At 72.1% G+C, this 57239-nt stretch carries 46 protein-coding genes and 1 pseudogene; 20 read left to right on the forward strand and 27 right to left on the reverse strand.

Annotated elements, in window-relative coordinates:
• Positions 1-30: 30 nt before the first annotated feature.
• Positions 31-783 (reverse strand): metalloregulator ArsR/SmtB family transcription factor, encoded by a 753-nt coding sequence (locus QFZ74_RS01610; RefSeq protein ID WP_307618972.1) that lies wholly within the window; start codon positions 781-783, stop codon positions 31-33.
• Between the two features lie 120 nt (positions 784-903).
• On the opposite strand from QFZ74_RS01610, the gene QFZ74_RS01615 reads away from it, so the two are divergent.
• The 3 genes from QFZ74_RS01615 (at position 904) to folE (ending at position 2652) form a co-directional block, all read left to right on the forward strand.
• A complete protein-coding gene (locus QFZ74_RS01615) occupies positions 904-1461 on the forward strand; it encodes a DUF2231 domain-containing protein (RefSeq protein WP_307618973.1) in 558 nt (185 codons plus the stop codon).
• Positions 1462-1550: 89 nt separating this feature from the next.
• On the forward strand, positions 1551-1994 hold the full coding sequence (locus QFZ74_RS01620; RefSeq protein ID WP_307618974.1) for a hypothetical protein: 444 nt from the start codon (positions 1551-1553) through the stop codon (positions 1992-1994).
• 1 nt (position 1995) lies between these two features.
• A complete protein-coding gene (folE, locus tag QFZ74_RS01625) occupies positions 1996-2652 on the forward strand; it encodes a GTP cyclohydrolase I FolE (protein WP_307618975.1) in 657 nt (218 codons plus the stop codon).
• A 379-nt stretch (positions 2653-3031) separates the two neighbouring features.
• Here the strand turns inward: folE and QFZ74_RS01630 are convergent, their stop codons facing one another.
• The 15 genes and pseudogenes from QFZ74_RS01630 to QFZ74_RS01700 all read right to left on the reverse strand — a co-directional run bounded on the left by QFZ74_RS01630 (position 3032) and on the right by QFZ74_RS01700 (position 24574).
• Positions 3032-4054, reverse strand: a complete 1023-nt coding sequence (locus QFZ74_RS01630) for an NAD-dependent epimerase/dehydratase family protein (RefSeq protein ID WP_307618976.1) — start codon at positions 4052-4054, stop codon at positions 3032-3034.
• Complete coding sequence (locus QFZ74_RS01635; protein ID WP_373462335.1) at positions 4042-4359, reverse strand: hypothetical protein; 318 nt, start codon at positions 4357-4359, stop codon at positions 4042-4044. The genes QFZ74_RS01630 and QFZ74_RS01635 overlap by 13 nt, the downstream gene beginning before the upstream one ends.
• 117 nt (positions 4360-4476) lie before the next feature.
• Complete coding sequence (locus tag QFZ74_RS01640) at positions 4477-6027, reverse strand: amino acid adenylation domain-containing protein (RefSeq protein WP_307618977.1); 1551 nt, start codon at positions 6025-6027, stop codon at positions 4477-4479.
• Positions 6028-6125: 98 nt separating this feature from the next.
• Positions 6126-7160 (reverse strand): ketoacyl-ACP synthase III family protein, encoded by a 1035-nt coding sequence (locus QFZ74_RS01645; RefSeq protein WP_307618978.1) that lies wholly within the window; start codon positions 7158-7160, stop codon positions 6126-6128.
• A gap of 59 nt (positions 7161-7219) precedes the next feature.
• Positions 7220-9697, reverse strand: a complete 2478-nt coding sequence (locus QFZ74_RS01650) for an amino acid adenylation domain-containing protein (protein ID WP_307618979.1) — start codon at positions 9695-9697, stop codon at positions 7220-7222.
• Positions 9694-11121, reverse strand: a complete 1428-nt coding sequence (gene glyA / locus QFZ74_RS01655) for a serine hydroxymethyltransferase (protein WP_307618980.1) — start codon at positions 11119-11121, stop codon at positions 9694-9696. The genes QFZ74_RS01650 and glyA overlap by 4 nt, the downstream gene beginning before the upstream one ends.
• On the reverse strand, positions 11118-11804 hold the full coding sequence (locus QFZ74_RS01660; RefSeq protein ID WP_307618981.1) for a thioesterase II family protein: 687 nt from the start codon (positions 11802-11804) through the stop codon (positions 11118-11120). Before QFZ74_RS01660 ends, glyA begins: the two co-directional genes overlap by 4 nt.
• Before the next feature lie 11 nt (positions 11805-11815).
• Positions 11816-13081 carry a condensation domain-containing protein gene (locus tag QFZ74_RS01665; protein ID WP_307618982.1) on the reverse strand — a complete coding sequence of 422 codons (1266 nt, stop codon included), beginning with the start codon at positions 13079-13081 and terminating at the stop codon, positions 11816-11818.
• Positions 13081-13935 carry an SDR family oxidoreductase gene (locus tag QFZ74_RS01670; RefSeq protein WP_307618983.1) on the reverse strand — a complete coding sequence of 285 codons (855 nt, stop codon included), beginning with the start codon at positions 13933-13935 and terminating at the stop codon, positions 13081-13083. The genes QFZ74_RS01665 and QFZ74_RS01670 overlap by 1 nt, the downstream gene beginning before the upstream one ends.
• Positions 13928-15226 carry an MFS transporter gene (locus QFZ74_RS01675; RefSeq protein WP_307618984.1) on the reverse strand — a complete coding sequence of 433 codons (1299 nt, stop codon included), beginning with the start codon at positions 15224-15226 and terminating at the stop codon, positions 13928-13930. Before QFZ74_RS01675 ends, QFZ74_RS01670 begins: the two co-directional genes overlap by 8 nt.
• Entirely contained in the window at positions 15223-17310 is a 2088-nt protein-coding gene (locus tag QFZ74_RS01680; protein ID WP_307618985.1) for a condensation domain-containing protein, read from the reverse strand. The genes QFZ74_RS01675 and QFZ74_RS01680 overlap by 4 nt, the downstream gene beginning before the upstream one ends.
• 88 nt (positions 17311-17398) lie before the next feature.
• Positions 17399-18403, reverse strand: a pseudogene (locus tag QFZ74_RS30370) (condensation domain-containing protein); the annotation flags it as partial.
• Entirely contained in the window at positions 18400-19596 is a 1197-nt protein-coding gene (locus QFZ74_RS01690) for a MupA/Atu3671 family FMN-dependent luciferase-like monooxygenase (protein WP_307618987.1), read from the reverse strand. The gene QFZ74_RS01690 and the pseudogene QFZ74_RS30370, both read right to left, overlap by 4 nt.
• Positions 19593-22631, reverse strand: coding sequence for a type I polyketide synthase (locus QFZ74_RS01695; protein ID WP_307618988.1), 3039 nt, complete (start codon positions 22629-22631; stop codon positions 19593-19595). Before QFZ74_RS01695 ends, QFZ74_RS01690 begins: the two co-directional genes overlap by 4 nt.
• On the reverse strand, positions 22628-24574 hold the full coding sequence (locus QFZ74_RS01700; protein ID WP_307618989.1) for a non-ribosomal peptide synthetase: 1947 nt from the start codon (positions 24572-24574) through the stop codon (positions 22628-22630). Before QFZ74_RS01700 ends, QFZ74_RS01695 begins: the two co-directional genes overlap by 4 nt.
• Positions 24575-24999: 425 nt before the next feature.
• Here QFZ74_RS01700 and QFZ74_RS01705 point away from each other — a divergent pair, with 425 nt between their 5' ends.
• The 8 genes from QFZ74_RS01705 to QFZ74_RS01740 all read left to right on the forward strand — a co-directional run bounded on the left by QFZ74_RS01705 (position 25000) and on the right by QFZ74_RS01740 (position 36296).
• Positions 25000-25224: a phosphopantetheine-binding protein gene (locus QFZ74_RS01705; protein ID WP_307618990.1), complete on the forward strand. Its 225-nt coding sequence runs from the start codon at positions 25000-25002 to the stop codon at positions 25222-25224.
• On the forward strand, positions 25209-28259 hold the full coding sequence (locus tag QFZ74_RS01710) for an amino acid adenylation domain-containing protein (protein WP_307618991.1): 3051 nt from the start codon (positions 25209-25211) through the stop codon (positions 28257-28259). Before QFZ74_RS01705 ends, QFZ74_RS01710 begins: the two co-directional genes overlap by 16 nt.
• Positions 28256-31435, forward strand: coding sequence for an amino acid adenylation domain-containing protein (locus QFZ74_RS01715; RefSeq protein ID WP_307618992.1), 3180 nt, complete (start codon positions 28256-28258; stop codon positions 31433-31435). Before QFZ74_RS01710 ends, QFZ74_RS01715 begins: the two co-directional genes overlap by 4 nt.
• A 102-nt stretch (positions 31436-31537) precedes the next feature.
• A complete protein-coding gene (locus tag QFZ74_RS01720) occupies positions 31538-32263 on the forward strand; it encodes a thioesterase II family protein (protein ID WP_307618993.1) in 726 nt (241 codons plus the stop codon).
• A 1019-nt stretch (positions 32264-33282) separates the two neighbouring features.
• Positions 33283-34278, forward strand: a complete 996-nt coding sequence (gene dhaK, locus QFZ74_RS01725; RefSeq protein WP_307618994.1) for a dihydroxyacetone kinase subunit DhaK — start codon at positions 33283-33285, stop codon at positions 34276-34278.
• A 47-nt stretch (positions 34279-34325) separates the two neighbouring features.
• On the forward strand, positions 34326-34925 hold the full coding sequence (dhaL, locus tag QFZ74_RS01730) for a dihydroxyacetone kinase subunit DhaL (RefSeq protein ID WP_307618995.1): 600 nt from the start codon (positions 34326-34328) through the stop codon (positions 34923-34925).
• Positions 34918-35328, forward strand: a complete 411-nt coding sequence (locus QFZ74_RS01735) for a PTS fructose transporter subunit IIA (RefSeq protein WP_307618996.1) — start codon at positions 34918-34920, stop codon at positions 35326-35328. The genes dhaL and QFZ74_RS01735 overlap by 8 nt, the downstream gene beginning before the upstream one ends.
• Before the next feature lie 434 nt (positions 35329-35762).
• Entirely contained in the window at positions 35763-36296 is a 534-nt protein-coding gene (locus QFZ74_RS01740) for a hypothetical protein (RefSeq protein ID WP_307618997.1), read from the forward strand.
• Positions 36297-36338: 42 nt separating this feature from the next.
• Here QFZ74_RS01740 and QFZ74_RS01745 read toward each other — a convergent pair whose 3' ends face one another.
• Positions 36339-36914 carry a PadR family transcriptional regulator gene (locus tag QFZ74_RS01745; RefSeq protein ID WP_307618998.1) on the reverse strand — a complete coding sequence of 192 codons (576 nt, stop codon included), beginning with the start codon at positions 36912-36914 and terminating at the stop codon, positions 36339-36341.
• Between the two features lie 40 nt (positions 36915-36954).
• Positions 36955-38970 (reverse strand): NADPH-dependent 2,4-dienoyl-CoA reductase, encoded by a 2016-nt coding sequence (locus tag QFZ74_RS01750; RefSeq protein ID WP_307618999.1) that lies wholly within the window; start codon positions 38968-38970, stop codon positions 36955-36957.
• Positions 38971-39153: 183 nt separating this feature from the next.
• Here QFZ74_RS01750 and QFZ74_RS01755 point away from each other — a divergent pair, with 183 nt between their 5' ends.
• The gene (locus QFZ74_RS01755) at positions 39154-39567 is read left to right on the forward strand and encodes a tautomerase family protein (protein ID WP_307619000.1); all 414 of its coding nucleotides are present in this window, start codon (positions 39154-39156) and stop codon (positions 39565-39567) included.
• A 21-nt stretch (positions 39568-39588) separates the two neighbouring features.
• Here the strand turns inward: QFZ74_RS01755 and QFZ74_RS01760 are convergent, their stop codons facing one another.
• Positions 39589-39963, reverse strand: coding sequence for a hypothetical protein (locus tag QFZ74_RS01760; RefSeq protein WP_307619001.1), 375 nt, complete (start codon positions 39961-39963; stop codon positions 39589-39591).
• A gap of 163 nt (positions 39964-40126) precedes the next feature.
• Complete coding sequence (locus tag QFZ74_RS01765) at positions 40127-40966, reverse strand: hypothetical protein (protein ID WP_373462336.1); 840 nt, start codon at positions 40964-40966, stop codon at positions 40127-40129.
• Positions 40967-41308: 342 nt separating this feature from the next.
• Here QFZ74_RS01765 and QFZ74_RS01770 point away from each other — a divergent pair, with 342 nt between their 5' ends.
• Positions 41309-43384: a SpoIIE family protein phosphatase gene (locus QFZ74_RS01770; RefSeq protein ID WP_307619003.1), complete on the forward strand. Its 2076-nt coding sequence runs from the start codon at positions 41309-41311 to the stop codon at positions 43382-43384.
• Between the two features lie 266 nt (positions 43385-43650).
• Here QFZ74_RS01770 and QFZ74_RS01775 read toward each other — a convergent pair whose 3' ends face one another.
• Complete coding sequence (locus QFZ74_RS01775) at positions 43651-44436, reverse strand: putative protein N(5)-glutamine methyltransferase (RefSeq protein ID WP_307619004.1); 786 nt, start codon at positions 44434-44436, stop codon at positions 43651-43653.
• 178 nt (positions 44437-44614) lie between these two features.
• Positions 44615-45703 (reverse strand): hypothetical protein, encoded by a 1089-nt coding sequence (locus tag QFZ74_RS01780; protein WP_307619005.1) that lies wholly within the window; start codon positions 45701-45703, stop codon positions 44615-44617.
• 155 nt (positions 45704-45858) lie between these two features.
• On the opposite strand from QFZ74_RS01780, the gene QFZ74_RS01785 reads away from it, so the two are divergent.
• Positions 45859-46260, forward strand: a complete 402-nt coding sequence (locus QFZ74_RS01785) for a MarR family winged helix-turn-helix transcriptional regulator (protein ID WP_307624014.1) — start codon at positions 45859-45861, stop codon at positions 46258-46260.
• Positions 46261-46312: 52 nt separating this feature from the next.
• Here QFZ74_RS01785 and QFZ74_RS01790 read toward each other — a convergent pair whose 3' ends face one another.
• Positions 46313-47092 (reverse strand): GNAT family N-acetyltransferase, encoded by a 780-nt coding sequence (locus QFZ74_RS01790; RefSeq protein WP_307624015.1) that lies wholly within the window; start codon positions 47090-47092, stop codon positions 46313-46315.
• 257 nt (positions 47093-47349) lie between these two features.
• Between QFZ74_RS01790 and QFZ74_RS01795 the strand changes: the two genes are divergently transcribed.
• The 4 genes from QFZ74_RS01795 (at position 47350) to QFZ74_RS01810 (ending at position 50513) form a co-directional block, all read left to right on the forward strand.
• Complete coding sequence (locus QFZ74_RS01795) at positions 47350-47955, forward strand: sulfite oxidase-like oxidoreductase (RefSeq protein WP_307619006.1); 606 nt, start codon at positions 47350-47352, stop codon at positions 47953-47955.
• 40 nt (positions 47956-47995) lie between these two features.
• Complete coding sequence (locus QFZ74_RS01800; RefSeq protein WP_307624016.1) at positions 47996-48751, forward strand: ferredoxin reductase; 756 nt, start codon at positions 47996-47998, stop codon at positions 48749-48751.
• Positions 48752-48843: 92 nt separating this feature from the next.
• Positions 48844-49428, forward strand: a complete 585-nt coding sequence (locus QFZ74_RS01805; RefSeq protein WP_307624017.1) for a hypothetical protein — start codon at positions 48844-48846, stop codon at positions 49426-49428.
• A 116-nt stretch (positions 49429-49544) separates the two neighbouring features.
• Positions 49545-50513 (forward strand): acetylxylan esterase, encoded by a 969-nt coding sequence (locus QFZ74_RS01810; RefSeq protein ID WP_307619007.1) that lies wholly within the window; start codon positions 49545-49547, stop codon positions 50511-50513.
• 44 nt (positions 50514-50557) lie between these two features.
• On the opposite strand, the gene QFZ74_RS01815 is transcribed toward QFZ74_RS01810, so the two are convergent.
• Entirely contained in the window at positions 50558-51283 is a 726-nt protein-coding gene (locus tag QFZ74_RS01815) for a class I SAM-dependent methyltransferase (RefSeq protein ID WP_307619008.1), read from the reverse strand.
• Between the two features lie 117 nt (positions 51284-51400).
• Here QFZ74_RS01815 and QFZ74_RS01820 point away from each other — a divergent pair, with 117 nt between their 5' ends.
• Together QFZ74_RS01820 and QFZ74_RS01825 are read left to right on the forward strand one after the other, a co-directional pair.
• On the forward strand, positions 51401-52228 hold the full coding sequence (locus tag QFZ74_RS01820) for a class I SAM-dependent methyltransferase (protein WP_307619009.1): 828 nt from the start codon (positions 51401-51403) through the stop codon (positions 52226-52228).
• Between the two features lie 141 nt (positions 52229-52369).
• Entirely contained in the window at positions 52370-53557 is a 1188-nt protein-coding gene (locus tag QFZ74_RS01825; RefSeq protein ID WP_307619010.1) for a D-alanyl-D-alanine carboxypeptidase family protein, read from the forward strand.
• Positions 53558-53615: 58 nt separating this feature from the next.
• Here QFZ74_RS01825 and QFZ74_RS01830 read toward each other — a convergent pair whose 3' ends face one another.
• From QFZ74_RS01830 to QFZ74_RS01840, 3 genes are all read right to left on the reverse strand, one after another.
• Positions 53616-54242 carry a hypothetical protein gene (locus tag QFZ74_RS01830; RefSeq protein WP_307619011.1) on the reverse strand — a complete coding sequence of 209 codons (627 nt, stop codon included), beginning with the start codon at positions 54240-54242 and terminating at the stop codon, positions 53616-53618.
• Between the two features lie 239 nt (positions 54243-54481).
• Positions 54482-55894 carry an aspartate ammonia-lyase gene (aspA, locus tag QFZ74_RS01835; RefSeq protein WP_307619012.1) on the reverse strand — a complete coding sequence of 471 codons (1413 nt, stop codon included), beginning with the start codon at positions 55892-55894 and terminating at the stop codon, positions 54482-54484.
• 234 nt (positions 55895-56128) lie between these two features.
• Positions 56129-57148, reverse strand: a complete 1020-nt coding sequence (locus QFZ74_RS01840; protein WP_307619013.1) for an asparaginase — start codon at positions 57146-57148, stop codon at positions 56129-56131.
• Positions 57149-57239: the final 91 nt, after the last annotated feature.

Here is a 57239-nt window from a genome sequence, read left to right on the forward strand (position 1 = left end):
CGGCGGCGTGCGGGTCAGGCCGTGACGGGATCAGTGGTCCTGAGCCGCCTGGCCGTCGCCATCGTCGCCACTCGGGCCGAGCCGCACACAGCATTCGCCCGGCTCTGGGGCGAGGACGGCCTGGAGGCCGTTGACCTTGAGGCCGTCGAGGTAGCCGCTGAGGAAGGCGTGGTTCATGCCGCACACCAGGTCGGGCGCCTTTGCGGCCAGCGGATGGAAGGGGCAGTTGCGCAGCCGGAGGTGAGTGGGGGTTTCCCGTACGGGTTCGTAGCCATATTCGTCCAGCAGTTGCTCGCAGGCGGTCAAGCCCCGCTCGGGGCCCAGTCGGCCCGGGCGGATCTCGTCCCGCGCGCCCTCGCCCAGTTCACGACCACGCTGCTCGGCGGTCCGCATGGCTGACTGAGTGGCGTTCTCGTCGGCGCCCTCGGTCAGGACGGCATCCAGGAGCAGGTCCGCCAGGAGTTCGTGGCGCCGGTCGGGGATGCTCACGGTGATCTGGGCGCGGGTGGGCTCGTACACCTTCGGCTGCCTGCCGACCTTGCGGATCCCGCCGGGCGATTCGTAGCGCGCCCGCAGCAGGCCTGCGTCGACCAGCTTGTCGAGGTGGAAGGCGGCGAGCTTGCGGGAGATGCCGACGCTGGCGGCGGCCTCGTCCCGTGTCACAGCGCGGGAAGCGCGCCGGATGAAGGCGAACATGCGCCGCCGCGAGTCCTCGCTCAGGACGCTGACGGAGTCGATGGCGCTGTGGGCCGCGCCGGCCCGCGTACTCGGATCGAAAGCCACACGACCACGGTAACGCCCACCTGCATAGGCGCAAGCGGTCTTCACTCGTCGTGGACTGTACGCCTTGACGCCCACCGGCAATAAGACCAAGATTCATTGGTGAAACCAGAGGAGGTCGCGATGACCCGTGAGTCACAACTTGAGGCGAAGCGTCCGGTCAGCGCCTCGCTCGCCGGCCCGTACGGCCACCCGTTCCACCCGATCCTGGTGACCGTGCCGATCGGCGCCTGGGTGACCAGCCTGGTGTTCGACATCGCGTCCCACGTCGTGCACCGTCCCGGATTCCTGACCCAGTCCTCGGAGTGGCTGATCGCGGTCGGTGTGATCGGTGCGCTGCTGGCCGCCATGGTCGGATTCCTCGACCTGTTCGCCATCCCCGCCGGCACCCCGGCCTTCCGCACCGCCCTGGTGCACATGACGCTGAACCTGCTGGTGACGGCCGCCTACGTCGTCAACTTCCTGTGGCGCCACGGCGACTACACCGGCGGCGGAAGCGTCGGGATCGGACAGCTCGTGCTGTCCGCGATCAGCGTGGCGGTCCTGGGCGTCTCGGGATTCCTGGGCGGCAGGCTCGCCTACCGCTACGGCGTGCGCGTCGCCGACGAGACAACCCAGGCCGAGGGATACACCCCCGACCACAGCCGCGCGAGCAGAAGCGCCGCCGGCATGCCCGAGTGACCCGGCCCCTCAGCCCCGCTTCCTCATCCCCGCTTCGGCGGTCGGCCTCTTCCGGCCGCCTTCGACACCAATCTCACCCGGGAGTTCCCATGGACATCGCCGCGCTGATCACCTGGGTGGTCACCGCTCTCGGCGGCTTCTACATGCTCGGCATGTGGATCCAACGTGGCGGAATCCGGCAACAGCGAACCGGCGCCAGCCGCCTGCCCGCCCCTGTCGTGTTCGGCCACTTCGCCCTGGCCGCCGTCGGACTCGTGGTCTGGATCATCTACGTCGTGGCCGACATGGCCGCCCTGGCGTGGACCGCGTTCGGCCTGCTGTTGCCGGTCGCGCTGCTGGGGTTCGTCATGCTGGCCCGCTGGGTCCCCGTCTACCGCGACCGGGCCGCATCCGCGGCAACGGCTCAGGGACCCGAATCCACCGTCCCCGCCGAACGGCACTTCCCGGTGGTGGTCGTACTGGCACACGGCCTGCTCGCCGTGGTCACCCTCGTCCTGGTCCTGCTCACCGCCCTCGGCATCGGGGGAAGCTGACATGCCCGAGCTCCCCATCCGTACCAACGCCCGAACAGATCTGCCTGACGAGGCCGAAACGGCACCTGCCCGGCCCGCCCTGCGGGTCGTCCACGAGCTCGGAGGCGTCGACCTGGCCGCAGCGGAAGCCGCGGCCGGCCAGTTCCTCAACGCCCTCGGGATCTCCACCTCCTCGGAGAGCCTGCGCGGCACACCGGGGCGGATGGCTCGCGCGTACGCCGAGCTGTTCAGCCCGCGCCCCTTCGACCTGACCACGTTCCCCAACGACGAGGGCTACGACGAACTCGTGCTGGCCCGCCGTATCCCCGTCCGGACCGTCTGCGAACACCATCTGCTGCCGATCGTCGGCACCGCACACGTCGGCTACCTGCCCGGCGCCCGGATCCTGGGCCTGTCCAAACTGGCCCGGGTGGTCGAGCACTTCGCCTGCCGCCCCCAGGTACAGGAGCGCCTGACCAAGCAGGTCGCCGACTGGCTGCAGGACCATCTGGAGCCCAAGGGCGTGGGTGTGGTCATCGAGGCCGAACACGCCTGCATGACCCTGCGCGGCGTCCAGGCCACCGGCTCCAGCACCATGACCTCCACGCTGCTCGGCCTGCTGCGCTCCGACGCCAGTTCCCGCAGCGAATTCCTCGGCCTGACCGGAGCAACCTCATGACCACGGCACCCCACTGAGCCCAGGGCGCACTCATCCGCGCTTGCGAACCAGCGTGTGGGTCAGCGGGCATCAGGCTGCCGGTACCGGCGGCCTGATGCCCGCAGGACTGAACGGTGGGGGCGAGTGCGGGCAAACCGTGGCGCTGAAGGTCGACGGTGATCGCCCGTATGCCACTCGCTTGCGGTATCCGTGACAGCCCGCTCGGCCGGCAGCCTCAGCAGGCAAACCCAGGCATCAGCTCCACTCCACGTGACCTGCGCCCTGCAAGGGTGACAACAACAAGATCATTCTGATCAAGCGGCAGATGTACGGTCACGCCCGCTTCCCGCTCCTGCGCCGGCGCGTCCTGCTTGCGAGAGCCGTTCACGTACAGTCCCGGTCATCGCTGTTCCTCCCGGGCCCGCCGGGCACGGAGCACAGCGGCTTCCTTGTCCGCGTCGATGCCGAGCGGGATCTTCCCCTGCCGGTACGGCTTGTCGGTCGGGCCGCGCTCGCGCAGCCACCGCCAGGTGTCGGCGACGGTCTCGGCGAGCGGGCGGCAGCGCAGGCCCGCGGCGTCGGCGCGGACCGTGGACGCCGACCAGACCCCGGCCATGGCCGGCTGGTCGGGCGCCCAGAACGGCAGCTCGGTCCACGGCCCGACCTCGTGATCGAGCAGCAACTCGTCAGCGGTCCAGTGCAGTTGGGCCCCGGCGCCGGTCACCTCCGCGCACGCCGCGAAGAGGCTGCCGAGGCTCTCGGCGCCCTGGGGTCCGGCGACGAGGTAGTGGCCTGCGCCGCCCGCTTCCAAGAGCCGAGTGCCGAACGCGGCGATGTCGCGCGCGTCGATCAGCTGGACGGGCCGTTCGGGGCCGCCGGGGACGAGGACATCGCCGCCACGCGCCATGCGCTCCAGCCACCACAGCAGTCGCCCCGGACTCTCGCGCGGACCGACGATGATACCAGGGTTGAGGATGACCGTACGCCCCTCGAAGAAGGCCTCGACGGCGCGCTCGCAGCCGGCCTTCAGAGCGTTGCCGGGGACATCGTCGACGGCCGCGTCGGGGGCGCAGGCGTGCCGCGGCGACTCCTCGTCGACGGGGGCCGCGGGCCAGTCGGCGTAGGCGTGGAAGGAGGAGACGAAGAGGTAGGCGTCGGCGCGGCCGCTGAGGGTGCGGGCGCTGAGGCCGACGGTGCGCGGGTGCTGTCCGCCGGCATCGATCACGGCGTCCCACGGGCCGTGCTCGGTGAGCGCCACAAGAGCGGCCGGGTCCTCTCGATCGCCGCGCACCACGTGCGTGCCGGGCAGGTCGGGGCCGGACTTGCCGCGATTGAACACGGTGACGTCGTAGCCGCGCCCGACGGCCTCCTCCACGAAGGCCCGGCCGAGGAAGACCGAACCGCCGATTACTAGGAAGCGCATACCAGATCCTGTCCGTCGATTCCTGAAGTGGAGTGGGCTGCTCGGGCGTTGGCCAGTGTGTCCTTGAACCCCATGCGGACCGGCAGGTCGAACATCCGCAGTTTGCGGGCCGGGTCCATGGGCGTGGCGAGGGCCTGGTTACCGTCGCGCAGGTCGACCGAGGCCCACAGCGGAGCCCGGGGCGCCGTCCGGGTGGGCCACAGGCGGGCGGCGGGGTCGACGGCGGGGCGCGGGGCGCGCGCATAGCGGGCGTAGGGCATGGCGGAGCCGCGTTGCGGGTTCCACCAGGGTTGCTGCGACGACATAGGCGTTCCTTCCTGATCTGCGTGGTGCTCCGACTGCCCGGGGCGGGGAATGAGCCGTGACGGCTTGGGGGTTGAGCCGCGTGGGGCCGTCGGTCTCGTCGAGGGCCGTCGGTTGGCTCAGCCGGTGAGTGCCTTGCGGTCGACCTTGCCGTTCGCGTTCAGCGGGAAGGCCTCCTGGTGGACGAAACGGCCGGGGATCATGTAGACGGGCAGCTGTTCGCGCAGGAAGGACGTCAGTTCCGCCGTCGGGACCTCGTTTCCGGTGTAGTGGGCGACGAGCGTGTCGCCGAGTTCGCCCGCGCGGGCCACGGTCACAGCCTCGCGGATGGCCGGGTGCCGGGTGAGCGCGGCCTCGATCTCCCCCACCTCGATCCGGTGGCCGCGCACCTTGACCTGGTCGTCGACGCGGCCGAGGAACACCAGGGAACCGTCCTCGGTGCGCACCCGGTCGCCCGTGCAGTACCAGTGCCGCTCGGTGACGGGCTCCTCGCCGGTGTGGATGCGGGCGGGGTGGCCCTCCTCCCAGGTGAGGAAGCGGCCCGCGTCGCCGGCCGGGTCGAGGTAGCCGTCGAAGCGCTGGTTGCCGCGCACGCACAGTTCGCCGGGGTCAGAGGGGTGGCCGTCCTCGCCGAGCAGGACGTACTCGAGATGCGGCAGCACCTGGCCGATCGGCATGGTGCCGTTGGAGCCCGGAGCTCGCAGGACGCCGCGCTCGCCGAGGCGCTGGCCGGTGCAGATGATGGAGACCTCGGTGGGGCCGTAGAGGTTGTGCAGTTCCGCGTACGGGGCTGCGGCCGCCCACTGTTCGGCCTGTGCGGCGATGAGGCGTTCGCCGCCGAACACGATCAGGCGCAGCGAGGGCATGGAGCCCGGGGCGAGCGCTCCGACGCGGGCCGCGATGTCGCCGACGGAGGGGACGCAGAACCAGTGCGTGATCTGCTTGTCGCGCACGAACGAGGAGGCGCGGGCGATGTCGTCGACGCGCGGGACGACGAGGGCGGCGCCGCACCCCCAGGTGACGAAGAGCTCGTACACCGCGACGTCAAAGGTGAGTTCGACGTTCTGCGAGGTGCGGTCGTCGGGTCCGAAACCGTACCCCTTGATCATCCACTCGATGAGGGGGACGACGTTGCGATGCCGGATGGGCACGCCGCGCGGGTGTCCGGTGGAGCCCGAGGTATGCAGGATGTACGCGATGCCGTCCGCCGGGGCGGCGACCGATGCGGCGCTCGCGGCCGGCTGCCCGGCCGGTTCGTCCGGTTCGCTCAGCTCGTCATCGACTACAGGTAGCAGCAACGCCACCTGCCCTGCGGTCAGTTGGTCGCGCTGCTTGGCGCCCGCCTGGTCGAGGACGATCAGGTCGACATCGGCCGAGGTGGCGATCTCCAGGTTGCGGGCCGTGGGGAACGTCGGGTTCATCGGGACGACGGTCGCGCCGAGGCGCAATGCGGCCAGGTAGCCGACGTAGGTGGGCAGACTGCGGCCGGCGAGGATGCCCACCCGGGTGGGCACACCACCGTGTTCCTCGGTGATGCGGGCGGCGAGGCGCCCCGCGGACTGCTCCAGTTCCGCGTAGGTGAGCCGGTGGCCTTGGACTTCGAGGGCCGTGCGGCCGGGGTGGGCGGCGGCGCTGTCCGCGAACAGCTGGTAGAGGGTGCGGGTGGTCATCTCGATTCCTTCGCTGTACGGAGCTGAACGAGGCTGTGCGGCAGGTGAGCGCGTGGCGGGCGGGTACGGGCCGGTCGGGCGCGGGCCGGTGCGGGCGGCTATCCCCAGCCGGGGCGCTCGGTGATCTCAAGAACGGCGCAGGCCCAGCTGAAGCCGATGCCGCTGCCCGCCAGGACGACCTTGTCGCCGGCGCGCAGCGCACCGGTCTCGGCGAGGTGGGTGAGGCCGCCGAACTGGTCCCCCGCTCCGGCGTGTCCGATGCCGCTGCCCCACTGCCAGGTGGTGCGCTCCTCCTCGATGCCGAACGTGTCGAGGTAGTCCCACTGCACCAGGGACTTGCCGACGTTGGGGAAGACGAAGCGGGCGATGCCGTCGAGGTCCGTACCGGCGTCTTCGAGGGCGCCCTTGACCACGTTCTGCAGGCCCGCGGTGCAGCGCAGCGCCACCTCGGGCAGACCGATCCGGTCCATGTACTCCCGCTTGCGCTCGCGCAGGTCGAGCGGCAGGCCGGTGGAGAAGGGCGCGTCCGTGAACTTCTCGCCCCGGTACATCTCCTCCAGGTCCGGATCGGAGTCCGCCGCCGTGGCAAGGACACGGGCGAAGCCGCCGCGCCGGGAGACGACGGCGGCCGAGCCGCCGTCGCCGAGCACCATCCACTTGTCGCTGTTGTACCGGTCGTAGACCGGCGGGCAGAACTTGTCGGCCGTGGTGACCAGGACGGCGTCCCGGATGTCCTGGCCGTTGCGGGCGGACAGGTGCGACAGGGCCAGGTCGAGCCCGGCGAGGCCGCCGTTGGAGCCCTGCTTGATCTCCACGGCGGGCCCCCGGCCCCCGGTGACCTGGTGCTGGACGTAGGAGGCGGGGGTCCAGTGGTCCTGGCCCTGGTGGTGCACGGTCGCGTGCAGGACGAGGCCGATGTCCTCGCCGGTGTGCCGGGAACGGGCCAGGGCCGGGCGGGCGGCGGCCACGGCCATGTCGGCGGCGCACAGGTCGCCGCCGACGCTGATCGACCGGTAGCCGTTCCGCTCGTGCTCAAGGGCGTCGTAGCGCCCTTCCGTGACCGCCTGGGCGCAGTCGTCCCGCTTGGGGAAGCAGGAGCCGGTTCCGGCGATGTACATGTCGTTCCAGCGCATGGCCTCGCGGCCCCCTTTCAACGGTGTTTCGTGTGCGCGGTGGCGGTACGACGCCGGGGCTAGCGAGCCGCCTCCGCAGTCAGCCGCTCCATGTGGGCGGCGAGGTCCTTGAGTACGGGATGGCGGTACAGGTCGGCCCACTTGAGCGGGGCGCCGATCTTCCCGATGCTGCGGACCGCCTTCATCGAGTCGCCGCCGAGTGCGAAGAAGTCGGCGTCGCGGCTGATGTCGGCGACGCCGAGCGTCTGCTGCCACACCTCGGCGATCCGCTGCTCCCAGGGGCCGCGCGGGGCGTCACCGGCGTCCGCGGCGGCCTCGGCGGCCTCCTCCGGGGCGGGCAGGGCCTTGCGGTCCAGCTTGCCGTTGGCGCTCAGCGGCAGCGAGTCGAGGACCACCATCGCCGCCGGGACCATGTAGGCGGGCAGCAACTCCCCCAAATAGCATCGCAGTCCGGCGGAATCCAGTGCGGCGGGCTCGCGCAGCACGACATAGCCCACCAGCTGCCGGTCGCCGACCGCGTCCGGCTGGGCGGCGACCACGGCGTCCTTGACCTCGGGGTGTTCGCGCAGCCTGGCCTCGACCTCGCCGAGTTCGATACGCAGTCCGTTGACCTTGACCTGGAAGTCCATCCGGCCGAGCAGCTCGATCTGCCCGTCGCGCCGGTAGCGCGCCAAGTCGCCTGTGCGGTAGAGGCGTTCACTCGTGACGGGGCCGTGGGACCAGTCCAGGAAGCGCTCCGCGGTGCGTTCGGGCTGGTTCAGATAGCCCTGCGCGAGGCCGATGCCGGCCAGGTGCAGATCCCCGGGTACGCCGACGGGTACGGGGTGGCCCGCGGGGTCGAGGATGTAGGTGCGCTGATTGGCCATCGGGCGGCCGTAGGGAATGCTGGTCCAGGACGGGTCGGTGTCCATCACCTCGTAGAGCGTGGAGTGGATCGACGACTCGGTGGCCCCGCCGAGGGCGATGAACCGCAGATCGGGTGCGATGCGGCGGACCCGGTCCGGCAGCGTCACGGGGATCCAGTCGCCGCCGAGCATCGCCAGCCGCAGTGCGGGAAAGGCGGTGGCCCCGTCCTGCTCGGCGTGCGCGGTCAGCAGGTCGAGGAGCGCGGGCGCGGAGTTCCACACGGTCACGCCGTGCGCGGTAAGCAGTTCCGCCCAGTGCGCCGGGTCCTTGATCCGCTCGCGGTCGGGCAGGACGACAGTGCCGCCCGCGAGGGGCATGCCGACCAGTTCGTACACGGACATGTCGAAGCTCGGTGAGGACAGCGCGAGGACGCTGTCGCCCGGCCCCACGCCGTAGCGGGTGTTGAGGTCGGCGAGGTTGTTGAGGACTCCGCGGTGGCGCAGCGCGATGGGCTTGGGCCGGCCGGTGGAGCCGGAGGTGAAGATGACGTAGCAGAGGTCGTCGGGGGTGACGTGGATGTCCGGCCGCTCGGGGGTCTGCGCATCGATGAGGTGGGCGTCACGGTCCACAAGGACCAGGGGGGTGTGCCCGGTGTCGACCGCGGCACCGAGGTTGGCGGCGAGGTCGCTGCGGCTGACCATGGCCACGCAGCCGGCGCCTTCCACCATGGTGGCCAGGCGCTGCGCGGGGTAGCCCGGGTCGAGCGGCACATAGGCGGCGCCGGTCTTGAGGACGGCGAGCAGGGAGACCAGCAGGTCGCTGGAGCGGTCGAGGCAGAGGCCGACCCGCGTGCCGGGAGCAACACCCGACTGGCGCAGGTGGCGGGCGAGTTGGTTGGCCGCCGTGTCGATGCGCGCGAAGCTCCAGCGCTCGGCGCCGTGCACGAGCGCGACGGCGTCGGGGCTCAGGGCTGCCCGCTCCTCGAAGCGGTGGTGTAGACAGCCCTCGTAGGCGAGGTCGGTGGCGGTGGCGTTCCAGTCGACGAGGATCGTGTGCTGTTCGTCCGGCGTGAGCAGGGCGAGCGTGGCGATGGCCTGGTCGGGTGCGGCGAGAGCCGCCGTGAGGAGCTTGGTGTAGTGGCCCAGCACGTGCCGGGCGGTGGCCGCATCGAAGAGGCTCTCGTCGTAGTGGACCTCGGCGTCCAGGCGTCCTGCGTCGCGGTGGACGTAGAGCGCGAGTTCGTGGCCTTCGCCGACCGGGGCTCCGCCGTCGGTTCCGGCCTCGCTGCCATCTGCGTGTGAGGCGCCGGCTCCCGTGTGGAAGGCGACCGTGGACGGCCCGCCCGCAGCGCTGGCGCGCACGGCATGCGCCAGGGACGACAAGGTGGCGTCGCCGTCCACGGTGACGCCCACCGAGGCGCCGGGTGCGGTGGTCACGGCGAATGCGGTCTGCCCTGTGTAGCGGAAGCCGAGCGCCGTGAAGCAGGCGAGCAGCACGGTTTCGCTCCCGATGCCTTCGCCCGCCGCGTAGGCGTCGAGGGCCCCGGCACAGGACTCCGGCAGACGCAGGTGCTCGGCCGCGGTGGGACAAGGGGTGGTGGTGCGGCGCGGGCGGTCGGTGGGCAGCAGCAGGGGCCCGGGCACCTCCGTGACGCCGTCCCGGTTCGGGTCCTCGCTGGTGGTGCGGTTCACAGCCTTGCTCCTGTCTCATGGGGGGGATGGCCGGCGAACGCCCCGGCCGGCTCGTCGTGGGCGAACGGCAGCGGGAAGCGGGCGCACAGCTCGGCGACTTCGCCGCGTACGCCGTCACGGACCCGCGGGTCGAGGTGGTACGCGGTGTCGCCGTCGGGCCTCGTGGCGTCGAGGACGGTGTCGACGAGGCGGGCGCACGCGGCCATCTCGGCCGGTCCCATCCCGCGCTGGGCCAGCAGGTTGGTGCCCAGGCGCAGTCCGCCCGCGACCAGGGGCGGTTTGGTGTCGCCGGGGATGCGGTTGCGGTTGGCGAGGATGCCGCACTCCTCCAGGGCGCGTTCGGCGACGACTCCGGTCAGACCCCGGTGCAGGACCCCGAGGAGCACCATGTGGTTGTCGGTGCCTCCGGTCAGGACGTGGTGACCGGAGGCGGTGAAGGCGGCCGCGAGGGCGGCCGCGTTCTCGACGATGCGGCGAGCGGTGTCCTTGAACTCCGGTGTGGTGACCAGGTCCAGGGCGCGCGCCTTGGCGGCGATGGCGGCCGGGCTGGGGGTGCCCTGGGAGCGCGGGAAGACGGCCTGCTGCATGAGGCGGGCCAGCGGGGTGTGCCCGTCGGGTCCCGCGGCGCGGTGCTCGCGTCCGCTCAGGATGAGGCCGCCGCGCGGGCCGCCGAGCTGCTTGTAGGTGCTGGTGGTCGTGATGTGGGCGTGGTCGATGGGACTGGGGTGTTCGCCGGTGACGACCAGGCCCGCGATGTGGGAGATGTCCGCGAGCAGGTAGGCGCCGACCGAGTCCGCGATGGCGCGGAAGCGGGCGAAATCGATGACGCGCGGGTAGGCGCTGGCGCCCGCGACGATGACGGCGGGACAGTGGGCGCGGGCCAGGTCGGCGACGGAGTCGTAGTCGAGGTGGCCGTGCTCGTCCAGGCCGTAGTGCACGGCACTGAAGTGACGTCCCGTCACGGAGGCGGGCGAGCCGTGGGTGAGGTGGCCGCCCGCGTCGAGGTCGAGTCCGAGGAGCACACCGCCGACCGGGATCAGGGCCGACAGGACACTGAAGTTGGCCGAGGAGCACGAGTGCGGCTGGACGTTGGCGTACTGCGCGCCGAACGCCTCCTTGGCGCGCTCCACCGCGAGCCGCTCGACCGCGTCGAAGTGGACCGCGCCGGGGTGGTAGCGGGCGCCGGGATAGCCCTCCGCCGTCACGTTGGACAGTGCGGCGCCGCCCGCCGCGAGGACCGAGGGGTCGGCGGCACTGGCCGAGGCGATCATGGCGAGGGTGGCCGCCTGGTGGTCGACCTCCGCGTCCAGGAGCGCGGCGAGTTCGGGGTCAGCGCGGCACAGCAGGTCCACGCCCCGGCGCAACAGCCTGGTCTGGGAGGTTTCCTGACCACCTGTCACAGCAGGCTCGGGGGCGAACGTCACAGCAGCTCCTCGAGGGTCTTCCACACCAGCGCCCAGTCGTCGGCGAGGTACATGTGGCCGCCCGACATCTCCAGCTCGCGGTAGGCGGCGGAGGTGAACGTGGACCAGTCCCGCCACTGCGGCACCGGGACCATCGCGTCCGCGTCGCCCCGGATGGCGGTGAGCGGCACGGGCAGCGGTGCGCGTGGGGCGGGTTCGTAGGCGTTCAGGAGCTGTACGTCGGCGCGCAGCACGGGCAGCAACAGGGCGCGCAGCTCGGGGTGGTTGAGGGACTCGATGTCCTGCCCGACCATCGCCTTCAGATCGGTGACGGCCTGCTCGTCGTCGTCGGCCGAGACCGGGCGCACCTCGCGGTGGCGCGGGCTGACGGAGCCGCTGACCACGAGGTGCTCGGGCAGCGGGCCGCCGTGCTCGACGAGGTACTGGGTGGCCTCGTAGGCGAGGATGGAGCCGAAGCTGTGCCCGAAGACGGCGTACGGTTCGTCGCCGACGGTCCCGAGCAGACGGGTAGCGACGTCCTGCGCGGCGGCGGCGATGGTTGCGTAGAAAGGTGCCCCGTACTCCTCCTCACGGCCCGGGAGCTGGATCGGGACGGCCTCGAGGCGGCCCGTGGACAGGGTGCGCCAGGGGCGGTAGACGCTGGCGCCCGCACCCGCGTACGGGAGACAGATCAGCTTGGTCATGCGTGGTTCCTTCAGTGCGGGGGCGCGGTGGCGAGCCGCTCCAGGTGGGTGTCGAACGCGGCGGTCAGCTCGGCGAGCCGGCCGGCCCAGAAGCCACCCTCGGGGGCCTGGACCAGCACGTCGAAGGCGTTGCCCTCGACCTCGCACACCTGCATCTGCACTTCCGCCTGGACGCCCACGGGCTTGACGGGCACCGTCCACAGTCGGGCGGGCCCGGCCGGGTGCACGGTGCGCTGCCAGCTCTGATAGGCGAACAGCGCCTGGAACAGCGGCATGCGGCGGGAGCGGCTGGTGCGACAGGCGGCCACGATCTGCTCGCAGGGAAGATCGAGATGGAGCACCGCCTCGACCACGGCATCCCACGCCCGGTCCGCCGCATCCGCGCGGTCCAGGCCACGCAGTCGGACGGGCGCGGTGTTCAACAGGCAGCCGACCTCGTGGTCCTGGTCGGGGCCGCGGGTGGCGATGGGCGTGCCGACACAGAAGTCGGCGGCGCCGGTGAGCGAGGCCAGGGCCTGCCCGAAGGCGGTGAGCAGCAGGGCGTACGGTGTCTTGGCGCCTTCCCTGGCCCGTTCGCGCAGGGCGGCCGCCCGCTCAGCGGAGCAGCCGGTGCGGTGTTCCACGAGTCCGCTCCTGGCCAGGTCGGGCGGGCTCAGCTGGGATCCCTCGCAGGGCAGGTCGGCGACGCCCGCCAGGGCCGTGCGCCAGCGCGCGACGAGTTCGTCGTGCCGGTCGGCGTCCAGCGGTGTGACCGCGGCGCGGGGGCGCGGCGGCAGGTGCGGGTCGGCGCCGCTCACCGCCTGGGCGTAGGCCTCGGCGAGGTCGGCGGCGAAGATCTCGTGCGAGAGGCCGTCGAAGGCGATGTGGTGGACGGCGACATACAGCGTCGCGCCGTCCTCGTCCGGTGCCACGGCGGTCCAGTGCAGGATGGCCCGGGCCAGGTCGAGGCCGGTCTCGTCGAGCCGGGCCGCGACGGCGTCGAAGCCGGTGCCTGCCGCGAGCCGGACGGCCGATCGGGCGGGCGCCGCGGGGAGCGGCTTGCGGACCAGGTGCTGTTCTTCGACGACGAACGCGGTGTGCAGCGCCTCGTGGGCCCGGACCACGGCGTCGACGGCCCGGTCGAGGGCGGGCAGGTCGACGGTGCCTTCGATGCGGATCCGGCCGAGCGCGAGGTTGGCGGCGGCGCCCCTGGCGATCTGTTCGGCGAACCAGAACTGGCGTTCGGGGGGCGAGGCGGGCCCGGTGCGGAGCTGGGCGGTGCACGGGGAGTCGGTCATCAGCACACCGTGTATCCCGCGTCGACCGTCACGGTGCTGCCCGTGACATGGCGGGTGGCATCGCAGCACAGCCAGAGCGCGGCCTCGGCCACATCGACCGGATCCACCAGCGTGTTCATGGGCTGCTGTTCGGTGAAGAGCTCCTCGTGTCCGGCGAGCGGCACGTCCAGGGCCCGGGCGACCTCGCTGAGCATGCGGCCCTCGACGGCGGGCTCGTCGCGGATGTTGCCGGGGCACACCGCGTTCACCCGGATTCGGTGGGGGGCGTAGTCCAGGGCAGCGGCCTTGGTCAGCCCGATGAGCCCGTGCTTGGCGGCGACGTAGCCGGCGAAGTTCCGGTAGCCGACGAGCCCCGCGGTGGAGGCGATGTTCACGATCGATCCCGTTCTGCGCTCGATGAACAGCGGCGCGAAGAGCTTGGTCATCCGCCAGGCCCCGCTCAGGTCGATGTCGAGCAGCAGCTGCCACTCCTCCTCACTGGTCTGGTGGACGGGGCGGCCCGAAGGGGCCACCACGCCCGCGTTGTTGACCAGCGCGTCGACCTGCCCGAAGCGGTCGACGGTGCGCTCGCGGACCTGCTCGAGCGCGGCCAGGTCGCGCACGTCCGCGGCGGCGGTGAGGACCTCGACCCCGTGCTTGCGGCACTCCTCGGCGGTGTGCTGCAGCTGGCTCTCGCTGGCCAGCGGGTAGGGCACGCCGGGGGTCGTCGCGCTGGGCACGTCGACCAGGACCAGGTCGGCGCCCTCGGCGGCGAAGGCGGTGGCGCAGCTGCGGCCGACACCGCGGCCCGCTCCGGTGATGACGGCGACCTTGCCCTCGAGCCGGCCGCCGCGGGTGACCTCCGTGCTAGCCATGGGCGGGCTCCTCTTCCATGTCCTGCTCCTCGGCTTCGGCGGTGGGCCTGGCGTCCATGTCCCGCAGGGCGCGGCTGCGCAGCGAGACGAGGATCAGTACGAAGTACGCGGTGCCGAAGCAGCCGAGCGCGGCGGTCAGGCCGATGCCGTCCACGGCCCAGCCTGCGCACAGGATGCCGAGCGGCGCGGCGGCCATCGCGACGGCGCCGGAGAGCCCGAAGACCCGGCCGCGCAGCTCCTCGGGGACGCGCTCGAGCATCACGGTGCTCAGGACAGGGTTGAGCGGCCCGGCCGCGAGCCCGCTCACGAAGGTGATCGCCACCATCAGGAACGGCCCGGGGTGCAGCACCATCAGCAGGCGCAGGGACGCGATGACCGCGAAGCAGCCGAGCAGGGTGTAGCGGCGGCTGGTGAGGAAGCGGCGGCTGAGCACCGGGTACAGGAAGGTGCCCGCGATGGCGCCGCACCCGGAGGCCGCGAGCAGCCAGCCCAGGTACTGGCCGTCACCGAGCACCTCCTTGGCGTACACCGGCAGCATGAGTGGGGTGAACGCGTCGTCGAGGAAGTTGGTGACGAAGACGAAGGCCGTCATCGCGCCGATCACGGGAATCGTCCTGACCAAGGCGAAGCCCTCGGTCAGCTGGCGGAAGAAGCTGAGCTTCTCTCCCCCGCCGCCGGCGGCCTTGGCCGGTGGCACCGCGAGGGCCACCAGGATCGAAGCGATGAGGAACGAGGCTGCGTCGACGTACATGCCGACGACCGATCCCGAGACCGCGATGAGCAGTCCGGCGAGCGGCGCGCCGGCCACCAGGCCCAGGCGCGGTGCCGCCTGGAACCAGGAGTTGGCGCTCTCCAGGCGGACCTGGGCGCCGTCGGCCAACGGTTTGACCAGGCTCAGGCGGGCCGCCTGGGCGGGTGTCGCGACGACGGTCCGGCCGAACAGCAGGCCCATCAGAAGCGGCAGCGGCAGCCCGGCGGTCTGGTCGAGGAGCGGGATGAGCCCGATCAGGATACCGGCGAACAGGTCGGACAGGACGCTCATGCGGCGCCCGCCGATCCGGTCGATGAACACGCCGCCGACGGCGCCCGCGAAGATCAGCGGAAGCGCGTTGGCGAAGCCCGCGAGGCCGGTGGCGATCGAACTGCCGGTGGCGCCGAGGACGTAGAGCGGGACCGTCACGATGGTGACGGCGTTGCCGAAGGCCGACAGGTACTGCGCAGTCAGCAGGGCGGTGAGCGGACCTCGCCGCCGGGCGGGCGCGGCGGCCGCGGTGGTTCGGGACTCGTTCACGCCTGCTCCTGCCGCCGGGTGCCGGCCGCGGACGTGCGTACGTCACCGGGTCCGGCCGATACGTCACCGAGTCCGGCTCGTACGTCGCTGAGTTCGGCGAAGAGCCGGTCCATCTGCTCCTCCGTCACCCCGGTGATGCCGGGGACGTGCTCCGGCTCGCCGTCGCTCTCGAGCAGGGCCGTGAGGTCGGCGGCTGCGCGTGCCGCGGCGGCGCGCACGGTGGTCTCGGCGACGCGTGCCGGGGCGAAGAGCCAGCGGAAGACGGCCTGGTTGCCGCGGATGCCGACGGCGACGTCGACGTCCACCCCCGCGGTGGCGCGCGCGTGGTCGTCGGCGTCGAAGGCTTCGGCGCCGAACTCGCCCGCGCCGCGGAACAGTCCCTCGCTCGCGTCGGCCGGGTCGGCCAGCGCGCCGAGGTAGTTGACGACGATCCGGGGGGCAGGGAGCTTCGCGAACCGGTCGCGCAGCGCGGCGTCGACCGAGCAGCGCAGCAGTCCGTAGGTCTTGCCGCCGTCGGGGACGTGCCCCAGGGCGGTGGCGACCGAGGCAAGGTCGTCGTGAACGCTTGCGCCAGTGAGCGGCAGGTGCAGCGGGTAGGGGCAGGAGTAATAGCCGACCGCGCGCGCCGGGTCCCAGCCGCGCAGCGTGGGCAGCGGTTCGCGGCCCAGGCCGATGGTGGAGACCACCACCTCGGCGGTGTACGGGCGCAGCGCGCGGGCGACGGCGGTGAACGCCTCGGCCCGCAGCGGCCCTGACCGACCGGTCAGTGGCACGGTCACCTCGAACTGCCGTGTTCTCGCGGCCGGTTCGGGGTCGGGCGTACCCCAGTCGACAGGACGGACCGCGGCGAGGCGCCCGCTCCAGTAGTCGGCCTGCGGGGCCGGGTCGACGTCCCGGACGGCGGCCGCGTACTGCAGTGGGCCCGCGGGTTCGAGGATCAGGCTCTGGCCGCGGTAGGCGCGGGCCAGGTCGCCGACGACGACACTCCAGGACATGCCGTCGATCACCAGGTGGTTCGCACTGATCACCACTTGGTCGGCATCTGCCGTATCGGGCTGGCCAGGGATCAGGCTCACGGCGAAGAGCTCGCCGCGTTCCGCGTCGAAGGCCGCGCGCTGGGCGCGGGCCACCTGCCGGGGGTCGGCACCGGGCGTCTCGACGCGCCAGGACCAGGCGGCGCCGGTGCGGGCACGCCGCCCGTCCGGGCCGGTGTGGAACTGCGTGGCCAGGCCAGGGTGCGCGGCGACCACCGCCTTGGCGGCGGCCTCCAGACGGGCTGCGTCCAGCGGCTCCTTTGCCTGCAGGACGAAGGTGTGCGCGAAGGACTCGACCCGCTCGAGCCCGGCCTCGTACAGCAGCTCCTGTTCGGGCCCGAGCGGCCCTACCGGCGCGTGCAGCTCCTCCCCGGCCGCCTGGGCGTCGCGGGCGAGCAGCACCCGGGCGAGTGCGCCGAGGGTCGCGTTGCTGAAGACGTCTCTCAGGGTGGCGGGCAGCCCCTCGGCCTTGAGCAGGTGCGTCAGCCGCACCGCGAGCACGGAGGTGCCGCCGACCTCGAAGAACACGTCCTCGGGCCGGGCCTGGGGCACCCCGAGGGCGGCGCACCAGGCGCGTTCGATGCGCTCCAGGCCGTCCACGGGCGCCGTGGCGCCCAGGTCTGCGGCCGTCGTGAAAACGGAGGCCACCGGTGAGGCGGGCGGCACGGTGCGGGTGCGCAGCGGGGTGTCGGGGGAGGTCGCAAAGAGCTCCACGAGCTGCAGCAGCCGTCGGGCCATGCGCTCGATGGTGGAGGGCAGGAACAGGGCGGTGCGGTACTCGATGCGCCCGTACATCACCCCGTGCACCTGCCACCAGGCCACGGTCATGTCCATCGAGGAGATGCCCTCGGGGACGGCGTTGGCGTACACGTCGGCGCCCGGCACCCGGAACAGCACGGAGTCGCCGAGGTTGAGCTGCACCAGCATGGTCTGCAGCAGCGGGTAGTGGGACACCGAGCGGCCGGGTGCGGCCGCCTCCACGATCTCTCCGAAGGGCACCTCGCGGTGGTCCTGCACGGCGACGGAGCCCTCGACGGTGGCGGCGAGCACCTGGGCGGGGGGGGGGGGGGTTCTCCGGCAGCCGCACCCGGATCGGCACGTTGGTGAGCAGGAAGCCGATGAGGTCCTGCACGGCGTCCTCGCTGCGGGTGACGCTCGGGACGCCCACGACGATGTCGCGCGCTCCGGTCTCCTCGTGCAGCAGCGCTACGTAGGCGGCCGTCATCGCGGTTGCCATGGTGGTGCGGGCTTCGGCGGCCCGGTCCACGAACGCGGCGGCGACATCCTCGTCGAGGATGAACTGGTACTGCTCGCCGGCGTGGTCGGAGGTGTCGGGCGTCGCATCGTAGGGCAGTGGCAGCCGCTCGGGGGCGCCGTCGAGATACGTACGCCAGAAGGCGCGGTGTTCGGCTCCCTTGGGGCCGGCGAAGCAGTCGCGCTGCCACTGGGCGTAGTCGCCGAACTGCACAGGCAGGTCCGGGACTTGGGGCTCGGTGCCGTCGAGGACGGCCCGGTAGTGCTCGATCAGTTCGTGGTTGAGGCGCACATAGGACCACTGGTCGGTGAACGAGTGCGGCATCGTCTCGACCACTTGGTAGTCGTCGTGCGCGACCCGGACCACCGCGAGCCTGAGCACCGGGTCGTGGCGCAGGTCGAAGGGGCGGCGCACCTGCTCGGCGACGAACGCGGCGCGGCGCTCCTCCACCTGATCGTCGGGGCCGTCGGACACATCGGTGAAGGTGACTTCGGCGCCGCGGTCGGCGTGCACCTTCAGGTACGGCCGGCCGTCCTCCGTCTCGATGCCGGAGCGCAGCAGTTCATGGCGGCGGGCCACGGCGTGCGCGGCCGCGGTGAACGCGTCCAGGTCGAAGGTGCCGCGGAAGCGGAGCCCGAAGCCGAGGGTGTAGGTGGTGGTGCCGGGGTCCAGCTCGTCCAGGATCCACAGCCGTTCCTGGTCCATGCCCAGCGGGAACCGGTCGCGGGGGCCCGGCCGAGGGCGCAGTGCCGGGCCCGAGCGGGCGGCGGCAAGCCGGTTGGCGAGCGCGGCGCGCTGGGCGGGGCTCAACCGGGCCAGGCGGTCGGCGGCCGTGGCGGCCGGTGCGCCGGGGGTGGCCCGGCGCGGGGCCGGGTCGCTCTGCGTCATGCGCGCACTCCTTGCGGGTCCTGCTGCTCTTGCGGGTCTTCGGCCGTCTGGGCCTGCGTCGGGTCCGGGTCGGCGGAGAGGGCGAGCAGCTGAGGCAGGCCCGCGAGGACGTCCGCCGCGGGGAGCCCGAAGTCGACGAGGTGGCCGACCTCGTCGGCGCCCGCGTCGCGCAGTTCGGCCAGCACCGCCCGGGCCTTGTCCGGGGTGCCGAGGAGGGAGGGCCCCTGCAGGAAGTCGAGGTAGGCGCTCTCCAGGAGGACCTCCTCGTCCTGCTCGGACTCGGTGGTCTGGCTGCGGAACGACCGCAGGTAGGCGTGCATGGCGGGGCGCAGGAACTCTTCGAGGTCCGGCCGGTCGCTGACGTAGGAGTGCGCCATGACGACCACGTCGCCGTCGCCTTCGTGGCCGGCCGCCCGCCAGGCGGCGCGGTAGCGGGCGACGTTCTCGCGCAGCGCCTTGAGCGTCTGGCCGAGCAGTGCGGTCATGATGCCGTAGCCCGCCCGGCCCGCCGCCTCGAAGGTCGCGGGGTTGCCCGCGGCGGTGAGCCATACCGGCAACTCCGCCTGGACGGGCCGAGGCTGGGTGCGTACCTCGGCCTTGCCGCCCGCCGTGGTCGGGTAGCTCACGGCCTCGCCGCGCCAGTGGGCGCGGACGTGCTCGATGGTGCGTGCGGTGACCTCGCGCCGGTCTGCGTAGTCCTCACGGGCCAGGACGAAGTCGTCCGGGTGCCAGCCGCTGGCGAAGGAGACACCGGCGCGGCCGCCGGAGAGGTTGTCGACCAGTGCCCAGTCCTCGGTGATCCGCGCCGGGTGCTGCAGCGGTGCGGCCACGCTGCCCGCACGGATGCCGAGCCGCTCGGTGGACACGGCGACGGCGGCGCCGAGGACGGCGGGGTTGGGCGAGAACCCGCCGAAGTCCACGAAGTGCCGCTCGGGCAGCCAGATCGCGTGCAATCCGGCCTGGTCCGCCTGCTTGGCGGCCTCCAAGACCAGCGGGTAGTAGTCGGCGGCCGCGTGCGCGCTGGCGCTCGCGAAGAAGTACAGGCTCTGCCGCTTGGGGAGCAGCACGTGCTTGGGCTGCGACGCGCCGACGGGCTCGGCCGTGGGGCTCGCCTCGCGGCGGCGCAGGTTCTCGCTCAGGCGCTTGCGCTGCTCGGGGGTGAGCTTCTGCAGGCGCTGGGACAGCTCGCTCATGCCTCTTCCTCCAGGGTGCCGCTGCCGTTCTCGATCTCGTCGAGGAGCCGAAGCAGTTCGTCGTCGTCGCGCTCGGCGATCAGCGCCTCGGCCCGGGCGGTGAAATCACCGAGGGACGAGTTCTCGTACAGGTCCTGGAGTCGCAGGGTGAGGAACAGTTCGTTGTTGACGACCGTGATGAGCTGGGCTGCCTGCAGCGAAGTCCCGCCCAGCGAGAAGAAGTTGTCCTCGGGGCGCAGAGGAGCGCCGCCGAAGGCGCTCTGCCACAGGCCGGTGATGACGGCCACCGCACCCTCGCTCTCCGCCTGCTCCAGGTCGGCCTCGGCCGCGTATGCGGCGCTCGGCTGCGGGAGTTCAGCGGGCGCCCCGGCAGTGTCCGGTACGACGCCGCAGGCTGCCGTCTCCGTGGTCACGGGCCGGACGGTCGGCTCCACCCAGTGCCGGGTGGCGGCGAAGGGGTAGCCGGGCAGCCGGACCACGGCCCGGCCGTCCGCGATGCCGAGGTCCACCGCGCAGCCGGCCGTCCAGAGCTGCGCCAGGGCGTCGCGTACCGCTGTCGGCTCGTCGTCATTTGCGTCCCCGAGCAGGTCGGTGATGAGCGGGTCGGCGCCCTGGCGCCGGGCGCACTGGCGGGCCAGGTTGGTCAGGGTCCGGCCCCGGTGGACGCCGAGCACGACGTCGGGCTGCGCCTCCAGGACGGTGCGCAGCGCGTCGTCGAGGCGGACGGTGGAGCGCAGCTGGCGTGCCCAGTAGCCGGGGTCGGTGGCCTGCTCGTCGGTGAGGGCGGCGCCGGTGAGGTTGGAGACGACGATCAGGCCCGGCCTCGGGGCGTGCAGGGTGAACCGGACCAGGAAGCGGGCGAATTCGTCGGCCGCCGCCGTCATCGAGCGGGAGTGGAAGGCACGGGTGGTGGCCAGGCGGGTCGCGGAAATGTGCTGCTCGCGGCAGCGCCGCTCCAGTTCGTCGACCGCGTCCTGGTCCCCGCCGAGCACGGTGTTGTCGGGCGCGTTGAGCCCGCACACATCCAGCGGCAGGCCCTCGACGAGACGGGCGGCGGTGGTTTCGTCCGCGCGGACGGCCGCCATCACGCCCTGCTCGGCGCCCGCCATGAGGCGGCCTCGCTCGACCACGGCGGCCACCGCGTCGTCGAGGGTGAAGACCCCGGCGTGTGCGGCGGCGGCCAGCTCGCCGACGCTGTGGCCGAGCAGGAGGGTGGGTCGGATGCCGTGCCGCTCAAGCAGGCGCAGTCCGGCCGTGCTCAGCACGAACAGCAGGGGCTGGACAACGGCGGTGTCGGTCAGGCGCGGGTCGTCGACCGTCCAGTGCCCGAAGCTGCTCAGGTCCGGTCCGCCGGCGGCGGACACCTTCGCGCACAGCTCCGAGAGGTCCGCCCGGAAGGCGTCGTCGGCAGCCGCGTACTGCGTGCCCGCCCCGGCCAGCGACACGCCCTGGCCGGGCAGCAGGGCGGCGATGTGGGGCTGGGCGGTCACGGTCCGGCCGCGGCCACCTTCGGCGAGCGCGTCCAGGCCGGTCAGCAGGTGCTCGCGGGCCGCTGCCGTGTCCGCGGGCAGGGCGGTGGCCCAGCGCACGCCGAGGGAGCGCCGTCCGTGCGCCAGGGTGGCGAGAACGTCGGTCAGCGAGGTGTCCGCGCCGAGGCCCCGCAGCCATTGCGCGAGCGAACGGGCTTTGTCCGCAAGGGCGTTGTCGGTCCCGGCGGACAGCACCGCGGCGCCGGGACGGGCTTCCTCGGTGGCGGCCGGGGCCGGCGGCACGGAGGCGGGCGCGACGACGACGTGGGCGTTGGTTCCGCCCAGGCCGAAGGAGCTGACCGCCGCATACCGCGGCTGGCCGTCGCCCCAGGGCTCGGCCTTGCGCGGGATGAAGAAGCGGGGCGAGCCGAGCGCGACGTCGGGACCGTCGCCGGGCTGCGCCGCGATCGGCGGGACGGTGCCCCGCTCCACGGCAAGCACGGTCTTGATGAGACCGACCACACCGGCGGCGGTGTCGCAGTGCCCGATGTTCGGCTTCACCGCGCCCAGCGCGCACGGCCCGTGGCTCGCGTCGACGCCGTACACCTCGGCCAGGGCGGCGAGTTCGATGCGGTCGCCGAGGACGGTGCCGGTGCCGTGGGTCTCCACATAGCCGATGTCGCCGCCGGTGAGTCCGGCCGATTCCAGGGCCTCGCGGATGACATCGGCCTGGCCCCGGGGGCTGGGCGCCACCAGGCTCATGCGGTCGGCGCCGTCGTTGTTGACCGCGCTGGCGACGATGTGCGCACGGGCGCTCCCGGTGTGCCGTCCGTCGACATCGGCCGCCCGGCGCAGCACCACGATGCCGGCGCCGCTGGAGGGTACCGTGCCCAGGCTGCCTTCGGTGAAGGTGCGGCAGCGGCCGTCCGGCGAGACGATGCCTCCCTCGGTGTACTCGTAGGTGGGCCGCTCGACGGGGTGGACGGTGACGCCGCCCGCGACCGCGATGTCGCATTCGTAGGTGAGCAGGCTGCGAACGGCCTGGTGCACGGCGACCAGCGAGGTGGAGCAGGCCGTCTGCACGGTCATGCTCGGCCCGGTCAGACCGAGCCGGTACGAGATGGCGGTGGCCAGGAAGTCACGGGAGTTGCCGATCTGGAGCTGCTCCTGGCCATGCACCCGGGCCAGCTGCCCGTCGGTGAGGACATTCGCGTGCAGATACGCGTCCGGGCCGCATCCGGCGAATACACCCACCTGGTCCGTACCGGCCGAAGGGTCGATCCCGGCGTCCTCCAGCGCCTCCCACACGAGTTCCGTGAGGACCCGGTGCTGGGGGTCGGTCAGCGCCGCCTGGGCGGGGGTCATGCCGAACAGCTCCGCGTCGAACTCGGCGAAGCGGTCGATCTGGCCCGCGCGCAGCGGCCCGGCAGGCGTGCCGGACGCGTCGGCGGCGGGCAGGCCGACCCGGCCGTCGACGAGGCCGGCCCAGAAGGTCTCCGGGTCACCGGCGCCCGGCACCCGAAGGGCGAGGCCCACGACCGCTACCGCGTTGTCCAAGTCGGTCATGCCGAAACTCCTCCAGGCTTGCTTGCGTTCGTGGCCGAGCCGCCACGGGACTCGACGGCCGCCGCGAGGCGGCGTGGGGTGGAATGGCGGAAGATGTCCCGCAGCCGTACGTCGGGGAACCCGTTCTTGCGCAGGGCCGCGTTCAGCTGGACGGCCAGCAGCGAGTTGCCGCCCAGTTCGAAGAAGTTGTCATCGGGGCCGACCGGCACACCGATGACCTGCCGCCAGACGGCCGCCAAGGCCGCCGGTCCGCTGTCCTCGTCGCCACTCGCGGCATCCGGCACATCACCGGGTGCCTGCGGGGTCGTCTGTGGGGTTGGGGTGGTCAGGAGGGGGTCGGGCAGGCGGGCTGTGTCGAGTTTCCCGTTCGTGGTGAGTGGTAGTTCGGGCACGGTGGTGAGCGTGGCGGGTACGAGGTGCGCGGGGAGCCGGCCGGCGGTGCGTTGCTTGATCTGCGCTGGGTCGGCGTCGGGGGCGGTGACGACGTAGGCGTCCAGGCGGGCGGTCGCCGTGCCCGCGCCGCGTACCACGACGGCGGCGGCCCGTACGTCGGTGTCGTCGAGGAGGGTGGTGCGGATTTCGGCGGGTTCGATGCGGTGGCCGCGGATTTTGACTTGGTCGTCGAGGCGTCCGAGGTGTTCGAGGGTGCCGTCGTCCTGGTAGCGGCCGAGGTCGCCGGTGCGGTAGAGGGTGTGGCCTAGGTTGTGGGGGTCGGGCAGGAAGCGTTCGGCGGTCAGTTCGGGCCGGTTGTGGTAGCCCAGGGAGACGCCGGCGCCGCCGACGTAGATTTCGCCGGGGGTGCCGAGCGGCAGGGGGCGCTGCTGGTCGTCGAGGAGGTGGAGCTGCCAGCCGGGCAGGGGGCGGCCCACCGAGCGGGAGCCGGTCAGGGCATCTGCGCGGGTGAGGGTGTGCCAGGTGCAGTGCACGGTGGTCTCGGTGATGCCGTACATGTTCACCGCCCGGCATCGGGTGGGCGGGTAGCGGTCCATCCAGGGCAGCAGGGTCGCTGTGTCCAGGGGTTCCCCGCCGAAGATCAGCAGACGGACGGCCAGTTCCTGGCCGGGGTCGGTGAAGGTCTCGGCGCGGGTCAGCTGGGAGAACGCGCTGGGGGTCTGGGAGAGCACGGTGACCTGTTCACGGGCGAGCAGGGCGTGGAATTCCTCGGGGTCCCGGGCGCTCCAGTGGTCGACGACCACCAGCCGGCCGCCGGTCAGCAGACAGCCCCAGATCTCCCATACCGAGAAGTCGAAAGCGAAGGAGTGGAAGAACGACCACACATCCCCCGCGTCCAGGGCGAACTCGGTGCGGGTCGCGGCCAACAGGGCCATCACATTGCGGTGGGAGACCAGCACGCCCTTGGGCCGGCCGGTCGAGCCGGAGGTGTGGATGACATACGCCGGTGACCGCGGGTCGATGACCGGCAGCACGAGGTCGGTGGCGGTGGGCTGGGCGTGGACGTCCACCACCCGCACCGAGGCGGCCAGCTCGGCGGGCAGCCGGTCACCGACCACCACCTCCACCCCGGTGTCCTCGACCACGAACCCCAGGCGCTCCACCGGATAGGACGCGTCCAACGGCACATACACCGCGCCGGCCTTGAGTACCCCGAGCAAAGCGACGATCAGCTCGACACCCCGCTCCAGACACACCCCCACCCGGTCACCAACGCCTACCCCCGCCTCGGCCAGCACACCCGCCAGCAGAGACGACCACGCATCCAACTCCCCATACGACACCCCCACACCCCCACCCGACACAGCCACCCGGTCAGGGGTGATGCGGGCCTGCGCGGAGAAGGCAACCGGAATGCTGATCGAGGAAACAGACAAAGGTGCGCCATGCCCGGTGGAGATATCTCCAAGAGGTGTTTCCACTTGTGTGAACGCAGAGCCGGGGTGACTGTCGGCGGGGGTGAGGATCTCCGCTTCGGCTTCACTGGACACGAGTCAACAGCCCCCGGGGTTGAGATTATCCATCGCGCACTCAGGTGGTCGCTCGGTGGAACCTATATCGAAATGCGAAGCAAAAGGAAGGGCTCCGGGTCGCCTTGTGGAGAGGCGTTCTCAATGTCCGCACATGCCGCATTTTTGGGTGCGGGATACTATGTCATGTACCGGAATAGTGCCAGGTGAGGTGAATCACGCGCTCGTTTCGCTTGAGGCGAGATTTCCTTGACACGTCGCCCGACGGCGTAAGAGCATCAAGGAAACGTCTGGTGCGGGGGGGGGGGGGGGGGGGGGGGGGGGGGGGGGGGGAATTCCGCTCTACTATCGGTCTTGCCACAATGTGCGGCCGGAAGCTCCACGACGCGACGTCCCGTGTATTTTCGAGAACGCTTTCTTGGATTTCGTGACGGAGGATCGAGCGGATGACATCCGGTGTGCCTGAAAATTTCGTCCAGGACGTGAAGGCCATTTGGCTTGAGGTTCTGGGAGCGGAAGCGGATTTCGACTCCGGATTTCTGGAGAACGGTGGGGACTCGTTCCGTGCGGTGTTGTTCACCGCGCGAGTCTTCGAAGTCACGGGCCAGGAGATGGCCTACCTCGACGTGCTCGAGGCCACCGGAGTGGGGGCGCTGTGCGCGCTCGTCTGACCCCGAGCCAGTCCGACCTCTATCTCGCGGACCGGGGCGCCGACGACCCCACGACCTATTACGTCGGTCTGGCCTACCGCATCGAAGGAACCCTGGACGAGACAGAGCTGCGGGCCCGATTCGAGCGGCTGCTCGCCGCCCACCCGATGCTGACGGCACGCGTGGAAGAGAGCGGCGACGGCTGGTACTTAGCCCCCGCGGAGCGTGTCCCCGCCCTGCATGTCTCAGCGGTCCCACTCGACGCGGACAGCCCCCTGGCTGCCCGGCGGATACGCCAGGAGTGCCGGCGCCCCATGGACCTGGATCACGGGCCGCTGCTGCGGGCCGTGCTGCTGCGCTACCCCGACCAGCGGGCCGATCTCGTCGTGGTCGCCCACCACTTGGTCGTCGACGAACCCTCGGTCGAGCTCATGGCCCGCTGGCTGCTCACCGGTGAGGAGAGCGAAGCCGCGCAGAGCTTCTCCGACTGGGGCACGGGCACCGCGCTCACCCCGGAGCGCGCAGCGCGGGCGGCCGGGCTGCAGGACGAGCTGACGGCCGCGGACCTCGCCCCGGGCCTCGACTGGGCCACCCCGCCCGCGGGGTCGGACGCGACCGGCGGGGCGCTCGACGAGTTGAGGCTGCCGGCCGGCCTGTGGGAAGGGGCGCGGACCCTCGCCGCCGATCTGCGGACCTCGCCGTACTCGCTGATGACCGCGGCGGCGGCCCTGGTGTTAGGACGCAACTCCCATGCCGCGCGACCGGTCCTCGGGGCGACGGTCTCGCGCCGCACGCCGCGACACGCCGCGGCGGTCGGGTACTTCAACTCCACCGTGCCCATCCCGTTCGACCTCGACGAGCAGCTCACTGTCGCCGACTTCCTGCGGGCGGCCCATGCCAGGTCCGTACGGGCGTACCGCGACGCGGACCTGCCCCTGTCGGCGGTTCTGCCGAAGACGGCGGGCGGGGGACCCCGGCTCGTTGTCGTCCCCACCACTGCGCTGCCCACGCTCACCACCAACACTGCGCGCTGCACCCCGCACCCCGCTCTCGACCTCGGGACCGCGCAGTTCCCGCTCGCCCTCTATCTGCAGCAGGACACCGACGGGCTGCACGGGCTGCTGAGGTATCAGCGCGCCCGCGTCTCGGCGAGTGCGGCTGAACGGTTCTGCCGCCAGGTGGAGAGGGCTGTCGCCGCCTTCGTAGTGGACCCGGACCAGGCGCTCGGCCAGGCCGTCACCGTGCTCGCCACCGACGGGCCGCAGCCCGCCGAAGCCCTCGAAGTAGCAGACCTTTCGTTACCGGAGCTCTTCGCCCGGCACGTTGCCACCGGCCCTGACCGGGTGGCTGTGTCGGGTGGGGGTGTGGGGGTGTCGTATGGGGAGTTGGATGCGTGGTCGTCTCTGCTGGCGGGTGTGCTGGCCGAGGCGGGGGTAGGCGTTGGTGACCGGGTGGGGGTGTGTCTGGAGCGGGGTGTCGAGCTGATCGTCGCTTTGCTCGGGGTACTCAAGGCCGGCGCGGTGTATGTGCCGTTGGACGCGTCCTATCCGGTGGAGCGCCTGGGGTTCGTGGTCGAGGACACCGGGGTGGAGGTGGTGGTCGGTGACCGGCTGCCCGCCGAGCTGGCCGCCTCGGTGCGGGTGGTGGACGTCCACGCCCAGCCCACCGCCACCGACCTCGTGCTGCCGGTCATCGACCCGCGGTCACCGGCGTATGTCATCCACACCTCCGGCTCGACCGGCCGGCCCAAGGGCGTGCTGGTCTCCCACCGCAATGTGATGGCCCTGTTGGCCGCGACCCGCACCGAGTTCGCCCTGGACGCGGGGGATGTGTGGTCGTTCTTCCACTCCTTCGCTTTCGACTTCTCGGTATGGGAGATCTGGGGCTGTCTGCTGACCGGCGGCCGGCTGGTGGTCGTCGACCACTGGAGCGCCCGGGACCCCGAGGAATTCCACGCCCTGCTCGCCCGTGAACAGGTCACCGTGCTCTCCCAGACCCCCAGCGCGTTCTCCCAGCTGACCCGCGCCGAGACCTTCACCGACCCCGGCCAGGAACTGGCCGTCCGTCTGCTGATCTTCGGCGGGGAACCCCTGGACACAGCGACCCTGCTGCCCTGGATGGACCGCTACCCGCCCACCCGATGCCGGGCGGTGAACATGTACGGCATCACCGAGACCACCGTGCACTGCACCTGGCACACCCTCACCCGCGCAGATGCCCTGACCGGCTCCCGCTCGGTGGGCCGCCCCCTGCCCGGCTGGCAGCTCCACCTCCTCGACGACCAGCAGCGCCCCCTGCCGCTCGGCACCCCCGGCGAAATCTACGTCGGCGGCGCCGGCGTCTCCCTGGGCTACCACAACCGGCCCGAACTGACCGCCGAACGCTTCCTGCCCGACCCCCACAACCTAGGCCACACCCTCTACCGCACCGGCGACCTCGGCCGCTACCAGGACGACGGCACCCTCGAACACCTCGGACGCCTCGACGACCAAGTCAAAATCCGCGGCCACCGCATCGAACCCGCCGAAATCCGCACCACCCTCCTCGACGACACCGACGTACGGGCCGCCGCCGTCGTGGTACGCGGCGCGGGCACGGCGACCGCCCGCCTGGACGCCTACGTCGTCACCGCCCCCGACGCCGACCCAGCGCAGATCAAGCAACGCACCGCCGGCCGGCTCCCCGCGCACCTCGTACCCGCCACGCTCACCACCGTGCCCGAACTACCACTCACCACGAACGGGAAACTCGACACAGCCCGCCTGCCCGACCCCCTCCTGACCACCCCAACCCCACAGACGACCCCACCCTCACAGACGACCGTCGAGGCCCGCCTGGCCGCAGTGTGGGAGGACGTTCTGGGCATCCCCGTGGGCCCGCAGGACAACTTCTTCGAGATCGGCGGCAACTCCCTGCTCGCCTCCCGGCTGCGCACGGCGCTGCACCAGGCCGGGTTCACCTCGGTGCAGCTGCGTGACATCTACCGCAACTCTTCGCTTCCGGCCCTCGCCGACTTCGTACGGGCGGGCCACAGCGGCGTCAAGGAGCCTTCGTGACCGACCGACCGGCAACTCCAGGGCAGCTGCGGTTCTTCGTGCTCGACCAGCGGGACGGCAGAGCCTCGGTCCTCAACCACCTCGTCATCGACGGCCCGGTGGCAAGCGCCCGGATCACAGCAGCGGTGCGCGCCGTCATCGAAGCGCAGCCCGCCCTGCGTACGTCGCTGCACATGACCGCGGACGGCCTGACGCAACGGGTCCACCCCGCCTCGGTCGTGGAGGTCGAGACGGTGGAGGCGGACGGCAGCGACGACGCCCTGCTGCCCGCGCTCATCCATGCGGCGGGCGCCCCCTTCGTCCATGGGGCGGGGCCGCTGTGCCGGGTCCGGATCCTTGTCGGCCCGGAACGCACGCACTGTCTGATCGGTACACATCACGCGATCTTCGACGACGATTCGCCGGCCATACTGCTGCGCCAGCTGTCCGCCGCGTACGACGGGGGCGGCACGCACCTGCCCGCCGCGCCGCACCCGGCCGCACCCGACCCTCACCTCGCGGACCAGGCACGGGAGTTCTGGTCGGAAACGCTTTCGGCCTGCCCCGAGGACACCGCACTCCCGCTGACCGGCATCCCGGACAGCACCACAACCGGTGTGCTGTCCCTTGAGATCGGCCCGGAGCTCACCACCCGCATGCAGGCACTCACCCGGGAATGCGGCGCCACCCCCTTCGCCCAGCTCATCGCGGCGACCGCGATGGTGATGGGCTGGTATACGAGCCGCGACGACCTGGTCCTCGCGACCGTGGCCAGCGGACGCAACACCACCGACCAGGACATGATCGGCTGTCTGCAGAACACCGTGCCGGTGCGCCTGAAGTTCGACAAGGCGGACACCGAAGAGGTCCTCGACCGCACCATGGACGCTCTGTTCGACGCGGTGGAGCACGCGAGCCTGCCCATCGAGGACATCCTCGACACGGCCGGAGTGCGGCGCCGGCCGGGCCGCAAGCCGCTGACCCAGATCCTGTGCGCGCAGACGGTCGAGTCCGCTCCCCTGGACGCGGCCGGGCTGCGCTGGCGGCTCACCCAGTCCGCACCCGCCGAGGCCGAGTACGACCTCGCCCTGACCCTCCGCCACGCCCTCGACGGCACCATGCGCCTCGAGATCGGCCACCGGCACGCGGCCCTCACCACACAGGCGGCCGAGCGGTTCGGGCAGCACCTGCTCGGTGCCCTCTCGGCGCTCTGCGACGAGGGTCCCGCACGCCCGCTGGCCGAGCTGTCGTTCCTCACGCTCCAAGAGCGGGCGCAGCTCACAGACCTGGCCAGCGGCCACGCACCGCTCACCCAGACAGCCCTGCCGCAGGCACCGGTGCACGTACTCGTCGACGAGCAGGTATGCCGTACCCCCTCGGCCACCGCCGTCATATCCGGCGCCGAGACCCTGACGTACGCCGAACTCGACACACGCGCCCGACAGTTGGCGGCGACACTGATCGAGGCCGGGGTCCACCCCGGCGACCGGGTGGGCGTCTCACTCCCCCGCACACCGGACATGGTCGTGGCACTCCTGGCGGTGTGGCGGACAGGCGCGGCCTATGTCCCGCTCGACCCCGACTATCCGGCCGACCGCCTGCGCTACATGGCCGAGGACGCCGCACTCGCCGCCTCGGTCGCCCCAGCCCCCCTGATCCCCGGGGTGGTGAACCTGCGCCCCGACGCCAAGTGCCATAGGCAGCCCGCCACTTGGCCCCACGTGGAGCCGCAGGACGCCGCGTACCTGATCTACACCTCGGGCTCGACGGGACGCCCCAAGGGGGTCGTCATCCGACATGCAAACCTGTGCGCGCTGTTCGACGCCTTCGACCGCGAGCTGGGCGGCGGCCCGCTGCCAGTGACAGTCGCGGGCACCAGTCTGTCCTTCGACATCAGCGCCCTCGAACTGCACTGGCCGCTGGCACGCGGCGGTACGGTCCTGGTGACCAGCCACCGCACGGTGACGGACGCCCCCGTCCCGCAGGGCGCGCTGTACCAGTGCACGCCGACCGTCGCCCGCATCCTGGCCACGGACCCGGACGGCTCCCGTCTGCTCACGCGTCTGGGCGCCCTGCTGGTGGGCGGGGAGCCGCTGGCCGCCGACCTGGCACGGGAGTTGGCCACGCTGGTGCCGGGCCCCGTCCTCAACTGCTACGGCCCGACCGAGACCACGGTCTGGTCGACGCTGTGGCGCGTTCCCGCGCAGCCCGACGGCCCGGTGCGCATCGGTCGGCCGCTGTTCGGCGAGCGCTGCCATGTGGTGGACGCCCACGGCCGGCTCCTCCCGACGGGCGTTCCGGGGCGGTTGATGATCGCTGGGGTGGGCGTCGGCGACGGCTACTGGCAGCAGCCCACGCTGACCGCCGAACGCTTCGCCCCGCTGCCCGACGCGGGCGAACAACTCGCCTACGACACCGGTGACCTGGCGGTCCTCGAAAGCGACGGCGACCTCCGCTTCGTCAGCCGGGGCGACACCCAGGTCAAGGTCCGGGGCCAGCGCATCGAGCTGGAGGAGATCGAGTCGGCGCTGCGGAGCCATCCCGAGGTGCGGGACGCTGCCGTGGCGGTGCTGCCCGACGGCACGGCGGTGGCGGCCTTCATCACGCCGACGTCCCCCCGGCTCACGGCAGGTCCCGGCCCACGCGCCGCCGACGCCGGATTCGCCGCGGCGTTGCACGCGCACGCCTCGCAGTGGCTCACGGACGCCATGGTGCCAGGCACCTGGCTGACGGTGGCCGCCCTCCCCCAACTCCCCAATGGCAAACTGGACCGCGCGGCGGTCGCCTCCTGGAGCACGCAGTACGCGGCGCGCCCTTCCAACGGGGCCCCGGTCGCGTCCGCCGGGCCGACCGACGGACCAGCCGGCATGATCCTGGCCGTCTGGAGCGAGGTGCTCGCCACTCCGGTCACCGATCTCGACGCCACGTTCTTCGATCTGGGGGGCAACTCCCTGGGCCTGCTCCGCGTTCTGGCGGCTCTGCGCGGCCACCACCCGTCCCTGCAGGCGGCCGACCTGTTCCGGCACACGACGGTACGCGGCCTGGCCGCCCACCTGACGCCCCCGGAAAGCGGGGCCGCCGCGCCGCATCCGCTCGCCTCCCCCACAGCCGTAGCCCAGGGACCGGCCCCTGGGCGCGGAGCCGCCCGCGCCCAGGCACTGGCCCGCTGGAAGCGCCCCGCACGCCGAGAAGGCTGAGGGCCGCGTGCCCGCGTCCGCCCACTTCCCTACTCGCCCACACCCCTGCTCCCCCGTACCACCGTCCCAGCCCGCAACCGCTCCGCTCTCTAAGGAATTCCCATGAAACTCCCGTTGGTGTGCCTGCCGTTCGCCGGTGCGGGAGCCAGCGTCTTCCGTCCCTGGCGAGACTACCCGGCCGACTCGTTCGAGGTCGTCCCGGTCCAGCTGCCCGGCCGCGAGGAACTGTTCATCGAGGACCCGTACACCTCCCTGGCCGAGGCGGCCGCCGGCACGGCCGAACGCATCCTCGCGGCGGTCTGCGACCGCCCCTACGCGCTCTTCGGCCACTCCTTCGGCGCCCTCCTGGCCCACGCGACCGTGCAGCTCCTGCACAGCAAGGGTCTGCACCTCCCGGAACGACTGATCATCAGCGGTGCGGCCGCCCCCTGGCTGCCCCGCCCACACATCGGCGTGGCCGCGCTCACCGACGAGGAACTCGCTTCGCGCGTACGCGAATTGGTGGGCTACGACCACGAGGCGTTCCACGACCCCGAGCTGCGCGAACTCGTCGTTCCGGCGCTGCGGGCCGACATGACGATCAACGAGAGCCCCGCCGCCACAGAGCCGACCACTCCCCTGCCGGTACCGATCAGCGTGCTGCGCGGCACCGAGGACGAGCTGATCACCCGGGCCGACGCACTCCAGTGGACGCGGGCGACGAACGTGGCCTGCGAACTGATCGACGTACCCGGGGAGCACATGTACTTCTCCACGGACTGGCCGAAACTGTGGAACACGATCGACGAACTCCTGGACCGGGGAAGGCGTGCCCGTCGACCTTCGTGAGGCCCTCGCAGCATGGGGGCGTGGTGGAGGAGCTGGTGTACGAGCAGGTGGTGCCGTGGGACTCCGGGAGCGGGCATGGGCGGAGGTTCCTTCCGGAAGGGGCGGGGCCGGTGCGGTGTCCCCGGCCCGCTGTGCGGCCCCAGTCAGCTGATGGTCCCCAGCAGCGTGGGGGCCCAGTCGACGACGTGCAGTCGGGCAGCCGCGGTACCTGCGAGCCGGGGCGGACCGCGGCGCGATCTTCTTTCGGTCCGCTACGTCCGCAGCGAATGCTTCCCGGCGCTGCACATCGTGCTCGCGGGGCCGGAGAAGCACCTGCCTGCTCCAGCGGACGCCTGAAGGCGCTTGCCGAGGACGTCCGGGCATCGCTGCGGGTGTGCTGGCCACAACGCTGCCCGGCCTGCGGCTCGGGGAGCCGTGGTTCCGGCTTGTTGCCGACAAGTCCGGGGGGCGACGGGAGCGTCATCCGGAGCCGATCGGCCGGTGACCGGCCGGGGCACTCACCGCCCCGTTGAGCCAGACGTGTCACCAAAGGAGCCGGTACCGCGCTACAACACGAGGTCATGGTGTCTCTGTTCGGCTTTTGGTCGGAGCGGATACCAGTGCCCATCGCTGGGACTGCGGTGCGACGTCATCTGAGCGAAGGTGAAAGCCAGCAAGCCGCTTGACCCCAGGCCATCAGCCGAAATTCCATCAGCGGTCGTGCCGTATTCCTTGCGATACCCCCACAGCCCGCTCGGCCGACAGCGTCGGAAGGCGAACCCAGACATCCGTTCCACTCCACGTGACCTTCGCTCCTGCAAGGGCGATACTGCCGACAGGAAGGCTCCGACCGTAACCTCACCGAGCACCGAGGATCAGCTGATGACCCGTCAGGAAAGTCGGCATTAGGTCAGCATCAGTACCGCCAGAACCCGCTTCCTGCCGCCATGGACCACCAAGATCGAAAACTGACCCCACCCGTTCTGACCAGCGAAAAAGCACGTCACAGGCCCATCTGCGAGCCTCACCAGGAGGTACCCATGAGGATGCTCATCAACGTCCCGGAGACCGTCGTCGCCGACGCGTTGCGGGGGCTGGCGGAGGCCCATCCCGATCTGCTGAACGTCGATGTGGAGCATCGGGTGATCGTGCGGCGGGACGCGCCCGTGGCCGGACAGGTGGCGCTCGTGTCCGGTGGGGGGTCGGGGCACGAGCCGCTGCACGGGGGATTCGTGGGGCCCGGAATGCTGTCGGCGGCGTGTCCGGGTGAGGTGTTCACGTCGCCCGTGCCCGATCAGATGGCGCGGGCCGCGGCCGCCGTGGACAGCGGCGCCGGGGTGCTGTTCGTCGTGAAGAACTACACCGGCGACGTGCTCAACTTCGACATGGCCGCCGAGCTGGCCGAGGACGAGGGCATCCAGGTCGCGAAGGTGCTGGTCAACGACGACGTGGCAGTCACCGACAGCCTGTACACGGCCGGACGGCGCGGTACCGGGGCGACGCTGTTCGTGGAGAAGATCGCGGGGGCGGCGGCCGCCGAGGGGCAGCCGCTGGAGCGGGTGGAGTCCATCGGGCGCCAGGTGAACGAGAACGCGCGCAGTTTCGGCGTCGCTCTCAGCGCCTGTTCCACCCCCGCCAAGGGCAGCCCGACGTTCGATCTGCCGTCCGGCGAGCTGGAGTTGGGCATCGGCATCCACGGCGAGCCGGGACGGCAGCGGCGGCCGATGATGACGTCCGGCGAGATCGCCGACTTCGCGGTGAACGCGATTCTGGAGGACATGCCGCCTCGGGTTCCGGTCCTCGTGCTCGTCAACGGCATGGGTGCCACCCCGCTGCTGGAGCTGTACGGCTTCAACGCCGAGGTGCAGCGGGTGCTCGCCGAGCGCGGCGTGGTCGTGGCCCGCACCCTGGTCGGCAACTACGTCACCTCCCTGGACATGGCCGGTGCCTCGGTCACCCTGTGCCAGGTGGACGAGGAACTGCTGCGGCTGTGGGACGCGCCGGTGAAGACGGCGGCGCTGCGCTGGGGAATGTGAACGCGACGGCCGACGCCTCCGACGTACCTACCACGCAAGGAGATCCAGTGCTCGACGCCGACTTCTTCCGCCGCTGGATGGCCGCGGCCGCCGCGGCCGTGGACCGGGAGGCGGACCGGCTCACCGCCCTCGACTCGCCCATCGGGGACGCCGATCACGGCACCAACCTGCAGCGCGGGTTCCGGGCGGTGACGGCCACGCTGGAGAAGGAGGTGCCCGCGACGCCGGGTGCCGTCCTGACCACCGCCGGCCGTCAGCTCATCTCGACCGTCGGCGGGGCCTCCGGTCCGCTGTACGGGACGCTGCTGCGCCGTACCGGCAAGGCGCTCGGGGACGCGGCCGAGGTCGACGAGGCGCGGTTCGCCGAGGCGTTCCGGGCGGGCGTGGACGCCGTCATGACGCTCGGCGGTGCCGCGCCGGGCGACAAGACCATGATCGACGCCCTGGTTCCGGCGCTCGACGCGCTCGGCGACGGCTTCGCCGCGGCGCGGGCGGCCGCCGAGGAGGGCGCTCAGGCGACCATCCCCCTCCAGGCCCGCAAGGGCCGGGCGAGCTACCTCGGGGAGCGCAGCATCGGGCACCAGGACCCGGGCGCCACCTCCTCCGCGCTGCTCGTCGCCGCACTCGAGGAGGCCGCCGGTGAGTGACGACGGGACGGTCGGGATCGTGCTGGTGTCGCACAGCGTGGAGGTGGCCACCTCGGTCGCCGGCCTGGCGAAGGCGCTGGCGGGCGGCGCTCCCGCGGTGCCGGTCGCGGCGGCGGGCGGCACGGAGGGCGGCGGGTTCGGTACGAGCGCCGGGCTGATCTCCGCCGCTGCCGCCTCCGTGGACCGGGGGGCCGGGGTCGCCGTCCTCGCCGATCTGGGCAGTGCCGTGCTCACCGTGAAGGCCCTGCTGGCGGAGGGCGACGAACTCCCCGGCGACACACGCCTCGTGGACGCCCCGTTCGTCGAGGGAGCGGTGGCCGCGGTCGTCACGGCGGCGGCGGGGGGCGACCTCGACGCCGTGGTCGCGGCGGCCGCGGACGCGTACACGTTCCGGAAGGTGTGACGCGGGCGGCCGTACGGCTCCACCGCTGCTCAGCGGCCGGGGGTCCTGAACCACACGGGTTCGGGACCCCCGGCCGCCGGCGTCGGCACGGGTTCAGCGACGACAGCGTTCCGCACCGTCGGCATGAACTCCCCTCGTTCCCGGCGGGAGTTCAGCCGGGGAGGGTTCAGCATACGTAACTCCCGCGCGTGGTCACCAACGCGGGCCTCCCGATGGTGGCGCGGCCGGAGCGCGTCCGTGCGCGGCGGGAGCGACGACACGCCGATCCGGCCCGTCCTTGCGCCGGGCGGCGGAATCCGTCACCTGCCCGGCGGCGATCGGAGTGCGCGGCGCGCCCGGGGCGCATTGGCTGCCGGTGAGACAGCACGGACGTTTCCCCGACCCCCGGCGGCGCATGCGACGTTCCGCCGGCCGTGCCACCGGAGGGCTGACCCATGCGTACTGCTCGACTTCCGCTCCGCTACGGCGCGACCCTGGCGGCCGCCGCCGCGCTTCCGATCGGGTTCGCCGGTCCGTCCGCCGCGGCCTCCGGGATCTCGGTGAACACCTCCGGGTCCTCGGTCTCGGTGACGACCAGCGCGTGCGCCCAGAACAACGGCAACTGGGGCACCGCGTCCCTGCTCACCAGCAGCCAGACGAACTTCGCCCAGGGACGGCAGGCCGCGCTGAGGGGCACGGCGACGAACCAGGCAGCCTCGTGGTCGAACGTCAGCCCGGGGACGTACACCGTGGTCGTCGTCTGTTCGAGCGGCATCACCGCGGGCAGTCAGTCGGTCATCGTCTCCGCGGCGTCGACGCCGACGATCTCCGCCACGTCCTCGCCCTCGCGCGGTGTGATGGGCGGCCTGGGCGGCGGCACCCACGACTACGGGCCGGTCACCTTCGGCGTGGGCGCGGCCCTGGTGGGCGCCGGCGTCATCGCCACGGGCTGGTACCTGCGGCGGCGGACGAGGCCGTACCGCCTCTGAGGACCGAGCCGGCCTGGAGGCGCGCGTCTCAAGAACGCGCGCTCACTCCGGCCGTCCGCCCCCATCCGTGTCGCCCTCGTGCCGCGCCAGCTCCTCGAACTCCTCCACCGCGTGCGCGAGCCACTGCGTCCAGAACGTCTCCAGGTCGATGCCGGCGCGCAGCACCAGGTGGCGCAGCCGGTCCTCGCGGCTGTCCTTGCCCGGGGGGAAGTCACGCCTCTCGATCTCCTCGTACTCGGCCAACTGCCGCTGGTGCAGGTCGAGATGGCGGCGCAGGTCGGACTCGAGGCCGCCCGTGCCGACGACCGCCGCGGCACGCAGGCGCAGCAGCAGGGCGTCGCGGAGCGGTTTCGGGTCCTGGGACGCGGACGTCCAGCGGGCCAGTTCGGCGCGGCCCGCGGGCAGAACGTCGTAACGTTTCTTCTGCCCGCGGGCCGGCTGCTCGGACGGCAGTGTGCGGATGTGTCCCTCGGCCTCCAGTTTCCCCAGCTCGCGATAGATCTGCTGATGCGTCGCCGACCAGAAGTAGCCGATCGATTTGTCGAAGCGGCGGGTCAGTTCCAGGCCCGACGACGGCTTCTCGAGCAGGGCGGTGAGGATCGCGTGCGGGAGTGACATGGGGTCATCCTAGGGACGGGCCGTGTGCGGCAGGCGGCTCCTACAGGGCCGCAGCCACCTCGGTGCCCTGCTTGATGGCGCGCTTGGCGTCCAGCTCGGCGGCCACGTCGGCGCCGCCGATGAGGTGCGCCTTGTGTCCGGCGGCGACCAGCGCCTCGTACAGGTCCCGGCGCGGTTCCTGGCCGGTGCACAGCACGACGGTGTCGACGTCGAGGACGGTGCTGTCGCCGTCGACGGTGATGTGCAGTCCGGCGTCGTCGATCCGGTCGTACTGGACTCCCGGGACCATGGTGACGCCGCGGTGCTTGAGCTCGGTGCGGTGGATCCAGCCGGTGGTCTTGCCGAGGCCTGCGCCGACCTTGGAGGTCTTGCGCTGGAGCAGGTGGACGGTGCGCGGCGGGGCGGGGCGCCGGGGCTCGGTGAGGCCGCCGGGTGCCTGGTAGTCCATGTCGACGCCCCAGTTGCGGAAGTACGTCGCCGGGTCCTCGCTCGCCTTGTCGCCGCCGTCGGTGAGGTACTCGGCGACGTCGAAGCCGATGCCGCCGGCGCCGAGGATGGCGACGCGGTCGCCGACGGGGGCGCCGTCGCGCAGGACGTCGAGGTAGCCGAGCACGCGCGGGTGGTCGATGCCGGGGATCTCGGGGGTGCGGGGGGTGACGCCGGTGGCGACGACGACCTCGTCGTGGTCGGCGAGGTCCTCGGCGGTGACCCAGGTACCGAGGCGTACGTCGACGCCGTGCGCGTCGAGCTGGTGGCGGAAGTAGCGCAGCGTCTCGTCGAACTCCTGCTTGCCGGGGACCTTGCGGGCCACGTTGAGCTGGCCGCCGATCTCGCTCGCGGCGTCGTACAGCGTGACCTCGTGCCCGCGTTCGGCGGCGGACACCGCGCAGGCGAGTCCGGCGGGGCCGGCACCGACGACGGCGACGCGCAAGCGCCGCCGGGTCGGGGAGAGGACCAGCTCGGTCTCGTGGCACGCGCGCGGGTTGACCAGACAGGAGGTGATCTTGCCGCTGAAGGTGTGGTCGAGGCAGGCCTGGTTGCAGCCGATGCAGGTGTTGATGGCGTCCGGCTCGCCCGCGGCGGCCTTGGCGACGAAGTCGGGGTCGGCGAGCATCGGACGGGCCATGGAGACCATGTCCGCGCGGCCGTCGGCGAGCAACTCCTCGGCAAGTTCGGGGGTGTTGATCCGGTTGGTGGTGACGAGCGGGACGCTCACCTCGCCCATGAGCTTCTTGGTGACCCAGGTGTACGCGCCGCGCGGCACCGAGGTGGCGATGGTGGGGATGCGGGCCTCGTGCCAGCCGATGCCGGTGTTGAGGATGGTGGCACCGGCGGCCTCGACGGCCCGGGCGAGAGTGATCACCTCGTCCAGCGAGGAGCCGCCGGGGACGAGGTCCAGCATGGACAGCCGGTAGATGATGATGAAGTCCTCGCCGACGGCCTCGCGGACGCGCCGGACGATCTCGACGGGGAAGCGCATGCGGTTCTCGTAGGAGCCGCCCCAGCGGTCGGTGCGGTGGTTGGTCTGCGCGGCGATGAACTCGTTGATCAGGTAGCCCTCGGAGCCCATGATCTCGACGCCGTCGTAGCCGGCCTGCCGGGCGAGGCGGGCGGCGCGGGCGTAGTCGTCGATGGTCCGCTCGATGTCCGCGTCGGTGAGCTCGCGGGGCGGGAAGGGGCTGATCGGCGCCTGGAGCGGGCTGGGCGCGACCAGGTCCTGGTGGTAGGCGTACCGCCCGAAGTGCAGGATCTGCATCGCGATCCGGCCGCCCTCGCGGTGCACCGCCTCGGTGACGACGGCGTGCCGCTCGGCCTCGGCCTCGGTGGTGAGCTTGGCGCCGCCCTCGTACGGCCGTCCCTCGTCGTTGGGCGCTATGCCGCCGGTGACGATGAGGCCGACTCCCCCGCGCGCGCGGGCGGCGTAGAACTCCGCCATCCGCTCGAAACCGCGCTCGGCCTCTTCCAGGCCGACGTGCATGGAGCCCATCAGGACGCGGTTGGGAAGTGTCGTGAATCCCAGGTCGAGCGGGCTCAGCAGGTGCGGGTAACGGCTCATCGGGGCCTCCGTGCGTGGTGGGGTCGCCTCTGTTGTAGAGGACGACCGCCATGTTGTGCAACTAGTTGCACAAGCCGCTGGACCGACCTGGGTCTCGGCCGGCCGAAGCCGCCCGAGCTTCTGTAACTACTGGTATGTAAACTCGCGTTGACCACACGGGCTCTCCGAGAGGAACCCGCGAGCATGCCCTTCGTCCGCATCGACGCGCTGGGGGCCGACGGCCACCGGCTCGACGCGCTCGGCCGTGCAGTTCAGGACGCGCTGATGGAGGTCCTCGGCATCCCGCCAGAGGACCGCTTCCAGGTGCTGACCGGCCACGACGGCACGACCAGCACCCTCCGCCACGGCGACTGCCCCGGCGTACACCACGACGACGGCATCGTGTTCGTGGCGATCACCATGCGCGCCGGACGCGGCCCCGATCAGAAGCGGGCGCTGTCCCGGCGGATCGCCGAGCTCGCCGACCCGTACGCCGATACCGAGCCGCGCAACGTGTTCGTGAGCGTCACCGAGAACGCGTCGATCGACTGGTCGTTCGGCGACGGCGAAGCGCAGTACGCCCCGGCCGGTGGCGACGCGGCCGGGGCGGTGCCGTAGAACCGGGCGACGCTGTCGCCGTCACCGGCTCTCGATGCGCAGGTGCAGGTCCCTCTCCTGGTCGCCGGAGGCCATGCACGTCTCGTGGACGGAGAACAGGGAGTCCAGGGTGGTGCGGAACTGGTCGATGGCCCAGTAACCGCCCTGGACGTCGGCGACGACCGACGAGGCGAGCCGGATCGGGCAGAAGTCCGGTTCGTGGGCGTCGGTGACGTCGTAGGTGCCCAGCCACACCATGGGCCGGGTCTCGTGAAGCTGCTGGGGTACCTCGCCGGCGTCGCGGTCGGAGGTGTAGCAGGCGCACAGGGCGCCGAACACGATCCGGGCGTCCTCCTTGGAGCACCCGCTGATCTCCACCGACACGGTTTCCGGATGCGAGCGCTCGATGCCGCTCATGATCGCTCCTCTCGTGGTCGCGCTGCGGAGGAAGTGCCGGATGCCGGGTAACCTCACGCACCGCGTCCAACCCACGCACCGCGTCCAACCCCCAGGAAAGCACCACCGCGGCCCGAGCACTACCGGTGCGGCCCGGCCCGCGGTCACGGGGGCGGCGTCCTGGTCAGCCGCGCGTGAAGCGGTACGTCTTGCTGTCGGTGAGCACGCAGAATCCCGGCGACACGACGATCACGCGCAGGGTGCCCGTACGGCGGTCGTAGTCGATGCCCTCGGCCTCGAAGGTGCCGGAGCAGGAGCTGCGGAGCGGCAGCTGGCGCAGGGCGGTGACGTGGCCCGACACGTCCGCGGTGCCGTTGGGCTCGGCGGACAGGTCGACCTGGAAGAGCGGTTTGGTGACGCCGAAGAGCGCGCCGTCCGGATCGTCGGAGGAGCAGAGCAGTGTCGTGGGGCCGCTGAAGTCGCAGCCCTGGACGTCGCGGACGGGGTGGTCCAGGGTGACCGTCGCGACCTGCGGGAGGTCGGCCGAGGGGGACGTGGCCGGGTTGACGCCGGGGGTCGGGAGGACGAGGAAGCGGTTCATCGTGCCGTACTCGCCCGAGAGCATCCACTGGCCGTCCGGGGAGATCGCCGCCCAGGAGTTGTTCAGCGCCTCCCCGGCGCCGAGCGTGTGGACGTACTCCGACCAGGACCCGTCCGGCGCCTGGACGCGGAACATCTTGGTGTTGCCGGAGTCCCGCTGGTACGGCTCGACGTAGTGGCCGTCGTAGGAGGCGTCGGGGTCGCCGACGTGGTTCCAGCCGCGGCCGCGCACGTCGGCGGGGATGGTGCCGAGGCCGGTGTACCGGTTGGGGCTGCCGGCCGGGACCTCGACCGAGGTGAGGCCCTGGCTCTCGGTGAGCGGGTCGGCGCGGTCCGAGCCGACCTCGTTCCAGGTGCCGGCGGCGAAGACCGGCGCGGCGACGGACACCACGAGCGTCGTGGCTAACGCGACGAGTCCCGTCATCACTGCGTGACAACGTTGCCGGACGGCAGGCGCGGCGGGCTCGGGCATGGATCGGCTCCTCGATCGCGGGGGGTGTGGGTACGCACGTTCGGGCGGCAGTCTGGACCGGCCGGGTAGGCATGTACAGAGCAATCGAGGAGGATGGCGGAAACCCACACGCCCGCGGGCGGTGCACCCGTATGGCACCGTCGTGGGGATCCGCGGCGTACGTCCGCCGCCGTGTTGAGAGATGGTGGAGAAATACGGCCGCGGCGGCGGAGAGTCTGGTGTGAGCGCGATAGAACAAGGGGAGTCGGCACGGGGGACGACGTGCCGTGCGGACGGTCGAAGGCGGTGCGTGGGATGAGTGCAGCCGTGGTTCCCGAGCCGGGGGACGGCGGGCCGGAGAGGCCCAGCGGGCTGCTCGACGTGCTCGGCGTGGCCTCGGTCGTGCTGGACGCCGAGGGCCGCATCGTGCTGTGGAGCCCGCAGGCGGAGGAGCTGTTCGGCTACTCGGCGCAGGAGGCGCTCGGGCAGTACGCGGCCCGGCTGATGGTGCACGAGCAGCACATCCAGCTGGTCGGCAAGCTGTTCGCCGAGGTGATGCGGACGGGGCACGGCTGGGCCGGGGCGTTCCCCATCCGGCTCAAGGACGGCACCACGCGCCTGGTGGAGTTCCGCAACATGCGCCTGCTGGACGACCAGGGCGACGTGTACGCGCTGGGGCTCGCGGCCGACCAGTCGACGGTGCGCCGGCTCGAACAGGACGTGGCGCTGTGCGAGCGGATGGTGACGCAGTCGCCGATCGGGCTGGCCATGCTGGACACGCGGCTGCGCTACGTCTCGGTCAACCCCGCACTGGCGCAGATCAACGGCGTCCCCGCGCAGGAGCACGTCGGGCGCACGATCCGCGAGGTGCTGCCGCTGCTGGACGCCGACGGCCTGGAGAGCGCGGCGCGGCAGGTCCTGGAGACGGGGCAGCCGCTCGTGGACCGGGCCACCGTGGCCCGCACCCCGGCGCACCCGGACGAGGAGCGCGCCTGGTCGGTGTCGCTCTACCGGCTGGAGGACGGCATGGGGACCGTGCTGGGCGTCGCGGCGTCGATCGTGGACACCACCGAGGAGCACCGGGTGGCGGTGGAGGCCGAGGCCGCACGCCGCCGGCTCGCCGTCATCGCCGACGCCTCCGCGCGGATCGGCACCACCCTGAACCTGGATCGCACCGCCCGCGAACTGGCCGACGTGGCCGTGCCGGTACTCGCCGACGTGGCCGCCGTGGACCTGCTGGACTCCGTCCTGGAGGCCCGTCGCAGCACGCTCGGGCCGTCCGAGGCGGCCGTGATCCGCGCCGTGGCCGTCCGCGCCGAGCAGGAGACGGACGCCCTCCAGGCCGCCGATCCGCCCGGTGAGCTGGCCCGTTACGCCCCCGACCGTCTGGTCACGCAGTGCGTACGGACCGCGAGCCCGGTCGTCGTCCCGCAGGTGACGGACGAGGACCTCCCCCGTATCGCCCGCTCCCCCGAGGCCGCGGTGCTGCTGCGCCGCGCGGGGGTGCACTCCTATCTGGCCGTGCCGCTCATCGCGCGCGGGGAGGTGCTCGGCGCCCTCGACCTCAAACGCACCCGCAACCAGACGCCGTTCGACGAGGACGACGTCCTGCTGGCACGCGAGCTGGCCTCCCGGGCCGCCGTGCAGATCGACAACGCGCGCTGGTACCAGAACGCCCGCGACACCGCCCTCACCCTCCAGCAGAGCCTGCTGCCGAGCCACCCGCCGGAGACGACCGGGCTCGAGGTCGCCTCCCGCTACCAGCCGGCGGGGGCCGCCAGCGAGGTCGGCGGCGACTGGTTCGACGTCATCCCGCTGGAGGGCGGCAAGACGGCGCTGGTCGTGGGCGATGTGATGGGCAGCGGCATCAGCGCGGCCGCCACCATGGGCCGGCTGCGCACCGCGACCGCCACGCTGGCCGCGCTCGACCTCGATCCGGCCCGGCTCCTGGAACACCTCGACAAGATCACGTCGGGCCTGGACCACTCCATCGCCACCTGCGTGTACGCCATCCACGACCCCGATCTGCGGCAGTGCCGCATCGCCAACGCGGGCCATCTCCCGCCGGCCCGCGTCCGTCCCGGGCACCCGCCGGAGCTGCTCGACCTGCCCACCGGGGTGCCGCTGGGGGTGGGCGGCGTGGACTTCCGCACCGTCACCGTCGACTTCGCCCCAGGCGACGAGCTGGTCTTCTACACGGACGGTCTCGTCGAGACCCGCCGGCACTCGCTGGACGAGCGGCTGGACACCATGCTGAGCCTGCTGAAGGACCCCTCCCGCCCGCTGGAGGAAGTCTGCGACCTGCTGCTGCGCAAGCTGCACCACCCTGACAACCACGACGACGTGGCCGTGCTCATCGCACGGGCGCAGGAGCTGCCGCAGCCGGAGTGAGGGATGACGGCAAGCGGACCTCGGTGTTGGGTGTCGTGAGCGACTTCGATGGCCGGCGCGGGGGCGGGGGCGGGGACGGAGACGGAGGCGGAGGCGGCGACCAGGGCGGCGGGCGCACGGTGTGCGACGGACAGGGGCGGTTCCTGGGCCATGGCCCGTGCACCGATCCGGGGCACGGACCCTGGCACCACTACTCCGACTCCGACTCCGACTCGCCGAACGAGCCGTCGGGGAACGGACGGACGACCTGAGCGCCGCTTCGGTGGTTACTCCCCCGACACCCTGACGCCGACCACCACGTTCGCGTACAAATCATGTGAGACGGCCACATGGGTGCTGAGCCCTGTGCGCGTGAACGCCTCGACGGCCGCCGTCAACTGACGTTCGCTCGTCTCGACCAGCAGGCAGCCGCCCGGCGCCAGCCAGTCGGGCGCGGCGTCGGCGACGCGGCGCAGGATGTCGAGTCCGTCCGCGCCGCCGTCGAGGGCGGTCAGCGGCTCGTGGTCGCGTGCCTCGGTGGGCAGGAGGCCCACTTCGCCAGTGGGGACGTACGGCACGTTGGCCGCGAGGATGTCGACTCGGCCGCGTAGCTGGTCCGGCAGGGCGTCGAACAGGTCGCCCGCGTGCGCGTGTCCGCCGAAGGCGGCGATGTTGCGGCGGGCGCAGCGGACGGCGGCCGGGTCGACGTCGGCGGCGTGGAGTTCGACGGGGCCGAGCGCGGTGGCCAGGGCCGCGCCGACCGCGCCCGAGCCGCAGCACAGGTCGACGACGACGCGGGCGTCCGGAACGTGGGCGAGGGCCTGGTCGACGAGGAACTCGGTGCGGCGGCGCGGGACGAAGACGCCCGGTTCCACGAGGACGCGCAGTCCGTGGAACTCGGCCCAGCCGAGGACGAGTTCGAGGGGGACACCGGTGGCGCGCCGGTCCACCATCGCGGCGAGCTCGTCCGGTGTGCGGGCGGTGGCGAGGATCAACTCAGCCTCGTCCTCGGCGAAGACGCAGCCCGCGGAGCGGAGCGCGGCGACGACGGCGAGCGGGGAAAGTGGGGGCATGGAAGCCTGGAGCCTTTCGGGAGCCTGGGGCCGAAGGGCGCTCCCGCGGTCACCTGCGGGCGGTGACCGCGCTGTCCTGAGGTGTGAGCACCCGACCTGACACAGCGTTGATGGGTCTCACCTCCTCGGCAGCTCACGACTGGGACGATCCGCAGCAGCGGCAACCCTACCCCAACCCTCAGACGCCCACAGTCTCTTCGGCCTCCTCCTCGGCGGTGTCCGCGGCCGTGGCCTTCTCCTCATGCGCGGCCTGCGCGGGAATTCGGGGCGCCGCCTGCCCGGGAACGGAGGCCGAAGTACCCGTCCGCGCGGCCCTGTTCCGCTCGACCGCGGCCGCGGCCGCGGTCACGGCGAGGCCCAGCAGCAGCCAGACGACGAGCGTGGCCACGTTGCGTCCGAGGCCGTCGTCGCCGAAGTACAGCAGGCTGCGGACGCCCTCCACGAAGCCGGCGCCGTCCCAGAAGGCGTGCAGCGCGCCGAAGAAGCCGTCCTGGAGCTCGGGCCGGAGCAGGCCGCCGGAGCTGGTGAAGTTGAGCATCACGAACAGCACCATCATGGTCAGCGTGGTCCACCGCTTGAGGAAGGTGTGCAGGCCGACGCCGATGAAGAGGATGCCGGCGGAGTAGAGCCAGGCGATCACCCACAGGCTCACGAGGTCGTGGTGCGCGACGTGGAACAGGGGCCCGGCGAGCAGCGCGCCGATGCCGCCCACCACGGCCGAGACACCGAGCGCGAGCAGGCCGCGTACCCGCATGGGCAGGGTGGAGCCCGCGGCGCCGATGGCGGCGACGGAGGCGTAGGAGCCGATGCTCACGGCGATCAGCAGGAAGAACAGGCCCTGTCCGGTGGGGTCGTCGGCGACGGGCCTGGCCACGTCCGTCACCTCCAGCGGGGCGCCCTGCTTGGCGGCGACGGGGGTGAAGATCTTCTCGACGGCCGTGGCGCCCATGTCGGAGGCGGCGGTGGCGACCAGGAGCTGCGGGGCCTTGGCGCTCGGCACGTAGGCGCCGGTGATGTCACGGGACCTGAGCAGGTCGATAGCTTCGGCCCGGGTGGCGACGGTGCGGACGTCGAGCTTGCCCCCCGCCGTGTCCTTGACCGTCTGGGCGAACACCTTCGCCTTTGGCGCGGAGCCCACGACGGCGACGGGCAGGTGGTGGGGCTCCGGGGTCACGAACGCGCCCATGTAGGCGAGCCCCATACCGAGGCACATCAGCAGGGGGGTGATCAGGTGCGTGAGCACATGGCGCAGCGCCGGCGACCTCATCGCAACCTCCTTCATTGAGCGACATCATCGATGGACATTGATTGGCTTATACAACTACCTATCTAAGTTGTACTATACAACGAGAAGGCCGGAGGGGCTTTGGGAGGCAATACGTGACACGAGCCGAGACGGCCGTCGAGACCATCCAGCGGGAGATGACGATCTTCGCCCGCCGGTCGCGGGCCTCGGCGGGACGCATGCACCCCGAGCTGTCGCTGGTGGCGTACACCCTGCTCTGGCACCTGGAAGAGCGCGGCGGCTGCCGGTCCACCGATCTGGCCGCGCACTACGCCCTGGACAAGTCCACGGTCAGCCGCCAGGTGGCCGCGCTGGAGCGGGCCGGGCTCATCGAGCGGCGCACGGACCCCGAGGACCACCGGGTCCAGGTGCTGCACCTGACGGACGCCGGGCAGGAGATCCTCGCCCAGGTCACCCACCGCCGCCGGGCCGCCTTCCGGGAACGGCTCGCGGACTGGCCGGAGGAGGACCTGGCCCGGTTCGCCGAATACCTGGAGCGCTACAACGCGGGGCCGGCGGCGGCTGCCGGGCAGGACTGAGCGGGCGGCGGCCCGGTCAGTCCAGCCGTCCCGCCCGCCGCGTCCGCAGTGGTCAGGCCACCGGTACGGCGGCTCCCCGGCCGTCGGTCAGCGGCTGCGGCGCCCGGGCCGCGAGGAACGTCACCGTGCGGCGGATGCGGAATCCCAGGGACTCGTACAGCCGGATGGCGGCGGTGTTGTCGGCGCCGGTGTGCAGGAACGGGGACTCGCCGCGCTCCCGGATGCCGTGCGCGACAGCGAGGATCAGGCGGCGTGCCAGGCCCTCGCCCCGGGCGGCCGGGTCGGTGCACACCCCGCTGATCTCGGCCCAGCCCGGCGGCCGCAGCCGCTCCCCCGCCATGGCGACCAGCGCGCCGTTCCGGCGGATGCCCAGGTAGGTGCCGAGTTCGAGGGTGCGCGGCAGGAACGGGCCGGGCCGGGTGCGCCGGACCAGGTCGAGCATCTCGGGTACGTCCGCGGGGCCGAGGCGGACCGCCTCCGCGTCCGGTGCCGGATCGAGACCGTCGTCCACGAGCTGGACGCCGTCGGCCTGGAAGGTGACCTTCCAGTCGTCCGGGAGCCGTCCTCCGAAGTCGAGCAGCAGGACGTCGGCGTCCGGGCCGGTGAGCGCTGCGACGTCCGCCCAGTCCTCGGGGCCGGGGTCGCCGGGGAGCGCGAGCCACGGGGAGACGCCGACCGGGTAGCGCAGCGCGCGGCCGCGGCGCTGGGCGAAGTGCGCGTGCGGGCCGGTGAGGGAGGCGAGGGCCGGGTTGTCGAGTGGGTGCGGATCACCGGTATGTGCGCTGCCCCCATGTGTGTCGGCCACATGGGGTGCGTGGCTCGCACGGCTCATGGCGTCCCCGTGACGCGGGACGTACTTCTCAGGCATCCGCTTCCTCGCTCTCCTCGTTCGCCGCCGCCTGGCCACCGGTGCCGTCATGAGCGCCAAGGAGCGAGGCCGGCCGGCTATTCCCGCGCCGAGACGGTGTCCGCTCCGTGAGATCGCCGTGATCGCTGCCGGGGCCGCCGTGACCGGCTTCATGGAATCGTCATGGTCGACCGGCCCTGACCAGGTACGGAAGACGGGCGACGACCACGTACCGTTGAACCATGAACGTGACCCGAGGCTTCGCCGGACGCCCGCGCGTCCACAATCCGGGCCTGCCGCCCGGCCAGTACGACGCGGGCGACGACTGGCCCGTGCTCTCCGCCGAGGTCACGCCCGACCTGTCCCCCGCCGACTGGACGTTCCGTGTCGACGGGCTGGTGGCGGAGCCACGCACGTGGGACTGGGACGAGGCTCACGCGCTGCCCGGGTCGGCGTACGAGGGCGACATCCACTGTGTGACGAGCTGGTCGAAGTTCGGCGTGCGGTTCAGTGGTGTCTCGCTGGACGCGTTCCTTGATGTGGTCGGGCCCCATGGGTCCGCCACACATGCCCTGGCCTACTCCCACACCGGCTACACCACGAACCTCCCGCTCACGGACCTCACCGGCGGACGTGCCTGGATCGCGTGGGAGTACGACGGCAAGCCGCTGCCCGCCGAGCACGGCGGCCCGGCGCGGCTGCTGGTGCCGCACCTGTACTTCTGGAAGAGCGCCAAGTGGATCGCGGGCATCACGCTCCTCGACCACGAGGAGCCCGGCTTCTGGGAGCAGAACGGCTACCACGCGCGCGGCAACCCCTGGGAGGAGCAGCGGTACTCCGGTGACTGAGACGACGGCAACCGAGATCCCCACCCCCACCTCCCCTCCCATGACGAACTCCTTCGCCCCCGCCACGCGCTTCGCGGTGCCCGGGCGCATCGCGGTCAGCAACCAGACCGCCGCCCTGTGGCAGACGGCCACCCTCACCGAGATCCGGCGCGAGACGCCGGACGTGACCTCCTTCCGGCTCGCGGTGCCGGCCTGGGCGGGGCATCTGCCCGGGCAGCACCTGATGCTGCGGCTGACCGCCGCCGACGGCTATGTGGCGCAGCGCCACTACTCGATCGCGTCCGCGCCCGACGACTCCGGGCACATCGAGCTCACGCTGGATCATGTCGAGGGCGGCGAGGTCTCGGGCTGGTTCCACACGGTGGCCCAGGTCGGTGACACGGTCGAGGTGCGGGGCCCGCTGAGCGGGTTCTTCGCCTGGCCCGGCGACCGGCCCGCGCTGCTGATCGGCGCCGGGTCCGGGGTCGTGCCGCTGATGTCGATGGTCCGGCACCACCGGGCGCAGTGCCTCACCGTGCCGCTGCGGATGCTGGTGTCCGCGCGCAGCCCCGAGGAGTTGATCTACGCGCGGGAGCTGGGTGCGGAGACGACGCCCGTGTTCACTCGCAGCGCGCCGGAGGGTGTGCCGGTGGGACGTATGGCGGCCGCACATGTGGCGCCGCTCCTGGCCGAGCAGCCTGCTGGTGGGTGGGAGGCCTATGTGTGCGGCTCCAACGGCTTCGCCGAGCACGCGTCCCGGCTGCTCGTCGACGCGGGCCAGCCGGTGGACCGTATCCGCATCGAACGCTTCGGCTGAGACGAGGCAGCGGCGGCGCGGGCCCTCGCCGGGTGCCGTGCGACGTGAGCGAGCCGCGCCGTACGGGGTACGTGACCGGTGTGGACGCTCGCGTGCGGACCCGGATGCGCGGCTGGCGCTGGCGGCGCAACGTGCTGCGGCGCCGACCGGACGTCGTGGAGGCGTGGACGGCGCTGCTCGTCGCCGTCCTGCTGTTGGTAGGCGCGCCGCTGGCCGGGGCGCTGGCGGGGCTGTGGGCGCACGGCGAGGCGCGGGAAGTCGCGGCAGCGCAGCGGGCCGAGCGGCACCACGTCGAGGCGCAGGTGATCGGCCGCGTGCCCGAGGACTTCCCCTCCGAGTCGGGCGGCCGCGAGCGCGCCCTGCGGGCGACGGTGCGCTGGACGGAGCCCGGCACGGGCACGCACACGGGCGTGGCCCGGGTGCCTGCGGGGACGCGCAGGGGTGACCGCGTCGACGTGTGGTTCGACAGCCGGGGACGGCCGGTCGCCCCGCCGCCGAACGACATCGCCGTCTGGCAGCACACGGTCACCATCGGCGTCGGCGTGGCGGGCGGTCTGGCCGCCGTGACGCTGCTCGGCCACAGCGTCGTACGCCGGATCGCGCTGCACCACCGGCTGGACGAGTGGGAGCGCGAGTGGGCGCGTATGGGTCCGGAGTGGACGCGCCGCCGGGCATGACCGACGCGTGACCAGGGCGTGAGCGCGGCCGGAGCGGGTACGCGGGTGACCGGTCGACACGCACGTACCGTGTGATCGTCCGTGCTTCCCGCTCCCTCCCGCAAAGGCGGTTGCCGATGGCCCTGTTCGACCTCCCCCTCGACGATCTCCGCGCGTACCGCAGCACGGCCGTGGCGCCCGACGACTTCGACGCCTTCTGGTCCAAGACGCTTCAGGAGGCCCGTGAGTACGACCTGGACGCCCGCTTCGAACCGGTCGACGCGGGCCTGTCCACGGTGCGGGTGTACGACGTGACGTACGCCGGATTCGGAGGTCACGCGGTCAAGGGCTGGCTGCTGCTGCCCGCCGCCGCCGAGGAACCGCTGCCGCTGGTGGTGGAGTTCGTCGGGTACGGCGGCGGACGCGGTCTGCCGCACGAGCATCTGCTGTGGGCGTCGACGGGACGGGCGCACTTCGTGATGGACACCCGTGGCCAGGGCAGCGCCTCGGGCGGCGGGGGCGGCACCGCCGACCCGGTGGGCGGCATGCCCGCGTACCCCGGTTTCATGACGCGGGGCGTGGACGCGCCGGAGAACTACTACTACCGCCGAGTGTTCACCGACGCGGTGCGTGCGGTCGAGGCGGCTCGCGCGCACCCGCTGACCGACGCGCGGCGGACCGCGGTGACCGGCGCCAGCCAGGGCGGCGGCATCACGCTCGCCGTCGGCGGGCTGGTCCCCGACCTGGCTGCGGTGGCCCCGGACGTGCCGTTCCTGTGCGACTTCCCGCGCGCGACGACGCTGACGGACCGTCTCCCGTACCGCGAGATCGGCCTGTACCTCCAGACCCACCGCGGCCGCACCGAGGATGTCCAGCGCACGCTGTCGTACTTCGACGGCGTCCACTTCGCGGCCCGCGGCCGGGCCCCGGCGCTGTTCTCGACGGGCCTGGAGGACCAGACCTGTCCCCCGTCCACCGTCTTCGCGGCGTTCAACGCGTGGGGACACGAGGACAAGAGCATCGAGGTGTACGACTTCAACGACCACGAGGGCGGCGGCCCCTTCCAGCAGGCGGCGCAGATGCGCTGGCTGCGGTCGCACATCTGAAGGCATCTGAGGACGCCTGAGGACATTTTGCGGCAGCGGATCCGCTACGGCAGTCTCCGCCCCACGATCAGCCGCGCACGGGGGCTGCCGTCGTCGCGTCGCCCGAAGTCGGGCAGGGCGTACTGGCGCACCTCGAATCCGGCGCGCTCCAGCTCGTCGCGCAGGAGGGAGAAGCGCAGCGTCCGGTAGTACATGACGAACGGCGGCCGCCGGACGGCGTTGCGTACCCGCATGACGGCGTCGAAGCCGCGCAGCATCCAGAAGCCGGGGTGGGTGGGGTGCGGCGGGGCGGCGACGGGGAAGGCGAAGCTGCCGCCGGGCCGCAGCACGGAGTGGACCTGGGCGAACAGCCCGGGCAGCTCGCGCGGCAGGAAGTGCCCGAACGCCCCGAAGCTCACGGCCAGGTCGAAGGCCGGCGCGAACGGCAGCGCGCGGGCGTCGCCGCGCACCCAGGCGATCCGCGGCGCGGGCGGTCGCGGGTGCCGCCGGGCCACGTCGAGCATGCCGGCGCTGAAGTCGACGCCCGTAACGCTCGCCCGGCACACGCGCGCGAGCACGTCCGTCCCGGCCCCGGTGCCGCAGCACAGGTCGAGCCCGTCGTCGAACGGGCCGAGCCGCCCGAGGACGCCTGCCACGGAGTCGAGTACCGAGGCCGGGGTGCGGAAGGGGGTGTGGTCGAACTTCGGCGCGAGCAGGTCGTAGCCGTGCTCGACGGACGACAGCGCCTGGACGGCGAGTTCACGGAGGCTGGGGCCCTCGGGACCGTACATCCGCCCAGCCTAGGGGAACGGCCCGCGCGGGCTTCCCCGTTCCGCCCATCGGAAACCGATCCGGGGCTTCCGGGGCTCTTTCCCTCGCACGAGCGCCGTTCGCGGTTGGATGTGCGGGTGAGCATCGACGAGCACCAGCGGATGATGCGCGCCGACCAGGCCAACTGGGACGCGCGCACCCCGGTCCATGTCGCCAGCCGGTTCTACGGACTCGACCAGGACCTCGATCCGGAGCGCTGGTTCGGCGGCTTCGAGTGGGACGACCTCGGCGAGCTCGCCGGGCGGGACGTGCTGCACCTGCAGTGCCACCTCGGCACGGAGACGCTCGCGTTCGCCCGGCGCGGGGCTCGGGCGGTGGGGCTCGACTTCTCCGAGGTGTCGGTGGCGGCGGCCCGGGACATCGCGGCGCGGGCCGGACTCGACGCGACGTACGTACGGGCCAATGTGTACGACGCCGTGGAGGCGCTCGGCGGGCGGCGGTTCGACGTCGTCCACACCGGCAAGGGTGCGTTGTGCTACCTCCCCGACCTGGCGCGCTGGGCGGACGTCGTCGCCGGCCTGCTGCGTCCGGGCGGGCGGCTGTACGTCGTCGAGTTCCACCCGCTGTTCAACGCCCTGGGCCCCGAGCCGGCCCCCGGAGAGGGGCCCGAACTGCTGCTGCGGCACGACTACCTGGCCGGTGACGGCGCCGTGCACCGCGACGCGACGTACACCTACACGGACGGTACGGCCGTCGAGGGCGCGACCGACAGCTACGAGTGGATGCACGGGATCGGAGAGGTCGTCAACGCGCTGGTCGGGGCTGGTCTGACGATCCGGCGGCTGGCGGAGAGCGACGAGCTGCCGTGGCAGCGCTGGCCGCAGATGGTGCGTACGCCGTCCGGCTGGTGGCGGCTGCCCGAGCCGCGCGTTCCGCTGCTGTACGGGCTGTTGGCGAGCCGCTGAGCGCCACCCGGCGGCGCGGACCGGAGCGGCGGCGCGACGACGGGTCCGTACGAACCGGCGGCATGCGGCATCCGGGTTGCTCGCGGACACCGTCGGCCCAAGCAGCGCGCCGTACCGCACGTCCGTTCCTACGTTGATCACATGACGATCGGACTTTCTTCCCGGCTGGCCGTATCGACCTGTGCCCTCTGTATGGCGGGCATGCTGACGCTCACCCCCGCCGCCGCGGCCGCCCACGCCCGGGCGGCCGACCCCACCGCGCCCGCCGGATCGCGGGCGGCACAGCCGCGGCCCGCGGTGCTGTACCAGGCGGGCACGCAGGTCAGACCGCGCGCCGGGGCGCCCTCGGTTCCGGACGTCTCCGCGCTGTCGTGGGTGGTGGCCGACGCCGGCAGCGGCGACGTGCTGGCCTCGTCCGACGCGCACCGCAAGCTGGCACCCGCCAGCACGCTGAAGACGCTGTTCGCCCTCACCGTGCTGCCCACGCTGCCCGGCGGCGTCCGGCACACCGTCACCGAGCGGGAGTTGGCGGACGTGGGCGCCGGCAGCAGCCTGGTCGGGCTCGTGGAGGGGCACAGCTACCAGGTGGCCGACCTGTGGCGCGGTGTCTTCCTCAGCTCCGGCAACGACGCCGTGCACGTGCTGGCCGCGCTCAACGGCGGCTGGCAGCAGACCGCCACCCGCATGCAGGCCAAGGCGCGCGCCCTGGGCGCCCTGGACACCCACGTCGTCTCGCCGGACGGCTACGACGCCGACGGCCAGGTCTCCTCGGCGTACGACCTGGCGGTCTTCGGCCGGGCAGGGCTGCGCAACCCCGACTTCGCCCGGTACTGCGGCACGGCCACGGCCGACTTCCCGGGTGACGGGGCGTCGTACGGGATCGAGAACACCAACCGGCTGCTGACGGGCGAGGACGGGGTGGAGCGGTACCCGGGGCTGATCGGCGTCAAGAACGGCTATACCACCAACGCGGGCAACACGCTCGTCGCCGCCGCACGCCACGGCGGTCGCACGCTCGTGGTGACGGTGATGAACCCGCAGGCCGGCGGTGGGCTCACCGTGTACGAGGAGGCCCGCAAGCTGCTCGACTGGGGGTTCTCCGCCTCCGGTCACGTCGATCCGGTGGGCTCGCTGGACGCGCTGCGCCCGGCTCCCCAGCAGGAGTCGGCCGCGCCCTCTGCGGCACCGGTGGCGGCGGCCACGGCGCCCGACGCGGACGGCTGGTCGGGCTGGGAGGAGGCCGGGGCCATCGCGGGCGCCGCCGGTCTGGGCATGGGTGCCGTGGCTCTGGCGCTGCGCGCCAAGGCCGGCCGGACCGCGCGCGACTGACGGCATGACTGCGCCTCAGCACGTGAATCGGCGTCGAGCGTCGACGTTCGCCGGCAGATCAGTCGTGCGGCGATGCGCCGGCAGCCGAGCGACGACCCCCGAGGGAGGCGACCAAGGCGTCTGCCACGATGGCCGCGTCCGCCTCCGCGACATCTGCTGGGTATTCCGGCAGCAGATCGTCCCAGACCGGCATCCATGACCCGTACAGCTGGGTCTGTCCCTCGGGCCGGGCGAAGAACCAGATGTGCAGGTGCGCGCCGCCATCTCCGATGCGGTAGACGTGGGCACGCGAAATATGTGGCAGGGCCTGCACGTGGCGGACGATGTGCGTGGACAGGACTCCCAGCTCGGCTGCCAGCTCATCGGGCAGGTCAGCCATGTCGTAGTGCTCGAGCGGATGCAGCATGAGCACCAGCGGCACACCGACTCCCTTGATCCGGGTGAGCCGCCAACTGTCGTTGAACCAGATCCCGTCGCCTCGGTCGCGGCACGACTCGCAGTCCGACGGGTCCTCGCCGTGCCGCGCAGGCTCGGGCAGAACCGGAGGGCGCAGCGGCGCGACGCGCAATCCGTCCGGTTCGAACGGGCTGATGTCCCACCCTGTCATGCGCGCGAGCGGGAGCCGCCGCTCGCCATCCGCAGCGGCAAGCGCGTGGTCGTAGAACTCGTCAGGTCGCAAGGCCATGGCCCGAAGACTAGTTCGACCTCGACACCCAGTGAGGACCGGGGTGAGCTGACTCCTCCCCGGTGGGGCAGACAGCGATCCCTGGTTGTGGATCTCCATCAGGTGGAGACGGGAGTGAGGAGTTCCGTGGGCGGCAGCGCGCCCGCCGTCTCGCCGCCCAGCACGAGGGAGGCGGTGCCGGCCAGGCCCAGCGCCGGGCAAGCGTGCCGACGCAGGGTGGCCGCGAGGCGACGGGCCGGTCAGGCGCCGGGTCGGCCGCTGCCCGCGAGGACCTCGGGGCGGAGCAGCTCGGCCAGGGTCTCGGCGGGCAACAGGCCCTTCTCCAGGACGAGTTCGGCGACGCCGCGCCCGGTGGCGAGGGCCTCCTTGGCGATGTCGGTGGCGGCCGTGTAGCCGATGTGCGGGTTGAGGGCGGTGACCAGGCCGATGGAGTTCTCGACACTCGCGCGCAGCGCCTCGGTGTTGGCGGTGATGCCGTCTACGCAGCGCTCGGCGAGCGTGAGGCAGGCGCTCTGCAGGTGGGTGATGCTCTCCGAGAGGGAGTGCAGGATGATCGGCTCGAACGCGTTGAGCTGGAGCTGGCCCGCCTCGGCGGCCATGGTGATGGCGACGTCGTTGCCGATCACCTCGAAGGCGACCTGGTTGACGACCTCGGGGATCACCGGGTTGACCTTGCCCGGCATGATCGACGAACCGGCCTGCACCGGCGGCAGGTTGATCTCGCCGAGGCCCGCGCGCGGGCCGGAGGACAGCAGGCGCAGGTCGTTGCAGCTCTTGGAGAGCTTGACGGCGATCCGCTTGAGCACGCCGGACATCTGCACGAAGGCACCGCAGTCCTGGGTGGCCTCGACCAGGTTGGCGGCGGTGACCAGCGGCAGCGCGGTGATCTCGGCGAGGTGGCGGCGGGCGGACTCGGCGTATCCGGCGGGGGCGTTGAGGGCGGTGCCGATCGCCGTGGCGCCCAGGTTGATCTCGTGGATCAGCTGGACGGCCTCGGCGAGGCGGCTGCGGTCCTCGTCGAGCATGACGGAGAACGTCGAGAATTCCTGGCCCAGCGTCATCGGCACGGCGTCCTGGAGCTGCGTGCGGCCCATCTTCAGGACGTCGCGGAACTCGACGGCTTTGCGGGCGAAGGCGTGCTGGAGGACGGCCATCGCGTCGAGCAGGCCGCGCACCGCGAAGACCGTGGCGATCTTGACGGCGGTCGGGTAGACGTCGTTGGTCGACTGGGCGAGGTTGACGTCCTCGTTGGGGTGCAGGTGCTCGTACTGGCCCTTCTCGTGGCCCAGCAGCTCCAGCGCCCGGTTGGCGATGACCTCGTTGGCGTTCATGTTGGTCGACGTACCGGCGCCGCCCTGGATGACGTCGACGACGAACTGGTCGTGCAGCTTGCCCCCGCGGATCTCCCGGCAGGCCTCGACGATCGCGGCGGCCTTCCTCGGCTCCAGCAGCCCGAGTTCCTCGTTGGCGAGGGCGGCGGCCTCCTTGACGGCGGCGAGGGCGTCGATCAGGTGCGGGTAGGCGGAGATCGGGGTGCCGGTGATGGGGAAGTTCTCGGTCGCGCGCAGGGTGTGGACACCCCAGTAGGCGTCCGCGGGAACGTCGCGGTCGCCGAGGAGGTCGTGTTCGGAGCGGGTGCCGGCGGGGGTCATGAGCGTGGTTCTTCTTTCGAGGGGGCGCGTGGCCGGGAGGGAGTGGTAGGGGCAGTGGGGTGAGGGCGGCAATGTGGGAATCACCGGGTGGCATAGAGCTACGTGACACACAGCTCTGTGCCACACAGCTACGTGGCGCACCGCCATGTGGGACACCACCATGTTTGGCGCCACCATGTGGGACACCACCATCCGGGTCCGGCCCACCCCGTGGCCCGGACCTCTCGGCTCGCGTTACGCCGAGACGGGCAGCGGGTCCGTGTCCAGCGCGCGTACCGGCCGTACGAAGCCGACCGGCTTGCCGCCGCCGAGCAGTTCCTCGCCCGCGAACGGGGTGAGGAGGGCCGGGTCGACGCCGACGCGGGCGAGGGCGGCGGCCGCGACCGGGATACGGGCCCGGTTGGCACCGTCGGCGATCTTCACGGCGATGGCGCGGCCGTCGGGGAGGGCGGCGACCTGGACGCCCTCGTAGCCGTCCTTGGCGAGCAGTCCGGGCACGGCGCGCATCAGCGCGGCCACGTCCCGGCCGGCGCCGGAGGCCATCTCGGCGTGCTCGCGCATGGCGTCGGCCACGCGCGCCTCCGGGGTGCCGGGGGCGGCGGAGGCGACGCGCGCGACGGAGCGGGCGAGGCCGTGCAGGGAGACGGAGAACAGGGGGGCGCCGCAGCCGTCGACGGTCACGCGCGCGATGCGCTGGCCGGTGAGGTCCTCGACGGTCTCGGCGATCGCCTGCTGGAGAGGGTGCGCAGGGTCGAGGTAGTCGTGCAGGGACCAGCCGTTGAGCCGGGCGGTGCAGAGCATGGCGGCGTGCTTGCCGGAGCAGTTCTGGGCGAGCCGGGAGGGCAGGCGGCCCTCTCGCACCCAGACGTCGCGCACGGCGGGGTCGAGGGGCATGTCCAGGACGTTGCGCAGGTCGTCCTCGGTGAGACCGGCCCGCTCCAGCATGCGCCGGACGCCGGCGATGTGGGTCTCCTCGCCGGAGTGGCTGGCGGCGGCCAGCGAGAGCAGGTCGCCGTCGAACGGCAGCCCGGCGCGCACCATGGCCACGGCCTGGACCGGCTTGAGGGCCGAGCGCGGGTAGAAGGCTGCCTCGATGTCGCCGATCTGGAGTTGGACCTCGCCGTCGGCGCCGAGGACGACGACGGAGCCGTAGTGGATGCCCTCGACGACCCCGCCGCGTATGACGTGGGCGACGGGGGCGTGGAGGGGCTCACGGACGAGGGGCGCGTCCGACGCGGAAGTGTTGCTGAACATCGCTACCTGGATCATTGGTGGGGTGGTGGGGGACGGACCGGGGCGGGGTTTCCGCTCGTTCGGTGCCGGTGTGCTGCTGCTCGGCGGCGGT

It is taken from the genome of Streptomyces sp. V3I7, assembly GCF_030817495.1.
Lineage (GTDB): Bacteria > Actinomycetota > Actinomycetes > Streptomycetales > Streptomycetaceae > Streptomyces.

What these genes read in the sequence shown, in the direction of transcription:
- folE (WP_307618975.1), top strand. Translation starts at nt 1,996, where the DNA reads ATGCCCGAGCTCCCCATCCGTACCAACGCCCGAACAGATCTGCCTGAC.
- QFZ74_RS01810 (WP_307619007.1), top strand. Translation starts at nt 49,545, where the DNA reads ATGGCCCTGTTCGACCTCCCCCTCGACGATCTCCGCGCGTACCGCAGC.
- QFZ74_RS01740 (WP_307618997.1), top strand. Translation starts at nt 35,763, where the DNA reads ATGCGTACTGCTCGACTTCCGCTCCGCTACGGCGCGACCCTGGCGGCC.
- QFZ74_RS01640 (WP_307618977.1), bottom strand. Translation starts at nt 6,027, where the DNA reads ATGACCACCCGCACCCTCTACCAGCTGTTCGCGGACAGCGCCGCCGCC.
- QFZ74_RS01695 (WP_307618988.1), bottom strand. Translation starts at nt 22,631, where the DNA reads ATGACCGACTTGGACAACGCGGTAGCGGTCGTGGGCCTCGCCCTTCGG.
- QFZ74_RS01775 (WP_307619004.1), bottom strand. Translation starts at nt 44,436, where the DNA reads ATGCCCCCACTTTCCCCGCTCGCCGTCGTCGCCGCGCTCCGCTCCGCG.
- QFZ74_RS01745 (WP_307618998.1), bottom strand. Translation starts at nt 36,914, where the DNA reads ATGTCACTCCCGCACGCGATCCTCACCGCCCTGCTCGAGAAGCCGTCG.
- QFZ74_RS01830 (WP_307619011.1), bottom strand. Translation starts at nt 54,242, where the DNA reads ATGGCCTTGCGACCTGACGAGTTCTACGACCACGCGCTTGCCGCTGCG.
- QFZ74_RS01665 (WP_307618982.1), bottom strand. Translation starts at nt 13,081, where the DNA reads ATGACCGACTCCCCGTGCACCGCCCAGCTCCGCACCGGGCCCGCCTCG.
- QFZ74_RS01795 (WP_307619006.1), top strand. Translation starts at nt 47,350, where the DNA reads ATGAACGTGACCCGAGGCTTCGCCGGACGCCCGCGCGTCCACAATCCG.
- QFZ74_RS01635 (WP_373462335.1), bottom strand. Translation starts at nt 4,359, where the DNA reads ATGTCGTCGCAGCAACCCTGGTGGAACCCGCAACGCGGCTCCGCCATG.
- QFZ74_RS01800 (WP_307624016.1), top strand. Translation starts at nt 47,996, where the DNA reads ATGACGAACTCCTTCGCCCCCGCCACGCGCTTCGCGGTGCCCGGGCGC.
- QFZ74_RS01720 (WP_307618993.1), top strand. Translation starts at nt 31,538, where the DNA reads ATGAAACTCCCGTTGGTGTGCCTGCCGTTCGCCGGTGCGGGAGCCAGC.
- QFZ74_RS01790 (WP_307624015.1), bottom strand. Translation starts at nt 47,092, where the DNA reads ATGAGCCGTGCGAGCCACGCACCCCATGTGGCCGACACACATGGGGGC.
- QFZ74_RS01755 (WP_307619000.1), top strand. Translation starts at nt 39,154, where the DNA reads ATGCCCTTCGTCCGCATCGACGCGCTGGGGGCCGACGGCCACCGGCTC.
- QFZ74_RS01750 (WP_307618999.1), bottom strand. Translation starts at nt 38,970, where the DNA reads ATGAGCCGTTACCCGCACCTGCTGAGCCCGCTCGACCTGGGATTCACG.
- QFZ74_RS01840 (WP_307619013.1), bottom strand. Translation starts at nt 57,148, where the DNA reads ATGTTCAGCAACACTTCCGCGTCGGACGCGCCCCTCGTCCGTGAGCCC.
- QFZ74_RS01620 (WP_307618974.1), top strand. Translation starts at nt 1,551, where the DNA reads ATGGACATCGCCGCGCTGATCACCTGGGTGGTCACCGCTCTCGGCGGC.
- QFZ74_RS01615 (WP_307618973.1), top strand. Translation starts at nt 904, where the DNA reads ATGACCCGTGAGTCACAACTTGAGGCGAAGCGTCCGGTCAGCGCCTCG.
- QFZ74_RS01770 (WP_307619003.1), top strand. Translation starts at nt 41,309, where the DNA reads ATGAGTGCAGCCGTGGTTCCCGAGCCGGGGGACGGCGGGCCGGAGAGG.
- QFZ74_RS01760 (WP_307619001.1), bottom strand. Translation starts at nt 39,963, where the DNA reads ATGAGCGGCATCGAGCGCTCGCATCCGGAAACCGTGTCGGTGGAGATC.
- QFZ74_RS01815 (WP_307619008.1), bottom strand. Translation starts at nt 51,283, where the DNA reads ATGTACGGTCCCGAGGGCCCCAGCCTCCGTGAACTCGCCGTCCAGGCG.
- QFZ74_RS01785 (WP_307624014.1), top strand. Translation starts at nt 45,859, where the DNA reads ATGACGATCTTCGCCCGCCGGTCGCGGGCCTCGGCGGGACGCATGCAC.
- dhaK (WP_307618994.1), top strand. Translation starts at nt 33,283, where the DNA reads ATGAGGATGCTCATCAACGTCCCGGAGACCGTCGTCGCCGACGCGTTG.
- QFZ74_RS01780 (WP_307619005.1), bottom strand. Translation starts at nt 45,703, where the DNA reads ATGAGGTCGCCGGCGCTGCGCCATGTGCTCACGCACCTGATCACCCCC.
- QFZ74_RS01705 (WP_307618990.1), top strand. Translation starts at nt 25,000, where the DNA reads ATGACATCCGGTGTGCCTGAAAATTTCGTCCAGGACGTGAAGGCCATT.
- QFZ74_RS01645 (WP_307618978.1), bottom strand. Translation starts at nt 7,160, where the DNA reads ATGCGCTGGAACGACATGTACATCGCCGGAACCGGCTCCTGCTTCCCC.
- QFZ74_RS01670 (WP_307618983.1), bottom strand. Translation starts at nt 13,935, where the DNA reads ATGGCTAGCACGGAGGTCACCCGCGGCGGCCGGCTCGAGGGCAAGGTC.
- QFZ74_RS01660 (WP_307618981.1), bottom strand. Translation starts at nt 11,804, where the DNA reads ATGACCAAGCTGATCTGTCTCCCGTACGCGGGTGCGGGCGCCAGCGTC.
- QFZ74_RS01690 (WP_307618987.1), bottom strand. Translation starts at nt 19,596, where the DNA reads ATGAGCGAGCTGTCCCAGCGCCTGCAGAAGCTCACCCCCGAGCAGCGC.
- aspA (WP_307619012.1), bottom strand. Translation starts at nt 55,894, where the DNA reads ATGACCCCCGCCGGCACCCGCTCCGAACACGACCTCCTCGGCGACCGC.
- QFZ74_RS01825 (WP_307619010.1), top strand. Translation starts at nt 52,370, where the DNA reads ATGACGATCGGACTTTCTTCCCGGCTGGCCGTATCGACCTGTGCCCTC.
- QFZ74_RS01765 (WP_373462336.1), bottom strand. Translation starts at nt 40,966, where the DNA reads ATGACGGGACTCGTCGCGTTAGCCACGACGCTCGTGGTGTCCGTCGCC.
- QFZ74_RS01630 (WP_307618976.1), bottom strand. Translation starts at nt 4,054, where the DNA reads ATGCGCTTCCTAGTAATCGGCGGTTCGGTCTTCCTCGGCCGGGCCTTC.